We start from the raw sequence: 54,736 nt of genomic DNA, 5'->3' as shown, positions 1-54,736 counted from the left end.
AAACTGAGTAGTGAGAATCTGGGTCACCAGGCTCAGAAAGGAAGAGGTCACGTTCTTTGGTAACGGCTTCATCCGTTTTGATAAAGTTGTAATAGTTTTGAAGAAGCGGACGTTTAGAGTGGTGAATGATACTTGCACCGTAAACCAAAACCTCGGCTGGAATTTGAAGATTTTCAGCCATGACGAAAAGTTCCGCAGACGGAATTTCACGAGCCAAAACAGCTTCAGAAGCTCCAGCTTGTTTGCCCCAGAAATTAATCTGACGGCTAGAGGTTACCATGGTTGAAGCATCATAAATCATTTTGAAGGGACGTTTGTCACGGTTACAGATGTAGAAAACCCCTGCATCACCAACCGTGATGTAATCTGCCTTGATTTCTTCAAGAAAATCAAGGTAGTCTGGAAGAGCATCCATCATACCTTGGTGCATGAGGGCGTTAACGGCAACAGTCAATTCCTTGCCAGACTCATGTACCAGCTCTGCAATCTTTCGCATCTCTGCGAATGAAAAAGGCTTAGGCAAACGAAGGCCAAAAGCTTTTTCGCCGATGTAAATACGATCTACGCCAAGTTCTAGGAGCTCACGTGCCTGCTCGTAGCTCTCAGCAGTCGCTGTAATCACTATTTTTTCCATAACTCACATTATAGCACAAATGATTTGATTTTTTTAGAATTTTTAGGTTCAAATACCAGTATCTAAATATTTTAAAATAGTTTTTAAATACTATAATTTTCACAAAAATCAAAAAAAACTTTGCAATATAAAATTTTTATGGTATTATTAATGAGATTCTAAATAGTGAAATACTGACTAAGTATTTTAATCTACACGAAAAAGTGATTTAGATATTTTATATAGAAAGGAGGCAGACATGGCTGACAACTTACACCGTCAATTTGATCACATTGAAGATTTCGAGACTGAGCATCCTCAAACGACGAATTATCAAGATTATCAAGGTCTAAATAGTAATAGTATTAAGCTACAAGATATGATTTTCTTTGGACGTATCTCAAGCTTCTGTGTTTCAACAGTCCTAGTTGCCTTCCTTTTCTTAGTAGCACAGGTGGCTACCTTCTGGGCCTTCTTCTGGGCAATTACCATTAGCGTCATTGGTCAGATAGGTATTTATGTCCTAATCGAATATTATAAAGCACAAAAACGTTGACTGCTGGTCAACGTTTTTTTCGTACTAAAAAAAGAAAGCCTCATGGGCTTTCTTTATTATTTTGCTTCTGCTGCTTCTTCAGAGATATCTTTAATATCAATGACGATATCATCAACGATAGCTTTTGTTTCTGCTTCAACATCCGCTTGTTCAGGAGTTACTTGAGCTGTTTTCTCCTTGATAAGTTCAAAGCTTTCTTTTGCAAAGTCAGCAACTTGAGCTGTTTTTTCTTGAACGGTTTTTGTCAAATCATCTGCAGTGATTTCACCATTTTCAAATTTTGTTTTGTAGTCTTGGAAAGTATCGACTGCCAAATCTTTGTAGTCGCTAGCTTTTTCCACTACTTGATTTTGATAAGCTTTAGGATCTTCTTTGAATGAAGCGATTTCTTCATCGATACGTGATTTAACAGCTTTACCTTTTTCAGTTGTAAAGAAGTAAGCTGCTGCAGCTCCAGAAGCTGCACCAATGATTAGGGTGTTTAAAAATTTACTCATGAAAAGACCTCCTTATTTTTTCTTGTCTTTTTTACCAAATAGTTTTGAAGCAACTTTACCGATAGCAAAGGCTGAACCCGCCTTACCGACACTTGCTCCTGCTGCACTTGCTTTAGCACCGAGGTAACGAGCTTCAGTATTCAAGTCAGAAACACTTTCTGAAAGCTCAGCTACTGCTACAAAGAGAGGATCGATTGTTTGAACTTTTTCATTAACATCTTCAACCAAGACGTTTGCCTTAGCCAAGATTTCATTTGTTTGATGAAGGGTTACATTAATGTCTGTACGAAGCACAGCAACTGTTTCTTCAACTTCTTTGACCACATGACGTGTACGAAGTAGGGTAGGGATCAATGCAATGAGGAACGCAGCAAGTGCGATTGCGATAATAAGAAATGCAATTTCTGCCATAGTTTAAGACTCCTTTGACCTTTTTAAAAGGTCGCTACAAGAAAACTGAAGTAAACTCTCCAGTTTCCAGTGACCTTTGTTATGATAATTTTCATTATATTATAACAAAGTCTGAGCTATATGACTAGTTTTTCATTTTATAATCTGCCTCTGGACGTTGCTTTCGCAAATATAGTAAGATAACACCCAAGATGATAATGGCGATGCTGACCCATTGAGAAACACGCAAGCCAGCAAACATGAGGCTATCGGTACGCATGCCTTCAATGACAAAACGTCCAAGACCATACCAGATAAGGTAAAATGAGGTCACATCTCCTTGACGTAGTTTCTTATTAAAGCGTCTTAGTCCTAGGATAGTGATAAATCCGACTAAGTTCCAGAGACTTTCATAAAGAAAAGTCGGTACACGATAACTCCCATCAATGAACATCTGCTGGCGAATAAATTCTGGGACATAATTCAGATGACTAACTGCTCTTCCGTAAGCCTCTTGGTTAACAAAGTTTCCCCAGCGACCGATACTCTGTGCAATCATAACGCCAGGTGCTGCAATATCAAGAAAATCCAAGACAGCAATGGCATGACGTTTCGAAAACCAATAGAGGACAGCTGCACCAGCAATCAAGCCACCATAAATGGCAATTCCGCCATTCCAAATCGCAACAATTTCTGAAGGATTCTGACTGTAGTAAGACCACTGGAAGATCACATAGTAGAGCCTTGCACCAACAATGGCTATAGGAAAGGCAAGAAGAATAAAATCTAGGATGTTTTCAGGGTCAATTCCCTTTTCGGGAGCCCAACGCTGAGCCAGATAAACGGCTAGTAAAAGACCAGATACGATACAGATGGCATACCAATGAATACTAATGGGGCCAAGCCTTAGAGCAATAGGATCAATAGTAGCTAACATTAGTTTTCACCATTCTTACTAATGAGGTTGGTCAAACGTTCCTCAAAGGTTTTGGTTGCATCAAATCCCATTTGCTTAGCACGGTAGTTCATAGCTGCAGCCTCGATAACAACTGATACGTTACGTCCTGTCTTAACAGGAATACGGACACGTGGAATCTTAACGCCTTGCAATTCGATTTCTTCGTTTCCGTTTCCAAGACGATCAAAGATCTTGCCATTTTCAAAATTCTCAAGATAAATGGCCAACTGAACTTGAGAGGAATTACGGACAGCACTAGCTCCGTAGAGACTCATGACATCAATGATACCAACCCCACGAATTTCAAGAAGATGGCGGAGGATTTCCGCGGGCTCACCCCAGAGAGTCTCCTCATCCTTAGCATAAACATCCACACGGTCGTCAGCGACAAGACGGTGACCACGTTTCACCAACTCAAGCCCTGTCTCACTCTTACCGATGCCAGAGTCTCCTTGAATAAGAACTCCCATCCCGTAGATATCTACCAAAACACCATGGACACTAGTTCGTTCAGCTAATTGCGAGTTAAGATACCAAGACATGTCACCTGAAAGCGACGATGTGCCGTTTCGTCCTTGAAGAACTGCTACACCATTTTCCTTAGCAGCTCGAAGCATCTCTTCCGGAATCTCAAGACCACGCGCCACGATAACAGCTGGAGTTTCCGCTTTAAACATATTCGCAAAAACAGAATAACGGTTGTAATCAGTCATGGTTTTAAGGTAGGACCACTCCTTCATCCCAACCAACTGAAGTCGTTCAGGTGAATAATAGTCAAAATACCCCGTCATTTCTAAACCAGGACGAGAGATATCAGCTGTTGTTATCGCTTTTGCCAAAAGCTCCTTATTTCCATAGACAACCTTGAGTTTAAGCCTATCAACCAGCATTTTAACAGTTACTGTCATGTTATTTCCTCCGATTATTTACTAGTTTCATTGTATCATAAAAAGGTTTTCAATGCGGTTCTCAAAGCAAAAAAGACCTATGACTAGCACTAAGGCCAATCATAGATCTTTTCTATTATAATTTACTCACCAATTCCACTCGTCTTCTACAGGTTCAGCGTTTTTACGTTTACGTCCATCCTTGAGTTTGATTTCGGGATAAATATCTTCTTTGTAAGGAAGGAGAAAGGCTAAAACCAAGTATAGAAAGATTCCAAACTGTGTTGAAACCATGAGAATGATAGCCAAGATACGAGCCAAAGCTAGGTCCCAACCAAACTTATCTGCCAAACCTGCAACAACACCGGCGACGAGTCTATTTTTTCGTGTTTTATAAAAACGATTTGACATGGTCTTCTTCTCCCATCATTTCTTTGATTTAATTATATGATTTTTTTAAATTAAAAAAATCAGCCCTAGGACTGATTTAGAAAAATGAGCTTACCTCGACACAGACCGCATCCAAACTTCTGTGTATTGACACGGCGTTTGCGACGGTAGATATGACCACAAGATTGGCACTGATAGAGGTAGTACTTCTCCTTTTGACCTTGCATCTTTGGAGCGTATCTAAGGCCTTCAACCTTGGCTAGTAAGTCCTTAAAATCTCTATCAACATGCTTGTAGCCCTTACCTTGAAAATAAAGGTGATAATGACAGAGCTCGTGGCGGACGATTTTTCGAAAGGTCTCAAGACCATGTTCCTCATAGAGTTTTGGGTTGAAATCTAAGTGTCCATCCTTGGGAAAGAACCGCCCTCCAGTGGTCCGGAGACGCTTGTTCCACAAGGCTTGATGCTTAAATTCCCAGCCAAAATCTTCTATAGAAACAGTCTTAACATAATCAGTTAGATTCACGTGGATTCACCAAGGAGAGGTTGAGTTTTTCATGCTCCAAATCAACTTTTGATACCCACACGGTAACTAAATCCCCAACAGAAACGACCTGACTTGGGTGGTTAACGAAGCTCTTGCTCATCTCAGAGATATGGATAAGGCCATCCTCATGGACACCGATATCCACAAAGGCACCAAAGTCCACAACATTTCGGACTGTCCCTTCAAGTTTTTGTCCGACTGACAAGTCTTTGAGTTCAAGAACATCCTGACGAAGCACTGGTGCTTCAAAATCATCACGGAGGTCACGACCTGGTTTCAAAAGGTCAGCGATGATATCTTTAAGGGTTTCCTGTCCAAGCCCTAGCTCTTCTGCTGTTTCTTTAAGATTAAGAGCCTTCAATTTCTCTTTGGCAGAGTCGTCCAAATCTGTGATATCCAACTGCTTGAAGAGGTCTTTTACCGCTGGGTAAGACTCTGGGTGGACCCCTGTATTATCCAAGATATTCTTGGCATTTGGGATACGGAGGAAACCAGCTGCTTGTTCGAAGGCTTTGGCACCGAGACGTGGGACCTTTTTGATTTCAGCACGTGATGCAATCTCACCATTTTCCTCACGGTAGGCGACGATATTTTCAGAGATGGTCTTATTGAGTCCTGACACGTGTGACAAGAGGGTACTACTTGCCGTATTGACATTGACACCGACTTGGTTAACCACGGTATCAACGACGAAATCAAGATTTTCAGACAGTTTCTTCTGGCTAACATCGTGCTGGTATTGGCCTACTCCGATTGATTTAGGGTCAATCTTAACCAACTCGGCCAATGGGTCTTGGAGACGACGGGCAATGGAAATGGCAGAGCGTTTTTCAACCGTCAAATCTGGAAACTCATGGCGAGCCAACTCTGATGCAGAGTAGACAGAGGCACCACTTTCATTGACAATGACATAAGAAGTTTCTGGGAAATCCTTGAGGACTTCTGCCACAAAAGCTTCACTTTCACGGCTTGCTGTTCCATTACCGATCGCAATAATCTCAATGGCATACTTTTTGATGAGGTCAGCCAAGTCTTTTTTAGCCTGTGCGATTTTAGCCTGACTTGCTGGAGCTACTGGATAGATAACTTGCGTTGTAATGAGCTTACCAGTTTGGTCAACCACGGCCAACTTAGCCCCTGTACGAAAGGCTGGGTCAAAACCAAGTACCATCTTGCCTTTAAGTGGCGATACTAGAAGGAGGCTTCGAAGATTTTGAGAGAACAGTTGAATAGCACCATCTTCTGCTGCTTCAGTCAATTCACTTCGGATACGACGCTCCATAGCTGGAATGATTTTCTTCTTGAGAGATTGATTGATAACTTCCTCGATATAGTCATTTTTTTGTTTGAAACGAGCACTGTAGAAACGGTGCATTTTCTCAAGATTGTGCTTAAAGCTTACCTTGATAACGCCTAGTTTCTCACCACGGTTAAGGGCTAACGTACGGTAACCTTGAAGTTTAGACACCTTGTCCTCAAAATCATAGTAAATCTTGAAAATTTCTTTTTCATCCAGCGATTGATCCTTGAGGGTTGAAGTGATGTCACTGTTGTTCCAGATTTCGTTGTAAGTCCAAGAGCGCAAGCTATTGTCCTCAGAAAAGGCCTCAACCAAAATGTCCACAGCACCTGCAAGAGCCTTGTCAGCTGTTGGAAAGGCTTCAGATGTCAGCTTTTCAGCTTCAGCCTTGAGGTTGGGACTATTTTGCAAGATAAGACGAGCCAATGGGAAAAGACCTGCTTCACGAGCAATGGTCGCCTTGGTGCGGCGTTTTTCCTTATAGGGGAGGTAGAGTTCTTCCACATCTGCCAACTTTTCAGCCGATTCAATGGCTGCCTTGAGTTGGTCAGTCAATTTGCCCTGTGCCTCAATCTTGGCCAGAACTGTTTCCTTACGGTCTTGAAGAGTAGTCAAGGACTTGTCCATATCAATGATAGCCTTGATTTGCGTTTCATCCAGATTGCCGGTTTTTTCCTTACGGTAACGGGCAATGAAAGGAATGGTATTGCCTTCTGCGGTCAATTCCAAAACTGTTTCAACTTGTTGTTTTTTTAGGCCCAATTCCTGAGCCAATGTCTCTAAATTACGATTTTCCATAAACTCTATTATACCACGAGAGGAGATTTGCTTGGGCAGAAAACCTTGTAGCTGAAGCGAGAATTTTTAAGCAAGAGGTAGTATAATAGAAAGGTAGACCTATTGTTAGGGGCTATTTCTAACAGAAATGATGCCCTTAGTATCTTTTTGCAACTGAACTCGGGCTATTTCTTTCGGAAAATAGATGCATCTTCCTAGAAGCAGAGCTTCTTCGTCTGATGCCCTAATTTTCTCTTAGAAATGACGCCCTTAGTATCTTATTTTAACTCGGAGGCTTTTTATGGCGGTTATTCAGAAAAAAACAAATGAACTTGAAAGCATGATGGCATCTTTTGCGGCTATCCCTGATTTTGAGAAGGCGGGAACTGATCCTAAGAAGGACAAACGTCTTCAAGAAGATAAGAAGAAATAATAGTTATGGCTATTTTTCATCAACTACCAGATAGCGTTTTGCAGCTTCTGGCAGTTTTTCTATCTATTATTATCGAAGCCCTGCCCTTCGTTTTACTGGGAAGCATCTTGTCTGGCTTTATCGAAGTCTTCGTGACCCCTGAAAAGGTCCGAAACTTCCTGCCGAAAAACAAGGTCCTAGCTATTCTCTTTGGAACTCTAATTGGTTTTATTTTCCCTTCTTGTGAGTGTGGGATTGTTCCCATTATCACGCACTTTTTAGAGAAAAAAGTGCCTAGCTACACGGCTATTCCTTTCATGGCAACAGCTCCTATCATTAATCCAGTCGTTCTTTTTGCGACCTATACGGCCTTTGGGAACTCTTGGTACTACGTAATTTTACGTTTTCTCGGAGCTTTCTTGATTGCCATGATTTTGGGAATTTTGCTCGGCTTTGTGGTGGATGACCAGATTCTTAAGGATAATCGTAAGGTCAGTCATGTGCACGACTATAGTGGTTTGTCAGCTGGTAAGAAAGTTTTTCAAGCCTTGATTCATGCTGTCGACGAGTTCTTTGACACTGGGCGTTACCTGATTTTCGGGAGCCTGGTGGCTGCAGGGATGCAGACCTACCTACCTACCCGTATTCTTACGACAATCGGGCACAATTCGGTGACAGCCATCCTCATCATGATGCTTTTGGCCTTTATCCTCTCGCTTTGTTCAGAGGCGGATGCCTTTATCGGGGCTTCCTTGCTCTCTAGTTTTGGAGTGGCACCAACGGTGGCCTTTCTCATCATCGGTCCTATGGTTGATATCAAGAACCTAATCATGATGAAACACCAGTTTAAGACACGCTTTGTTGGTCTCTTCGTAGGAACCGCAAGTCTGGTGACAATCATTTACTGTCTGGTATTGGGGGTGATTTAATGTTACGTTTTCTTATCTTATCTGGGTATTTTGAGCTGGTCATGTACTTGCAAGTTTCTGGCAAGCTCAACCAGTACATTAATATCCACTACTCCTACCTGGCTTACATTTCCATGGTGCTTTCCTTTATCCTTGCTGTGGTTCAACTCATTGTTTGGATGAAGCAGATGAAGGTTCACTCGCATTTGTCAGGTCGAGTAGCCAAGGTAGCCAGCATCGTTCTCTTGGCCTTTCCAGTCCTTACGGGGCTCTTGGTGCCAACAGTAACCTTGGATGCCAATACCGTATCAGCTAAGGGCTATCATTTTCCACTGGCGGCAGGGAGCGATCCTAACCAGGCCGACCAAGAGGGAACGACTATCCAGTATTTGAAGCCAGACACCAGCTCCTACTTCACCTCCTCTGCTTATGAGAAGGAGATGACCAAGGAGCTAGCCAAGTACAAGGGACGTGAGACCATCCAGATTACCACGGAAAATTACATGGAAGTTATGGAGCTCATCTACCTCTATCCTAACGATTTCGTGGGCAAGAAGGTCACCTATACCGGCTTTGTTTACAATGACCCACAGACCAAGGGTTATCAGTTCATCTTCCGTTTCGGTATTATCCACTGTATCGCCGATTCAGGTGTTTACGGACTGGCGACGAGAGGAAGTGACCAAACCTTCAAGGATAATACCTGGGTAAAAGTCACTGGTACCATCACTGTGGATTACTATCAAAATCTCAAACAGAGCCTCCCTATCCTCAATTTGACTGAGGTTAAAGAGGTCGGTCAACCTGACAATCCCTATGTTTATCGCGTATTTTAAAAAGCCAAGTTCAGTTGAACTGGCTTTTTCTTCTTGTGCAAAATGGATTTGTCTAGGCTTCTTTTGCTAGGGCTAGTGCTTTTTCAAGGGCTTGGTCCGTCGACTCGCAGATATTATCTGGACCGATAGTCTGGATGAAGCCTGATTTTTCGAGAACTCGGTAGGGTTGGGCGTTAACGTGAGAAAGAAGCAAGGTCATTCCACGTTTTTGGCAGATAGCAAGCGTTTCCTCAAGGGCATCCAGACCAGAGATATCCATGGCTGGAACGTTGCGCATGCGTAGGATAAGGACATTCTTACTGTCGTCATTGATAACATTCAAGAAATTATTGGCTGCACCAAAGAAGAGGGCACCGAAGATTTCATATACGACTGTATTTTTAGGGACTTGTTTCAAGTCGCTGTCCTCGGACAAAACTGGATCGTCCAGATTTTCCTTGTCCACCCACTGACGAATTTGAGCCACGTCTGACATGCGTTTGAGGAAGAGGAAGGCTGCTAGGACCATACCAAATTCGATGGCAACCACTAGGTCAAAGAAAACGGTTAAGATAAAGGTTACGATAAGGACTGCTACGTCACTCTTAGGAGCACGTTGAATCATACGAACGACAGTACGCCAACCGCTCATGTTATAACCGACAATCATTAGGATTGAGGCCAAACAGGTCATAGGAATCAATGAAGCATAAGGCATGAGAAAGAGTAAAATCAGAAGCAAGGTAAGGGCATGAACCATCCCCGCTACTGGTGTCCGTCCTCCATTTTTGACATTGGCTGCGGTACGGGCGATGGCACCCGTTGCAGGAATCCCGCCAAAGAGGGCTGACATGATATTCCCAACACCTTGGCCAATCAATTCAGCATTAGAGCGATGATTACCACCAATCATCCCGTCTGAAACAACGCAAGAAAGTAGAGATTCGATGGCTGCTAGTATGGCAATGGTGAAGGCTGGCGACATCATTTGACGAATCAAAGAAAATGATAGGTCAGGAACTGTGAAACTTGGAAGTCCTGCTTTGATGGTGTAAAGATCACCAATGGTTTTGACTGGGAGATGACCAAAAGCTACGATGGCTGTGGTCACAATAATTGCAACCAAAGACCCCGGAATTTTCTGAGAAAGGCGTGGCCAAAAGATTTGAATGACTAGGGCCAAGATACCAATTGCAAGTGTCGGCCAGCTAATACTTGAAAGATGCTTCCCATAAGCTAGAAGTTTTTCTAAGAACTCAGCTGGCACGGACTTCATCTCAAGGCCCAGGAAATCTTTAATCTGTCCAGCCACAATCCCAACAGCTATCCCCAAGGTAAAACCAAGTGTGATGGTTTTGGGAATGAACTTGATCAGGTCACCAAAACGCAGGAGCCCCATGATAATAAGCATGAGTCCCGCCATGAGCGTGGCAAGGGTCAAACCAGCCATACCATACTGGGCGATGATGCCATAGATGATGACAACGAAGGCTGCGGTAGGTCCACCAATCTGAACCCGACTACCTCCTAAAAAGGAAATAAAAAAGCCTGCAACGACTGCTGTGTAAAGACCTTGTTCGGGATTGACACCAGAGGCAATGGCAAGGGCAATCGACAAGGGGAGAGCAATGATAGCCACGATGACTCCTGCAATTAAGTCCTTGATGAACTGGCCCTTAGAATAATTCCTGATGGTAGTGAAAAATTTGGGTGTGATATATTTTAAAGCGTCCATTTTTTCCTCCTAACTACTATCCTAAAACTCTTTAACTCAGTGAAATAACTCTTTTTCAATGAGTGTCAGACGCTTATCAATTTTACAATCTTATGATAGCATAGGAAAAGCTCATTTTCTAGGGGATTGAGGGATTTAAAGCTATTATTTCAAGAATTTTCTAACTTTCTTTGTTTAGAAGTGAAGGTATCAAAAAACAAGTCCAGACTATGGACTTGTTTTGAAAGATTCATTATGGATTACCAACTTGTTGGCAAGGAAATCGGAATGTTAAGTTTAACCTTCATCTTGCTATTGGTTACAGAGGCTTGCTCAATCTCATAGCCGATTTCTGGAAGCTTGAGCTGAATTTGGTCATTAACCATGCGAACACCACTGCTGGACTGGGCAATGCTCTTCTTGAGGTAAGGCAGAACCAGTGATTTTGGAACTGGAAGGCGACCCAGGTGGGCACCTGCCAAATCTAGTAGGATGACTTCCTTGTTAGTGCTGACAGTGAAATCAAGGCTGAATGTTGATTCGATAGGTCCAAGAGATACGGGAACCTTAGCTGTTAGATAGGAATCATTCAACTCTACACTACTGTTTTGCAAGGTCTCGTCATTAGAATCAGCCATGCTTGCTTTTAGGATTTGACGAAACTGATTACTGTCAAGATTAATCTCAGTTGAAACCCCGCCTGATGAAAGGGACGCCCCACCAATACCAGCCTGGGCTAAATCAGCAAGGGATGTTTGTGTTGATACATTTTTTAATTGGTCCTGACTGTCGATCTTGTCCGGAATAAGTAGAGCCGCCACTGCAAAAAAGAGCACAATGACGAGGACAATGAGTCGTTTAAACCATTTCCACATAGGGATACCTCATTTCAATTTTTCACTTTTGACGTCTATTGTACTGTAATCAAGGGAAAAAAGCGAGTAAGAACTGGAAATTCTCTCATATTTTCTTAATGCAGGAGATATGATTCCAGAACTTCAAAGACTTTTAAGTAAGCATTGGCATAAAGGTGGACGCCGTCATAGGTGTGCTCAGCCTTCTGCTCTTTTCTATCATCAACCAAATCAGCATTACAATTAATGAAGTGGCAGCCATAGGTTTTGGCAATTTCCTCAAGAGCCTGGTTACAGCGGTCAAGATTTTCAGGAGTCCGCAGTTTCATCCACTGAATTGAAGCCTTGGTCTGCCAAGGCAGATGAAGATTGGCTGGGTAAAAAGCCATCAGGTAAATCTTGGTATGGGGCAATATAGCTAGTGTTTGCTCCAGAATTTGGCTGATATTTGCCGTCATATGTTGGAACCACTGATCTCCATAAGGCTCCTCGGTCATGTCATTGGTACCGATATTGATGAAAACCTTACTCGGTTGCAGATCCAAAAGTAGAGGATGGATATGCTGGAGAAATTCATCCGTATTCAAACCACTGATGCCCCGATTGTAGATGATATCGTCGATACCTCTACTCCTAGCGATTTCACAAATGGGAAAAAGCTCCATGAGAGAGGAGCCCGTGAAAAGCGTTTCCCCCTTGATAGCAACCTCATTTAGGTACTGATAATTTTTAAGTTTGATATCTTTTAATTCATCCATGATAACTTTCTTCTATATTTATCTAAATAAGGGAAAAGGCAAAGAGAAGGCCTACAATCGTATTGGCCAAGGCGTGGATAAAGACACTTGGAAGAATGGAGCCGTTTGCTTTCTTCTCATTGATAGCACCCAAAACGTAAGCTATGAGACTGATAAAGACCAAAATGGCAAAAGCCTTAAGGTAACCAGTTAGTTGAATAAACATGAGTGCATGAAGGAGACCAAAGACTAGAGACTGAACCAGATTAGCCCCTAGAAATCCTAGTTTTCCTTGCATCCTTTTTAATAGAAAACCTCTAAAGAAGATTTCTTCAGGCAAGGCAGTCCCTAAGATAGCGTATGCCAAGATGGCAGGAAGGGCTCCAATTCCATTTCCAGAAAAATCTGCTGTGGCCGTTTGGCTAGAGTCAAACCAACTAAAGACCGCAATCGAAAAAAGAAGAAAAACTAGACTAATACCCAAAATGGTCAGTAGTAATTGCCTCTTCTTCTGACTCTCAACTTTCTTCAACCCAATCCAGTCAAAGAAACCAACCTTTTTCCTGCTCCAAATTAACCAAGTGATAAAAGGAATGACAGAGACTATGAGCAGTTCCATAATACCACTCATCAGTTTAGACATAAATAGGGTCATGAGTTTGTCCTCCATTTCTAATCAAAAGACAGCTTCGTTCTTTTGAAAACGATTACCTTTACACCATGATTATACTACTTTTAGGGGAAGAAAAAGCCCATTTTCACCAGTCTTGCCAGGTTTCTTTGGCACGAATCACACGGTCTTGCTTATAGTCAATATGGTAAACACGCCAACCACCAATCCAATCGTCCTTCAGCTTGTACTCAACACTTCCTTGAAGATTACTCCCCTTGCCCAAGAGTTTCTCAACTTCTTTTCTCGTCATGCCCTCAAGCTGATACTGACGGTGAAAGCTCCACATGAGTTTGTGTCGCATAGGAGCTGGTGTTTGAGCCCATTTTTCAGGAGTAAAAATCCGGTCTCGCGGGACAATGATTGCAAAATGAACCTGACAAATGATTTCAATGATTAAGCAAAAGGCTTTTCGTCGTTTTCGTCTGGTTTCTGGGGTGAGGTAGGCCATAGGATTACCTTACTTTCTCTTGTTTCCAATGGTCATCCAAAATCACTGTGTGCTCTTTAGAAAAGCGAATAAGGATGTCTCTGGCAACTTGTTGGGATACACGTGCTACATTTGTCAATTCTAATCCTAGCTCAGGTGTGTCGTGTTCCAAGCGATACTTGTCATCCTCGGATTCAACAAAGATAAAACTCATTGACCCTTTTTCGCTATAAGTGAGATAGAGACTATCGTAGGATACTGGAAGTTGCACCAAGGCATCCCAGATATCACTGTCACTTGGGTTTGTAATCGTCGCATAGTCTACCTGATCAGCTGTCGAAATACGCATGACAAGGCCTTCTGCTGCTTTCTTTTTAGGTGCAAGCCACTTAAACAAATGCATCGTTTTCCTCCTTTAGATGATGATTCCTTTTTGCTTGAGATTGTCCAGACATTCCTGTAAATAGGCAGTATCATGCTCTGGGTAAATGATGACTGGTAGCTTCTCCACTTCAAGCTTATCGTAGGCTGGCATCTGCTTGCCTCGATACTCCTTGTCCAACCACTCTGGGCTAACACGATAGCCACGTTCCGTCATTTCTTGCATGATGAGCTCATGGTACTTAAACAAGCGGTACGGTGAATAATCAAAAACATAGTTAACCGTCGCATGTTTGCGTTGCCATCCCTTACCACGGAGGGCACAACATTCTCGGTGCTGCCCTAATAATTGCTGACGGGGTAGTTTTGAAATCAAGGCTTGATGCCATAGTCTCATTTGCTACCTCCATTAATCAGAGTTGACTCCTCCAGATAGCGATTTGGGTACTTGATGAGGAGCTCTTTGACGGATGCCACTAAACACATCTGAGGAATTCGACCTGTCGCATAGCTTTCCAGTTGGGCCATAAACATTTCCTTCTCGCTGGCAGTCGCCTTTTTCTTAAAATACCCCCAGATATGTTGAAAGGCATTGACGACCTGACCAGGATTTTCAGGAAGGTCAAGTGCTTGATCAATATAGGCTTGAACCTGATCCAAACTAACCTCATCATTCTTGAGATAGTTACGGATTTCTAAGTAAATCTTGTTTGAATGGCTGAGCACCAGATACTTATTGGCTGCCCAAAGTCGCTCGCACTGGCGACGTGGATTGGTAGTTGTCATTAGGAACCTTCCTTGATTGCTTTTTATCAGTATAGCATAGTTTAAATGGGGATAATAGATTATGACTTTGAGAATTTGAAGAGTGATTTTCAACTATTTTCAGAAAAGGGCTTTTGCTTGGTTTGCTTGTAAGCGTTTGCTATACTTAAGGTATCAAAGAAAGGAGACAAAGCCTATGACATTGTCCAAAAAACTCACACTTTCTCTTGCCTCTATGGCAGTTCTTGGTCTTTTAGCAGCCTGCTCAAACCAGAAAGCTCAAACACCTGAAAGCTCTGCTAGCACCCAACAAAGTTCAAGTAAGGTTTCATCTTCACAAAGTTCTGAAGTTTCTAAACAGACTGAGGGGCTAGATGGCACCTATAAGGGAACTGATGAAAATGATCGTATTACTCTTACCATCTCTGGAAATACTGGAACTTGGGAAGAGGACGAAGCAGATGGCGAGAAGGAAAGCAAGTCTGTAACAGTTAACCCTGACAATCAAAGTCTAACGATTGGTGATGATACCAAATTCTACAAACTCGACGGTAATCAGCTGACTATTGAAGATGATGACCGTGATCCAAACGATACGGTTGTCTTGACGAAATAATATGAAAAACCTTAGCCAATCCACTCTCTGGAATTTAGCTAAGGTTTTTTATGTTATACTATAGACAGAAAGAAAACGAATACAAACAGGAGGTTGACGATGACTCAAAGAAGATTATGGGTGACGCTATTTGTTGTGTCGATTATTGTAACTCTTATTGGACTGGGATTTTCTGTCTATAACTATTATGTCTTTGATAAACCCTTTATGACCACGACTACAAAAGGTTTACTAGCAGCCTTTTTCCTGTGTGTGACTATGGTTGCCATTAGTCTATCCAAATCAAATAGGAAGTAAAGATAAGAAAGAGGTATAAGTTTGTAGACTTATACCTCTTTTGATACAACATTACTTAATCTTGTGTTTATTCATTTTTTCTTCAAAGATGCCTGTCATAATCTTACGTAACTCTTGGCATTCTTTTTCAGCCTTTTGATGATGAAATGTATCCTTGGCCAAACGAGTCACCTCCTAAAAATGAAACTGTGTCATTATATCAACAGATAGGAAAGAAAAGCTCCCACCGAAATTCAGTGGGAGGTTCAACTCTATTTCTATGATTTTCGTACCACCACCAGCCAAGAGGCTAGTAGGATTTCGCAAATAACCAGAAGGATAATCTGAGTAATAGAACTCTGAACTAGCAAAAGGACAGCCAGACTATCGATCAGCATATGGGCAAGGATACAAGGAGCAGCTCCTTTCGAATACTCTTTGAGAGCTCCAAATAGAAAAGTATTTCCTAAAATCATCAGGTAAAAAATGAGATAGTTGGAGGAACCTGCTGTAATCCAAGGGAGTTGATAGATAGGGATATGCCAGAGGAACCAGACAATGGAAAGAACCATCATTTTAGTTATAAAGTGCTTACTAAAGTAAAGATGTTCTTGTAAAAACCAACGCCAACCTACTTCTTCCAGCCCCCCATATAAAAAGGTCCAGGGAAAATATAGTAAGAAGGCCAAGAGGGTGTTCCCAGTAAAGCTAACATTCCTGAGAAAGAATGAGGTTCCATAGTAGATGACTGGAATGAAGAGAGCTAGAATCCAGGACAGGGGACTTTCTTTTTGAAGAAAGACCTTTTTGAAAAATTCACCCAAGGATTTGACTTCACTCAACACAAGAGAAAAGACAGCCGCCATAATCAGGGGAACACAGTTCATTAGGATAAACAGTAGTGAGGCACCCAGACTACTCCTGTCTGGGAAACACCATAGGATAACTTGCCCTACTATATATGTAGCAAAGAGGGCAGACAGTACATACCAGATAGCAACTGATTGTTTTGAAATAAATTTGCTCATTTTTTCTCCGTAACGGGATGGTAAAATTGACAATATCTCTTTTTTATGGAAGGTTGATTCGTAATTGTAGAAATAAACACATTGTCTTTAAAAATCTTATTTAATCTTGTGTTTGTTCATCTTTTCTTCAAAGATGTCTGTCATAATCTTACGTAACTCTTCTCTCTCTTTTTCAGGAAGGTCCCCTTGGCGCTTAGCCACTGCATAAAGTTCAGGATATTGCTTGGCTACACGCTCGACTGTCTTAGTCGTCGCATGCCCTCTGACAAAGAAAGGAATGCGTTTAATCCATTCTTGTGGTACGAGAGCGAGTAACTTCTTAGCCGCTTCCTTATCAGAAATCTCAGCTGTGCTCAAACCTTTTTCGATTTGCTTTTGTTCTTGTTCTGTAAAATCTTTTAATTCCATAACTTGCTCCTCTTTATCTTTATATAGTAAATTTTACACCCATGCATGAGAATATACAACTGATTGGGATGGGATGTTGCTAGCTGTGAACAATAATAGAATTAGGAAAATCATGATTTCTTTTTTCCTAAAATACCGTACAAAAAGATCTGATGAATTTGCTCAACCTCTGTCTCTAAATTGTCACTATGGGCTAATTGATTTCCCATACCATTAAGAGCATCCATGACATTTAAGATAAGCTCTGTCGATAGGTCTTCAGCAATAAGGCCCTCTGCTTTTCCGAGATGAATATAAGCACGATAGATGTCACGTTTTTTTGCAGTGATTGCTTTCGTTAGGAGAGTTGAGAAAACAGAATCTTCCACCATTTTATCTTGAAAATAGTCCGAGATTTGCTGACTCATTTTCTCCTGACATAGGGCTAAAGCATGGTCTAATTTTGTTTTAAAATCTAGATTGCTATTTAAAATGTCCTCAGCTTGTTGGGTTATTTCTTCAAACAAGTCATTAACACAGAGAGTTACCAAGTTATCTTTGCTCCCGAAATAATTGTAGATAGAAACAGGAGATACTTCTGCTACCTCTGCAATAGATTTTATACTCGTTTGTTTAAAACCTTTGTTTTTAAACAAACGCAAAGCTGCTTGAATAATCGCTTGCTTCTTTTTCTCAGTCGTCTTTTGATATTGATTCATGTGAATACCTCTGTTATTACCAATTGTAGCATAAGTTTGAAATATATGAGTATATATTTCATTTTTCCTTGCTATTCTTACTAGCTTTTTCTATAATAAAGTTTGAATTTAGACTATCTATATTTCAAACTTTATTTGCAAAAATGGGAGGGAACATGCTCATTCAATATCTTATAAAGCAATCTATAAATCCGAGTGGTCTTGTTGGCCGAGTGATTACCAACATCTGGTCGTCCTATTTTAAGGAACTCAGCCTTTGGGTAATAAAACAAACCACTATCCCTAACAATAGTCGTATTTTAGAAGTCGGTTATGGCGGTGGTAGCACTATCAAAAACCTACTTGCTTTAGATAAAAATCTTGACATTCATGGCATTGATATTTCCAAGGAGTCTTATCAAACTGCTAAACGGATGCTTTTAAAGTCAATAGAAAACGATAGTGTCCAGCTGATGTTTGGAAATGTCGAAAACCTTCCCTACCAAAATCATTATTTTGATTTTGTCTTTGCCATTCAGACCCATATTTTCTGGAAAGATTTAAAACAAAGCTTTCAGGAAATCTATCGAGTCATGTCCAATCATTCTACTCTGATTATTGCTTCCGAAAAAGAAAAAATACAGTATCATATGACAGATTATGGAACAAGTTCTGAATTGAGTCAGTTATTAACAAGTATTGGCTTTTCAAAGATTGAAGAAAGGCAAAATCACAAATGGGTTTTGTACATTGTTATTAAAAGACATTAGGAAATTGATAGACAAATTCCCACTTGACTTAAGAAAAGCTCTCCCCCTTAGCAACACGAAAAGAGAAGACTAAGTTAGTCTTCTCTTTGTGTAAGCTTTACGCTAGCTACTAAGCTAGACAAGGTGGGCAAAAACTTTATATTTTAACTTATAGTATGTCTATTAGTTGATAATCTTAACCTTTCAAAATTTAAATCCACTAGAAAATAAGGAGATAAGGGTCTTCCAGATAAGAGATAACTTGTGCTAAAAATTCAGCTGCTGGAAGGCCATCGATGATTTGATGGTCGAAGCTCAGACTCAATGGAAGATAGTCTTTTTGAACAACCTCTCCCTCCTCATTAAATGCCAAAGCTTGTTGAGTTGCTCCTACTCCAAGAATTGCCACCTCTGGGGAGTTAAGGATTGGTGTGAAGTATTCTACACCTGGCCCCCCTAGGTTCGTAATTGAGAAAGTAGAACCACTATATAGGTCAGATGGAAGTGCACCTTTTCGAGCTTGATTAGCCAGAGTCTTAATGCTTTGACCAAGATCTGCTAAAGTCATACGGTCTGCGTCTCGAATCACAGGGACAACCAAACCATCATCCAAAGCTGTTGCCATACCAATATGAATGCTTTCTTGAATCTGATGAATTCCGCCGCCATACCAAGCATTCAAAGCTGGAAAATCTCTCAAAGCTTTGGTTACTGCTTTAGTTAATAGAGTTGTGATACCTAGTTCACCATTTTCAAGTGGAGTATGGACCTTGGCCTTAAGTTCTTTACGGAATTTCAAAAGCTCAGTTAAATCAGCCTTACGATGAAGTGTCACTTGAGCAGAAGAATGAAGACTGTTCATCATACGTTCGGCAATAATCTTACGCATGCCTTGGAGTCCCTCACCGTATTGACCTGAGGTCATATCTTGTGGTAGAGGTTCAACGACCTTATCAACAACAAGACTTGGTTGGTAAGCTTCTACATCACGTCTTGTAATACGACCATTTCCACCTGTCCCTTTAATAAGGGAGATATCATAGCCTTTCTCAGTAGCCATCTTACGAGCCACCGGTGTAATAAAAATTCGTTCCCCACCAGTACGAGCTATAGGTGCTGTAGTAGATTTAGGACTAGACGGTGTTGAATCTTTAGCGACTTCAGTTGGAGCTTCCTCTTGTGCAGGAGCTTCTTGGGTTCCTACATTTTCTCCTTCCTGACCAACCCATCCAACGACTTCCTTACATTTAACTGTAACACCTTCACCATGCACAATGTCTAGAACAACCCCAGAAGCAGGGGATTCAACTTCACTAGTCAATTTTTCAGAACTAATTTCCAATAAAGGCTGACCACTTGTTACTGTATCACCAACTTTGACCAACCACTTTTGAATGAGTCCTTCAGTCATGGTTAGGCCGAGCTTGGGCATTAAAATTTCTGTTGCCATAAGCGCCCTCCTATCCTTTCAAGTCCTGAATCAATTCATCAGCTACTTTCAAAACCTTATCCGCATCCGGGATATAGGCTTGTTCTAAGTTTGTCGCAAATGGAACAGGAGTATTTGGTGCACAAACACATTTCACTGGTCCATCAAGATAATCAAAAGCTTTATCTGAAACTACAGATGCAATATCAGTTGCAGTATTGTTATGTGGATTGGCCTCATCCACAATAATTAAACGACCAGTTTTCTTCACGGAATTTAACACTGTTTCTTCATCCCATGGAGCAACTGTACGAAGATCAATCACTTCTACAGAAATGTTGTCTTTTGCCAAGCGGTCGGCGACCTCATAGGCTACATACAACATTTTACCAATTGTCACAATTGTTAAATCCTTACCTTCTCTACGAACGGCAGCCTTACCAATTGGTACAGTATAGTATTCTTCTGGCACTTCCCCTTTTAATCCATATAAAGTCTTGTCTTCAGAAAAGATAACTACATTATCATCCTCTATTGATGCTAGGAGTAATCCTTTAGCATCATAAGGAGTAGCAGGAACGACCACCTTAATACCAGGAATCGATCCAAATAAACCGTAATAGGATCCAGAGTGTTGCGCAGCAGCTGAAGCTCCTGCCCCGTGCATAGTACGAACAACCATGGGAACTTTAGCTTTACCGCCAAACATGTAACGCATCTTAGAAGCCTGTCCTAATAGGGCATCAAAACAGAATCCAATAAAATCATTAAACATCAACTCTGGTACAGGCCTTAGTCCCGTAAGCGCCATCCCAACCGAAGCTGATAAATAGCCGTGCTCAGAAATCGGAGTATCAATAACTCGTTCCCTGCCATATTTTGGCATCAGTCCTCGTGTAATCCCCATGACACCGCCCCAGGCATCCTCGTTATTATTTTCTAAGTGTTCAACATTAACACCACCTGAGATATCCTCTCCTAGGAGAACAACTCGCTCGTCTCTTTCCATGGCTTGATCGAGCCCTTCATTGATGGCTTTCATAAATAATGTTTCTCTAGTCATTATGAATCCTCCTCAATCAGTCTGCAAATACGTCTTCGTAGAGAGCTTCTTCTTTTGGAATTGGGCTCTCTTGAGCAAAGTGGATTGCATCTTCAACATCTTTTTGTGATTGGGCAACAATCTCATCCAATTCATCTTGGCTAAGGATACCCTTTTCAGTTACCAGATCACGAAATACTTCCAAGGCATCCACATCTGCCCATTCTTTTTCGATTCCATCTGGTGCTTTGTATTTTTGCTCATCTCCTTCGAAATGGCCATGGTTACGATAAGTAATAGCTTCAATTAACGTTGGACCATCTCCACGACGCGCACGTTCAATGGCCTCCTTAGCCACTTGATAAACAGCAAATAAGTCCTTACCATTAACGCGAACTCCAGGCATATTGTAAGCTTGTGCACGTTCAGCAATTGTTGGAGAACCTGATGAATACCATTGTGGTGTTGATTCTGCAAAAAGGTTGTTTTCATTTACAAATACCACAGGTAGATTCCAAATAGAGGCCATGTTTAAGCACTCATGAAAATTACCTTCATTGGCAGCACCATCACCAAAGAAACATACAGCAACATCATCAGTCTTTAGATATTTGTTGCGCATAGCAGCACCCGTCGCAAGACCAAAGCCTCCGCCTACCATACCATTAGCACCAAGGATTCCTTTATCCAAGTCAGCGATATGCATAGAGCCACCCTTACCTTTACCAAGCCCAGTAGACTTACCAAAGATTTCAGCCATCATTTTTTTAAGGTCTCCACCTTTAGCCACACAGTGTCCATGTCCTCGATGTGTGCTAGTAATGTAGTCTTTATCAGTCAGGTTAGCACATACCCCAGTCGCAATAGCTTCCTCACCTGAGTAAAGGTGAACAAATCCTGGAATTTGACCGATTGAAAAGAAATGTCGTGCATTTTCTTCAAAATTTCGAATATCCCACATAGTCTTATACATGGATTTAGCCTCTTCTTTTGAAACATTTTCCACACCAAGATCATGGGCAGTCTGAACCTTAACTTCTTCCTTGGTTAAGGTTTGTCCCTGATGTTTTTCTTTCATTAGGGCTTGTGGCAATTCTTGATAATGTGTCATATTGTTTCCTCCTTCTATAGAGAGCTTTATAAAAAACAAATATTATTGACAGATATATAGATTTGAAAAAATGAGAATGGCTGTGCTAAACCTATCCATCGACCTTAGGACCTTAAAATCAGTCTTGCAACTTCCTGAACCAACTCAGAAATTGTTGGATGTGCAAAAATTGTCTTATCAAGCTGATCAAGTGTTCCTTCAGCATCTTTCAAGACAATCAAGGATTGTAGAATATCAGTTGCATGTGGACCAATGATAACGGCACCTAATAGTAGGTGATAGCGTTTTTCGGAGATAATTTTAACAAAACCTTTTGCTGAATTAGACGCAATGGCTCGACCATTATAAACATAAGGAAGTTGACCAACTAATATATCATATCCTTGTTGTACCGCCTCCTCTTCTGACAAGCCAAAGGAAGCAATCTCTGGCGTTGTAAAGAGCGACCGTGGAACACTTGAATTATCAACTGGTTCCTCAGCCTGACGACAAATGGCTCGAACAGCTTTGATTCCCTCGCTACTAGCAACATGAGCCAACATATATCCAGGAATCAAATCCCCAATCGCATAAACACCTGTTTGAGATGACTCGTAATAACTATCTACCTTAATAAAGCCTTTTTCGGTCAGCTCCAAGCCCATCATTTGGGCTAACTCAATATTTGGCTTACGCCCTGTTGCTACAAGTAAGTTATCATAAGAGTAGGACTTCCCATCTGCTAAAATTACAGCATTTTCTTTAACCCTATCTATGCTAACTCCCTCCAGAATGGTAATTCCAAGTTGTTCCATCTTTTCTCTAATAATGGAACGTGCTTCGTCATCTTCAGTTGCTAAAATTGTTGGTGCAACCTCTATCACTGTCACATCCACACCAAGTGGAGCCATGGCAAAAGCTAACTCAACGGAAATAATACCTCCACCAATGATAACCAAACGTTGAGGAAGTTCCTTTAAGTTGAAAAAGCTATCTGTTGTCAAATAGTTAACATCGTTAATACCAGGAATAGGAGGAATAAATGGATGACTCCCCGTCGCCAAAATAACAGACTTACCTGAGACTCTTTCACCATTAACTTGGAAGGTTTTATCAGAAATATAAGCTGCCTCACCTTCAATATAGGTGATACCTAATTGTTTAAAACTTGATTGAATACCAGACTGTAGTGTTGCTACGACTTGATCTTTGCGAGCAACAAGTTTTTGAAAATCAAGATTATCATTTAAAATTGTTACTCCATACTGAGAGGCTTCTTTAGCAGCTAATAGCCAATGGGCATGTTCAAGATAGGCTTTGGATGGGATACAGCCAACGTTCAAACAAGTGCCACCTATGGAGTTTTTCTCAATGACAGTTACCTTTTTACCTAAACGGGCAGCTTCTTCAGCAGCAACATAACCACCAGGACCTGCCCCTATAATGAGAATATCACATTGACTCAAAACAATACTCCTTTCTAGAATGGAAGTCGGCTGTTAGCCGAACCACTTCATGTAGGACAAAAACTCGGAGATATTTTTGAAAGCGTTTTCTATATTTTGATTATAAAACTAATACTTATGAAAATCAAGTAATTCACTGAAAATGTGATGTTTTGGTGGTGAAAACATTCACAAGCAATGCAAACGTATGCCATTCTCTAATCGGGATGATGTTAGTACTTATATTTTGCTGATTTGTATAAGAACTAGAAAAATACAAATCTCCCCTAATCATTAAATAATTCTTCAAAATGTTATAAAAAACACTCTAGCGTCTATAGCTTGGATAAAACTATAGAAATTAGAGTGCTTTTACTATTAGAAAGAATATGTATATGGAGTTAAAAAGGAATTTGAATTAATCTAAAGAAAGTTAATTTTTCAACTGAATAATATTATAAGAATATCGATTTGTAGTTATTTGAAAGTAATCTTATAAGTGAGTAATTAGGAGTAGAATATGACAACTCTATTTTTTGTAGAGTAGCTTTTGTAGCTTTTATGTGAAAAATCAATTGACTATTTAATTATTTATCGTCCTTTTTAATCATATTTTTCACACCTTCGATAGCTCCTTCAACAGCATCTTTGGCATCTTCGGCAACTTCTTTCACTTTTGAGACTGCTTTTTCCGCAGCACCTTCTTTTTCTGTTTTTTTATCACCAGTTAATTTTCCGACACCTTCTTTAAATGCGCCTTTAGCTTGGTTGAGTTTTTCTTCTACTGACATAATATTATCCTCCTTTGGACATAAAGATTTTTAAATATGAACGCTCTTAAACAATACATTCAAATTTTTGAGTATAAAAAGATAAGTTAAATTATAGCTTTTGTGTTGAAGTCGAGTCATAAACAGCTTGAACACCCTCACTAACGTTATCTTTATTTGCTGATAAACCATTAGCTAGTCCATGTTTACCACTTTTTTAATTTATCGGCACTAAGTTTGCTAGTTGATTGGAGTCTTCCTGTCGAAATATTGAAAATTATTCTTTTTTCCCTAAGAAAAATGATACTACTGCAACAACAATAACTGCCCCTAAAATTGACGGAACTAAGGCCATTCCAGCTAGTCTAGGTCCCCAAGAACCGAAGAGTGACTGTCCAACAGATGAACCAATTAAACCTGCAAAGATATTGGCAATTATTCCCATGGAACCTCCCTTTTTAGTGATTCCACCAGCAATAAAACCTATAAAGCCTCCGACAATAATAGCCCAAAGCATAATGTCTCCCCCTTTCTAAATTGAGGAAAGTTAGATTGTTTGGAAAATCAAACCATCTAAAGAGTTACATTTTAGCTAAAACATTTTTTATATTAATCTTAACAATCATAAGATTAATGTTAGTATATACCTGTTAATAACAGTATAAGTTAATCAAATTGATAAGTCAATGAAAATGTTTGCGCTTACACAAAAATAGACATGAAAACCATCATTGGCCTTTGCAATCGGTTGCATAGTTTTACAATTTCGCTTATCTCATTTTTTTATTAAAAATCTATACATACTTCTACTGTTATTAGGACTTCCTCTAAATGGATTGATTTATGAATAAAAAGTTTGATTAAACTGCTACATTCATATGATTGATTAGCATTTTAGCCACAAAAGAAAATAGCCCTAAGACGTTCGAGTGACGAAAGTAAAAATAAAATGTATAATTGAGACATGTAAACCCTTACACGTTTTTCTTTAAATAGTAAGTATCTAACAAAATAGTATAAATAATACACCAAACACTGCATCACTTTCAGTAGGAATTTAAAATTAATATGGAGTAGTGAATTGATTACAAATTGAAAGTAGAATATAAAACACGCCCACGTAAAGAAGTTACAATAATAATGGCCAATGATTTAGATACGTCGTCAAAGAGTGAGCTTAAAAAGTTGACTATACTAACAAAGAGGGAGTACTGTTATGGAAAAAGTTTTGAAGGATGGTAAACTTTATTCTCTAATAGAATTTAGGGACAAAATCTATGAGGATTTAGATTTATCAAAAAGTGACTTAACCACTTTATTGTGTGCGATATTGATTGCATCTATTGGTTTGAATATGAATTCTATTCCAACAATCATAGGGGCAATGTTGATTTCTCCATTGATGACACCTATCCTTGGAGTAGGTTTTGCGTTAGCAATATTAGATACAAAACTTCTCAAAAAGTCGTTTAAAATTCTTTTTATTCAAGTTGCAGTAAGCCTTTTAGCCTCTACACTTTATTTTTTACTTTCGCCCATTTCTTACGCAAGTACTGAAATTATTGCTAGAACTTCGCCCACAATTTGGGACGTTGTAATAGCATTCGTCGGTGGATTAGCCGGCATTATTGGAGCACGAAAGAAAGAAGCTAATAACATTGTTCCTGGTGTCGCCATTGCAACTGCTCTTATGCCACCCGTTTGTACCGTGGGGTATTCTATTGCCACAGGAAATCTTGAGTATATGATAGGGGCGTCATATTTGTTCTCCATTAACTGCAGTTTTATTATGATTGCTACATATATTGGCACTAATGTGATGATGGTTAATAATCCTTATGTTAAACATAATCGTAAAGCCTCTAAAATGCGAAAAATATTAATTCTAGTCTCGCTTGTTCTTATTATTCCAAGTTTAGCTTCTGCAACTGCCTTAGTTAGAGATACGCTAATCAATGAGTCTATCAATAATTATCTATCTGATCAATTTGAAAACCATACTATTTTGAAAAAGAAATATAGTAAAGAAAATAATACACTAAAGCTAACCATTTCAGGTAAATACCTTTCAGAAGCTGAGTTACAAGGTATCATTAACAAACAAAATGAATATGGTTTGAAAAATATCTCGATTCAGGTTTCACAATTAACAAATGATAGATTAACTGAAAAAGAATTAGTAGACTACATCATTCAATATAAAAACGATGATGATCTTCAACAAATAGAAAAGGATAAGTAAAAAGAATCCCCAAATAACAACAAGTAATGTGAGATATTAATTTGATAAGCATAAGAAACCGTTGAAAAGTATTGTCACTAGTAGTCCATAGGAGAAAATAGCAATGAAAAAAGTAATGATAATTATTAATCCAACTTCTGGAGGAGAAACAGCATTAGATTATAAAGAGAGCTTGGAGAATAAGGCTAAAAAGTATTTTGATTATGTTGAAACTAAGATTACGCAAAAAGCCAAAGATGCAACTCAATTTGCTGAAAAAGCCTCTAAAGAAAAATATGATGCAGTAATTGTTTTTGGTGGAGACGGTACTGTAAATGAGGTTATTTCAGGGATTGCTGAAAAAAATCACATCCCAAAACTTGGGATTATTCCTGGTGGAACTGGTAATTTAATCACTAAGCTATTAGAAATCAACCAAAATATTGATCAAGCGATTGAAGAACTTGATTTCAATTTTACTAAAACCATTGATGTTGGAAAAGCTAATCAACATTATTTTGGCTATATTTTTAGTGTTGGATCTTTACCAGAAGCTATTCATAACGTTGATATTGAAGATAAAACAAAGTACGGTATCTTTGCATATGCAATCAATACGATGAAGTCCGTTGTGGAAGACGATGTATTTAATGTTCGTATTGAAAGCGAAAATGGCAATTATGAAGGTGAAGCTAGTCAGGTCTTAGTTCTTCTATCTAATTACTATGCAGACAAAAAACTATTTGATGAAAATACAGATGGATATGGAAATATCTTGATTTTAAAAGATGCATCCATCATTTCTAAATTATCGACTATCCCAGATTTGTTAAAAGGGGATCTAGTAGGTAACGATAATATCGAATATATCAAAGCGCGTAATATTAGGATTTCTTCAGAGGTTGAGTTAGAGTCAGATGTTGATGGAGACAAATCGGATAATCTTCCAGTAGATATAAAAATACTAGGGAACCATATCGAAGTGTTCTCAGGCACCAAAGTATAGTTTTTTCTCTTCTACTTCTCCAACAAAAAAGTTTTAAATGATATAAGTTACTGCATCAGCAACAATAATAGTCCTGTCCTTTTTGAAGTTAGGATATAAGTCAAAGGTAACTAAATTACTTTTAATATACGGAGTTAAGGCGTTTTTTGATTCATGTCTAAAACCTTTTCGGAAACATCAACTGTGATGGTAGTTTTCGAGCATAACAAAAAGTAGTGAAGAGATTCCATCGTCGGAATCTTCTTCACTACTTTTCTTCTCTCTTTCCTACTCAATCACCAATAGCAGCATTTCAGAGTTTCCACTCTTCAATCAACCAGTCCGAAAAAGCATCATATCTTTCTTGGAGATGGTCATGATGACCGTAAGGGTCAAGTGCTGAATAAGTGGACAAGCACTGTTTTTTGATGCATTCATGTACTTCTTTGGCAAAGCTAGGAGCCTTGGCCAGTCTATTCTTATGATTAGCCCCTTCGGTCAAACCGTTACATAAATAGACCGAGCAAGACTTATTGAGAAGCTGGTGGGATTGGCAGTAGGCTACAAAATCTGGATACCAGAAGGATCCACAAATGGAAAAGATAAAAGGCATCTTATCACTGCTATAAAGACTGTGGATAGCAGCCAAACCACCCAGCGAGTAGCCTCCATAAGCCATACGACTGTCATCCAATCGAAACTCCTCTTGGATGCTATTTAAAATATGGCCAAATAGATGGTCATGATAGCTAGCTTGCTTGCCACCAAAATCAGGGCTTCCAGGTCTCAAAGCCTGAGCATACCAAGGTGTAAAATCATCCAAGCGATTCTTAGGCTCAAGGCCTACCAGGATAACAGAATCCGCTAGTTTTCCCAGATAATCCAGTTGTCCATCATTCAGAAAAACAGCTGGATAAGTCTTAGTAGCATCATAAGACTCAGGAAGGGCAATCGTCACTCGAATGCCATGGCAGACAAAGTCTTTATTTATTAACAAAGTCATTAACCTTCTCAAGAGAATCAATCACAGATGGACCGTAATCCATAAGCTCATCATAAGAAATAGTCATGATTTTCTTGTTTTTAACGGCTGGTACATTTTCAAGAACAGCGTTCTTTTCCATCTTGTCTGTAGCATCCTTGTCCATGGCCTTATTACGGTCACTAGTTACATAGATAATCAATTCTGGTTCCATAGACACGAGATTTTCCAGAGTCAAATCTGATGTTCCTGTCGCAACATTGGTATAGCCAAGCTGATTAAGCATACTTTCTTGAAGGGCAGATTTGTAAGTTCCAAAGGTCTCATCGTTGTAGGCACACATGATCAGAGCCTTCTTCAAGTCTTTGTCAGAAGACTTGTTTTTCTTTTTAACGGCGTCAATACGCTTTTGGAGTTGTCCTGCATACTTGTCTGCCTTGTCTTGAACGTTGAAAATGTCACCAATATTTTTAACATCTTCGATGATATTATTCAAATCTTGTTTGGTTGTTGAAACAGAAGCTTTTTGCGTATAGACGGGAATGTCGTTGCTGTTCCACGTGCTGATGGTTCCCATTGATTTGTCTGAGAACATCATGTTACGACCAATAAGGGCATCAGGTCCGTAAGCCAAGATGGCTTCTTGAGAGATAGTCTTCTTATCACCGATATGTGGGATTGAGGCAATGTCTTCCTTATATTTATCGGTTACTTCATTGTCAGGGTTAAGCATACCGACAATCTTGTCTTTTAAACCAAGCTCAATCAAAATTTCCGTTGATGAAAGGTTGTTTGTGATAACCTTTTCTGGTGCCTTTTTGAAGACTTGATCTAGCTCAGTTCCTTGATCGTCATAAGTTTTGACGGTCAAAGGATACTGGGTTTCTGAGTTAGTCTTTTTCACCGTTTCTTTTGCTGCTGATGACGATGATGTGCTGTTTTTATATGTAGAACTGCATGCTGTCAATGTGAGGACTGCTGCAGCGATTAATGCGATACCAAAAGTTTTCTTGTTCATAAGGCCTTCCTTTCCTAGGCTTATAAATACTGAATCATTGCCTGCTGGTCATCCGTCCAGGTAATACGACTCTGAACATCATAAACTGCCTGCAAGGATTGTGGGGTTACGGCATCCCTTGGGACACCTTGGGCAACAATCTCACCCCCTTTCATTAAGTAAATATAATCTGAAAAACGACAGGCCAATTGAATATCGTGGAGAACTGCGAGAACATTAATGCCGAGTTCCTTGACCAAGGCCAACATCTCCAACTGATACTTAATATCCAAATGGTTGGTAGGCTCATCCAATAAAAGGAGTTTGGGTTCCTGAGCCAAAGCACGCGCTAGGATAACTCTTTGTTTTTCGCCACCTGATAAGGACGAATAATAGCGTGTCTTCTTTTCAGACATGCCAACCTTGTCTAGGGCATCCTGGACGAGCAAGTGGTCCCGCTCCGATTCTTTTTGCAGAAAGGAAAGATGGGGTGTTCGGCCAAGCATGACAATTTCTTCCACCGTGCAATCAAATTGAAGGGTGTTAAACTGTGTCACAACAGCCATTTCTTTTGCAGTTTCCTTTAGGCTTACCTGATCTAGGCTTTTACCATCAAGTAAAATCTGACCGCTATCTGGTTTCAACTGGCGATAAATGGTTTTTAGCAAGGTTGATTTCCCACTCCCATTTGGTCCTAGTATGGTCTGGAATTGTCCACCTTCGACCTTTAGGGAGACTCTATTTAGGATTTTTTTCTCTCCAATCGAATAATGAATATCCTTACACTTTACATCCATAAGTCTAAACCACCTTCCTACGATTTTTAGTCACAATATAAATAAAGAAAGGTGCGCCAACCAAGGCTGTAAAGATACCGATAGGTAACTCCGCATTTTTAACGAGGATTCTAGCCAAGACATCTGCCCAAACCACAAACAAGGAACCTAGGAGAGTTGCTACTGGAAAAAGCTTACGATAATTAGTCCCGACTAAACTTCTGGCAATATGAGGGGTAATCAAGCCCACAAAGCCAATAATACCACAACTAGCAACCAAGACTGCCGTTATGATCGCAACGATGGCGATATAAAGATACCAATAGAGTTTAAGTGGAATCCCTAAAGTCAAAGCTGCCTCATCTCCCATCATCATGGCATTGAAGACACGATACTGAGTTGAGAAAAAGATAAAGGCTAAACCAACCACTACTGCTGGAAGCATCAAATCTGACCAAGATGTTCCTGTCAATGAACCCATAGTCCAAAACTTAATGGTCATAACACTATCTGCTGTCGCTCCAATAGAGATTATAAAATTGGCAAAGGCAATAAAGAGGGCATTAACAACCGTTCCAGATAAAATCAAGCCAGATGTGGTCACTCTCCCCTGCATAGAGGCAATAATTAGGACAAGAACCGTCGCTAGGATAGCTCCCACAAAGGCACCCAAGCCTACCACAGCTTTAAGCCCTAAAATGATGGCCAAGGTTGCTCCAAAAGTTGCACCCGCCGAGATTCCTAATATATAGGGCTCAGCAATAGGATTATTAACGGTTGACTGCATGACACTCCCAGACATGGAAAGACCTGCACCAACTATTAACCCTAGGATAACCCTAGGAACTCGCATATTCCAGATAATAGCTTCAAGTGGTTTGGCTATGCGTTGACTGGCAATCGGAAACCCCAATTTTCTGAGGATGACACCATAGGTATCACCTATATCTATAGTGACCGCTCCTAAGGATACTGCAACAAAAACTGACGCTACTACTAAAAATAGAAGCAAACAGAGCAGGCTTAGGTAGCGGGAAAAAACAAGATGTTTTGTTTTTTTAAAAGGCATTAGCACCTCCTTTCCACCTGTAATGTCAGAAAATTTTGACAATACCTTTTTAGTATAACATGCCTCAAAAAGATGGGCAAGGTCATCTGAGTATTACATAGAAAAAAGAGTAGTCTTGAACTACTCTTAAGATTTATAAATAATTGAAGCAAAGTGATAAAAAAGTCGGTTTATCATTTAACTTTCTCCACACTGCTACTAGCAATTCTCATGGCAAGAAGGATTATCAGCACCTTAATTACAAGGGATAATCCAAGGTTCTCCTCAGTTGATGACAGTTGCGATAAAGCATTGATCAACGCATGTGTCATCACACAAAGCCAAAGGCTTCTGGTCTTTGTATAAATAGCGGATAAGATGAAACAATTGCTTAATAAGCCTAGCAAAAATGGTAGCAAATGAACCGTGGCCATAGACCCATCAATATAAAAATAGAGTAAATGCCATAGTGACCAGGCTACAAAGGTACACAGCGTAGACACTAGATAGGTCAACTTTTCTTGCAAAGTAGGCTGGAAAAAATGGCGCCAACCAATTTCTTCGATTCCACCAAAGACGAGGGCTTTTACAAATAAAATTATGGGGAAATACCAAGTTGGAATAATCATTTCCCCACTAAAGACCTGTGGTAAAAAATCCAAACCTATAAAAATGAGGACTAAGAGATAGTTAAGAGGAGCTTGTTTGACTTGGAAAAAATCTCTGACAAGCTGTTTAAAACTGGAGTGATAATAGCGGATACTAATAATTGCTCCCCAAATGGCTGATGACAAGCCACCTAACATAAGGGTAAAGAGGCCAATTGGAGTCCCATAATCAACCCTAACTTCTCCTGCTCTTAGCAGCCAAACAAGGAGACTGACCAGTAAGATTTGTCCAAGGGTCCCTGCTAGATAAAGCAACAAGGCTTGTTTTCTTTTCATATCTTGCTTCCTTTTTCTTCCCTATTCAAACTTTCGTCTCACGATAACCTAGTCCATATCCACCCATTTGCCATTGTCCATGATAAAGGGTTTGGCTAGACCTGGTCCGGTATAGTCCTTGTACTTGGTTGTGAGATACTTGTAGCAATCTTTTTTGCTGGCAAATTTAATGGCTTGGTAGGGCTCTTCAAAGGTTAACTTTTCAACAAATAAGTAGCCATCCGTCGTAGGCACCAAGACTCCGACGTGACCGACAAAAAGGGAATCACCATCCAAATTATCGTGGACAACAACCGACAGCATGCGTGCCTTGTCGTCAAAGGTGAACTGTTTGTAGTAATCCTCCATATGCTTGGCGTGAACCTTGACATCTTGGGTAGCTTCGGTCTTGACCCTTGAAAAAAGAATGTCAAAGTTTGCCTGGTCCTTGGCATTAAAGAGCTTACCCTTGTCAATGGCGTCCTTGTCTTGGAAAAGGAGCTCAGTATCACTTTTGACTTGAGGAATCTTGATTTTGCCTTTCAGTAGCGTGTAGGTGTTGATACGGCAGTTGGTACCAATAAAGTCACCATGCTTGGCTGTCCACAGGCTACTGATTTTTTCCACATCATAGTCTGTTTTGGTAAATGGCGCAAAATCCCCAGAAAGACCAACAGTACCCATGGTATCATTGTAATCCCTAACCAGATTGATAAAGTTATCCACACTCTCCTCGTCCAAATGTTTCGAGAGAATGGAACGCACCTCATTAAGACTGGCCTTGCTATTAAGGTTGGAGTAGCTTGGTTTTTCCTCCTTTTTGTGGATATGTGCAAAAACTGCTAAACCGACAAGTAGCAGGCTAGAGATAGATAAAAGAATTAGCGTCTGTTTTTTCAAAGTTTTCATAGGCGCCTCCTTGGATTCATTATACCAGATTTTGACAGCTACTTAATCTCAGGATACTTTTCCACAAGAAAAAGCCTTGGCAACAAGGCTTTAGATTGAGGACAAAAGCTTTTACTTGAGACTTTACTTAGGTGATAGCGGACGCCAGCGAACTTCTTCGAAGTTCCATGGCTAATTTTTGAGCCTAGAGTCTCAAAAATTCCGAACGCCTGAAATACCAATTCTTCAGGCGTTTTTATCACAGCGTAAAGTCTCAGTATAGGCTCACACCGTTTGAAGACTATGGATTTTTATCATTTTTTCTATATTTTTTATTATTTCCAAAATAGCTGTTCAATTTTAATGATATTATCTACAACTTTTTCGGGACTTTCCGATAAATCATTATCAATCCAGGATGAGATAATGGTTTCAAAAGATGTAGAGAAGGCTTTTATCACAATTTCATCTGAAATCTTCGTCTTTTTCTTGATCTTTTCTCTAATAGCTGAGTTGTTATTTATAAGATCACAAATAAGTTGTTGAACCTTATCTTTAAATTGAACGTGAGGTGCTTTTGAAATTGCTTTAAAATGTTTATAGTCATTTTTTATTAATAGTAGAGCCTTTAAAAGCATGTCCTCTTTATCTAAATTTCCTTGAGCTAAAATCTCCCAAAATCTTTGCATCGTCTCTGTTCCGATAGAGTATGCTAAATCATCCTTATCAAGAAAATGTTGATAAAATGTTCCCCTACTAACATTTGCTCTCTGAGTTATATTTCCAATGGTTATTTTTGAGTACTCCATTTCAAGTAGGAGGTCTATCAAAGCAGACTTGAGGTTAGTAACGCTATTAGTCTTTCTTTTCTTTGTCATTTTTTCCTTAATTAAACATATTGTTTGATGTTGTCATGGTCAATATATGGGTATTATTATATTCTTTTTATGTGAATTATAAAAGTTAAAAAAGACTGTTTTATGTTCACTAAGATAATTGATGCATCATTAATCATTTAACAAAATAATTAATGAAGGGAATAGAATTTAATGATAAAATCAAGAAAAATTCTAGGATTTATAGGTCTAGTTTTAGCACTCTTTATGGGAGCTTTAGATGCCACGATTGTTAATATCGCCCTACCAAATATTATGGAAGACTTACATACAGGATTGACTGATACAAGTTGGGTAGCAACAATCTATGTTTTAGCAATGTCTGTATTTATTATTACTGTTTCAAAACTCGCTGATATCTACGGTAGAAAATTGGTTATGCTAATTGGTGTAGTCATATTTGGCAACTTCTCATTCGCATGTATGGTGGCTGATTCTTTATTACTCTTAATTATTTTTCGGTTCTTCCAAGGAATTGGAGGTGCCATATTAACTCCAATTGTTCTCCCCATGGGAATTGAACTACTTGGGAAAGAGAATACCAGCCGTATTACTGCTATTATGGGTACCTTCAGTGCCTTAGCTGCAGCGGGGGGACCAGTAATTGGTGGTTTAATTGTCCATTGGACAACATATCATTGGATTCTTGGTATTAATGTTCCAATCGCTATCTTTGCATTCTTGATGATCCTAGTAGGGACAAAAGAATCATATGATTTAAAAATTTCAAAGAATATTGACTGGCTAGGTATTATTTTTCTAACTTGTACTTTAGGTGGACTTATATTTGGTTTATTAGAAGGTCACGAGTATGGTTGGGCATCACAAACCATCATAGCTAGTTTTATTATTAGTGTTGTAGGCTTATTTTTCTTTTTTTTAACCGAAAGAAGAGTAAAATCACCTATCATTGACTTAAATTTATTCAAGGAAAGTACATTTACATCTTCAAGTCTTATTTATATGATTTTTGGATTTGCGATTATCGTACCTTCATTGATCTTAAACTATTTCTTGCAAAATGTTCGCAACTATTCTGCTTTGCATTCAGCATATCTTATTATTCCCACCTCTTTAGCTATCGTAGTAGGTATGCCGTTAGCAACTAAGATGTACCAAAAAATTAGTGCAAGATTGCTCATTAGTATCGGTTTGGTTATCACAGCAGGTGGATTATTTATGCTTAGTCTTATTCAGTATAATACCTCACAAAGCCTCATTGTTTGTTGTAATGTAATTATTGGTTTAGGACTAGGATTTATGGCAATGTCCTTAACATCATCAGTAAAATATTTACCAATTAATAAGGCTGGAATTGGGTCAGGTATCGTTAATGCTTCTAGATATATTGGGCAAGCCATTGGTGTGGCTCTCCTCGTTACCATTTTAAATAGTAATGTCAATATTGCTAAAACACAAATTAAGGAAACAGCGTATAACCAAATTGAAAAACGGGTTTTATCAACAGACGTAAAAAAAGTTGCTAAGAAGGAAATTTCAAAAACTTTCGATACGACTAAGAAAAATAATAGTATTTCAACCAAACAAAGTAATATGGTTGAGGCAATCAAAATAGCTGCTCAAAAAACAGATAATCTTCCAGAACCTAAAAAGGGGAGTAATTATAGAAAGATTTATGATGCAAATCAGTTATTAATCAATGGAGTTGAAACTGTTAGTTCAAGTGTCCCACAGTTATCAACTAGTTTAAAAACTATATCTGGAGACCAAGCTAAAGTTGGTACAGCGATTAAATTATTAGCTCAAAAGGATGAATTATCATCTGCTCTTAAAGTAATTGTCAAAGAAAAAAATGAGCAGTTAAGCAGGGCATTTGATAATGTATTTATTGTAGGAGCAATCATTGTATTGATATGTACTCCATTAGCTCTGATGACAGAAAAGCGAAAAGATGAATAACTAAGTTATTTTATAATAGGAAAAGCCAGTCTAAACTTTAGGCTGGCTCTTTTATATAATTTAAATAGTAAGTAAACAGATTTGGAACATAGAAAATCTTTTGTTCACTTATATTGTATTTTTAAGATGTAAAATTTTTCTTTCAAACCTCTCAAACCATCACTTGTCATTCACAATATTTGCAAAGGCTTCTTGGATGTCCTTATTATTGGTAGGGTACATATAATACATGTTTTCAGGATTCCCCTGATTTTGCATGGAAACTAGGACCACTGGTTGACCTTTATGGATGGTGAAATGGTAGAGAATCATGGCAGAACCTGAATACCCGTAGCTGTCTACAATGATATAGTCGGCTGTCCCTGTACCATCGTCAGAAAAGGCAACGTCTACCTTTTGTTGGTTGGTCATTGGGGCATTTTGTTCTGTCTTTTCACCTACAATAATGCGATTATTTTTAGCAAAAGACATGGCACCAAAGAAATCGTCACTTCCGTTAGGTGTTAGCCTTCTATAACTTTCTTGATTCATCTTGTGCCCAAACTCCACCATGTAACTTGCGAGCTTGGCAGCCTTGTCACTATTCCAAAGGGCTGTCGTATTGGTTGGGCTAGTCTGGCTGGACTGTCTCTTGCTTTTCACTCTGTAATAAGACGTGTAAACCACCCCTGGCCCAGCAGACTCTGGAATTTGAACCAAACGATCTGTGTCTTTGACAGAATTGTCCGGAGACGGTGCTGCTTGATTGGCTGGCACAGGCACAAAAGGATTGACCCCATGCCCTGGACCATTGTCCGCAAAATAAAACATAGGCTGACCATTGAAATCTTTAATGACAGTCTTGCCATCAGTACTTCCTGTCTCTTCAGACTTTGTGAGCCCTGACTTGGTAATGGTCACAACATGACCACCGTCAGAAACCCAGTCACCTTCGATGCTTGAAAAATCACCATTTCGAATAGCATCCACATCCATGGCAGGCGTTTTGACTTCTGATGAGGCATTCTGACTTTGAGAACTAGAGTTTGAAGACGACTCAGAAGCTCTGGAACTCGATTGTTTAGACTTGTCTGAGGAAGACGTTTGACCAGTCTGACTGCTTGACGAAGAGGCCGTAAGGGATGACGTTTGTTGAGCTTGTGAATGAAGGGAATGCCAAGCAAAAATGGCACCACCACCAAGAAGCGTCATACAAGAAACTGCAAGAACTGACGCTGCGACCTTATGAGTCACAACATACTGACTTAAGGTTTGCCAAAAGCTCTTCTTAGATGCTAACAATAAGCTCTCTACCTCTGCTCGATTGGCTAAGAGACTACCATTTTGTATCGCCTCATCGACCTCTGTCATCTTTGGGCGACGTCCATAAATCTTTATAAAATAGGTTAACCATTCTTCTGCTTTCATCTCATCTCCTTTTTGAAGCGTAATAATTTCATTTTAGCATAAATTAGGGATTCTGGTTGACTTGTAGAAAAGAAAAAACTGCAAGCAAGTAGCCGCAGTTAGTGTATAAACTTGATCATTATTTCTGACTATTTCCAAGTTTTTTAAGATAAGTATAGCCCAGATAGAAAAAGAAAAGCGCTAAAAGAATAAATAACCCCATGACGAGTTTGGTCCCACCTAATTGATAGGCAATGTAAACAAAAGTATTAACCTTAAGCTTACCACCCGTTTTTTCCAATAGCGAAAGGCTCTGTGAGTAATAGTGACCAAGCCAAATAGCTCCTAGCCCTAATAACGGATAAATAATGACACCCAAGATAGGGTTCTTTTTTAACAAATTATCTAACATACATCCCCCAATTTTTTTATGCTATAGTAATAGCTTACCAAAGAATGACTAGAAAAGCAAAGTGCCTCCCATTGCACAAAAATCGAAAGGAACCTAGCCAAGAAGCTGGTTCCATTGTAAATCTAAAAGACGACACGTGTTCCATGAACTTGCTCAAGACCAGCTATGGCAAGAAATTGGTCACGATTAGCCACAGAGATACCACCTCCTGCTAAAATATCCAACTGACCGTCTGCTAGCTGAACCAATTCTGCATAACGTTTCAAGCGTAAGTCTAGAGCAGTCTCAGGAGTTCCAGCACGGGTGAGCAGACGCGTCACTCCATTTTCCTTGAGCCACTGGATAGCACTAGGCTGAGCTGCTTTAGGGATTTGGTCAAAGGCCATATGCATGGTGACCTCTAGGCCTCGACCAGCATCTAGCAAGGTCTTTAGAGCTTTTGTATCGAGTTGGTTTTCTGAAGTCAAAGCACCTAGTGCAAAGCCGTCAACACCCAATTCACGCGCACACTTGATATCTTCTAGCATGATAGCTAATTCCTGCTGGCTATAGACAAAGTCGCCCCCTCGTGGACGAATCATCACAATCACCTTAGCCTGATAATCCTTGGCCAACTCAACAGCCGCCTTTATGACACCATAAGAAGGTGTCGTGCCTCCAACAGCCAGATTATCACACAACTCCACGCGTTGAGCACCGGCTTGAAAAGCTTTTTCTAAGTAAGTCACATTCTCTGCACAAAATTCATATATTGGCATACTGAACCTCCAATTAGTTGTAGTAGCAAGGTGGTTGGCTATCAGTTTCTCTTTTGATAACCCCATAACACTATAGCAAATGATAGCAATTGCCATAGAAGGATTCTCACAATCTGCAAACTATCTGCTTCAGAATTTGAAACCACATGAACTAGATTCGAAGCAAGATTGTTGAAAAAATGATCTCCTAACCCAAACCATAAGGAACCTGTCATTTTGTAGAGTAAGGACCATTTGATACTCATCATTCCTGCTAAGATAACATAGCCAATGCCCATGACGATGAGATTTACGAGTGACGACTCTCCTTGAAGATAATCTCTTAACGGCATTACCAAGTGCCATATTCCAAATAGGAAGGCTATAAAGAATAGACTCTTGCGGTACGAAATCCCTTCAAGAATTTTTGTGAAAAGGCCACGGAAAACTCCTTCTTCCATCCATACGTTTATCAGGTTAAACAACACACTTGAGAGAATAAGTGAGATTCCTGCTTGAGACACTTTTTCGTTTGTTAAGGAAAAACCACTGGCGTAAAACGATAAGTGAACATTGCCATGAAGAAACAAGAGAACAATGCACTCAATTGTATATGCAAAGACTGAACACACTAAACCAAAGAGTAGCCCCTTCCCTATACCACTCACTATTCCGTCAGGACTGAAACCAATATCTTTCCATCTTAAATTACAAATTGAAAGGACTCCCCACAGTAGAAGAATTCCAAAAAGTTTATGTAGAAAATTCTCAGATAAGAAGGTTTCATCCGTCCTAATATAGAAGTATTCAATTAGCCTTGCTACTGAGCAGATAACAAATATAATTGAACAACTTAAAATAGGTTTCTTTATTAGTTGATTTAGCATATCTTCCTTTCAAATAAGTCTTTTATAAAAGTTAATTTCAATATTTCACTCAGTCCAATTCCTTCTCTAGTTCTTTTAGAAAGGTGATTAAAAATTGATGGCGACTTTCTGCCATTTGTTTGGCAGTCTCCGTGTTCATTTCATCTTTTAAGAGGAGCAACTTGTCGTGGAAATGTTGGACGGTATCAGTAAGGGACCTCCCTTTGTGGCCACCATAGGAAAAAGTTCGCGCAATTCCTACAGCTCCTATCGCATCGAGGCGGTCTGCATCCTGGACAATCTTGCCTTCTAACGATTCTGGATGTTTACCGCGATTTTTGCTGAAAGAAACAGCATTGATTACCCGACAAATCTGGTCGATTTGGTTTTTAGGAGTAGCAATCTCTTCTAGAAACTTACGAGCATTCGCATTATTCTCTGTTTGAAATAATTTATCATCATCAGCATCGTGAAGAAGAGCCGACAAGCCCACTATCTCCAGATCACATGAACCTTCTGCTTGTGCGATTCTCATAGCATTGCTATAGACGCGGAGGGTATGCTCTACATCATGACCATCCGATCGATCAGCAAATAAGGTTTTCACATACTGCTTAGCAGCAAAAATTCGTTCTTCGATCATCGTTCTTGTCCTTTGTATAATCTGTGCACAGTTCTATCTATTCATTTGAACTAGTAATGGAGAGGTGCAGTTTACTTAAAAACCACCTCTCAGTGGTTACTACTTCTTCTTTTGTGGAAAAAGCGGGAGACCAAGTTTGGCAATCTTTTCCGCTGGGGTCTTCATGCCATCCTTGACCCATTTGGAAATCACTGAAACAATAGCCGAGCTCCAAAAGGAATTGAGGTAACTACCGGCACCATTTGATGAGCTACCATTTCGTTTTTCCAAAAAATCATAAACTGCCTTGGTCAATACCTGCTCAAAATTATAATCAATGGCAAGACTGATGATTTTGGCTTCTTTTTTGACTTCCTTAAGGAGATAAACCCAGACCTGATAGAGATCAGTCTTGAGATTATAGCCGTCCAAGGACTTAGTAATCTTTGCAATGCTAGACTCAAAAATAGATTTCAAAATTTCTTCCTTAGAACCATAATTGCGATAAAAGGCAGCACGAGATACACCCGCACGTTCAACAAGTTCCGATATGGTAATCTTTTTAAAGTCTTTTTTCTCCAACAATTGCAGGAGAGAAATTTCAATGGATTCTCGTGTAATTGCTTTATTTTCTTGGTTAAATCGTTTGAGATTTTCCAAGGATTTCTCTGAGATTTTTCTTTCTGCCATAACATTCACTTTCTATCTGTCACACCTGATGAGATCTGCTTTGATAGCAATGCACTTCATGATAAAATTGTAAAAGAAGACAAATAACTTGTCAATGTACATTATACAGATATGAGGTGTAACCTATGAAATGGAAAATTATTGCGGATTCAGGCTGTGACTACCGTTCTTTGGACAATCTGGCACCAGATACGGAGTTTGTCAGTGTTCCTTTGACTATCCAAGTGGGCGAAACCATTTACAGGGATGATGCCCAACTCAGTATTGATCAAATGATGGAGGAAATGTATGCGACTGTGACTGCTTCTAAGTCTGCCTGTCCGAGTCCTGATGATTATATGAAATCCTTTGAAGGAGCGAACAATATCGTCGTCGTGACGATTACTGGAACCCTTTCTGGTAGCTACAATAGTGCTGAAATCGCTAAGAAAATTTATCTGGAAGAGCATCCTGATACTAAGATTCACGTGATTGATAGCCTGTCAGCTGGTGGCGAGGTCGACCTTATCGTTCGTAAACTCAATCACTTAGTCGCTGAAGGCCTTGATTTTGACCAAGTCGTTGATGGCATCACAGCTTATCAAGCCAAGACTAAGTTGCTCTTTGTTTTAGCCAAAGTTGATAATTTGGTGAAGAATGGTCGTCTAAGTAAACTGGTTGGCACCGTTGTTGGACTCCTCAATATCCGTATGGTCGGTGAAGCTAGTAAGACAGGTACTCTTGAATTGCTTCAAAAAGCCAGAGGTCAAAAGAAAGCCATCAAAGCTGCCTTTGATGAACTCCTCAAGGCTGGTTATGCTGGAGGCCACATTACGATTGCCCACCGCAACAATGAAAAATTTATCGAGCAATTCTCTGAATTGGTTCGTGAAAAATTTGCCCAAGCAAGCATCGAAGTCCTTCCTACTTCTGGACTCTGTAGTTTTTATGCTGAAGAAGGCGGACTCCTTATGGGGTATGAAATTTAAGAAGACATTGAAAAGAGACTGGACTACATGTTCGGTCTTTTAAAAATCAGATTATGCTATTTGATAATCAGCAGAATAGGATTTTAAAACTAAAAATTCTTTCCTGACAATCCAACGTAACCGCTTTCATTATCCCCATCATTTATGGTAAGATGGAAGTGATGCATTAGTGTCATATGCCTATAAATTTAAATACCCTTATTAAACATGGAGATAGTTTATGAAACAGAAACATTCACATTTTCTAATCCCTGGAATCCTTCTTCTAGGGATCGTTTTGCGGGCCCCGTTCACAACCTTGTCTACGGTCTTATCAGACATTGCTTCTGGTCTAGGCGTTGAGGTCAGTTCTCTCGGTCTCTTGACAAGTCTCCCTCTCTTGACCTTTGCGATATTCTCACCTTTTGCGGCTAGCTGGGCCAAACGCTTTGGTATAGAAAGACTCTTCCTCGGTGTTTTAATTGTGATGACACTTGGTTCTGCTTTGCGTACCCTTAATCTCCCTCTTCTTTATGTGGGAACGCTGTTAGTCGGAGCTGGAATTGCCTTTATCAACGTCCTTCTCCCAAGCCTAATTCAGGCTAACGAGCCAAATCAGTTAGGATTCTTAACCACACTCTACATTACAGCCATGGGATTATCCACAGCCGTAGCTTCATCAGTTGCCGTTCCAATCACTAAGGCAACCTCATGGCAAGGTTTGGTCTGGGTATTGACCGCGGTCTGTGCCTTAGCTCTTGTAGTTTGGCTTCCTAATGTCCGTCACAATCATTACTTAGAACAAGAAACTTCTACCAGCGAAAATTCAGGCAGTTGGTATAAGAGTGGCAAGGTCTGGGCTATCATGATTTTCGGTGGATTACAATCACTCTTCTTCTATACCACTATCACTTGGCTCCCAACCATGGCTACACAAGCCGGTGTTGGTGATGCCAATGCCGGAATTCTAGCTTCCGTTTTCACACTGACGAGTATTCCATTCTCTATGATCGTTCCTAGCCTAATCACTAAACTTTCTGATCGTAACCGCCATTTGATGCTAGTGGCTACCGTCCTAGCAGGACTCATCGGAGTTTCCATGCTTCTAATCAATACAGACAGCTTTGTGTATTGGTTAGTCCTTAACCTCTTAATCGGAAGTTCTGCTAGTGTCCTATTCCCTTACATGATGGTTGCCTTTTCAATGAAGGCTAGCACGCCTGAAAAAACAGCCCAACTATCAGGTTTAGCCCAAACCGGAGGCTATATCTTTGCAGCCCTTGGTCCAGTCTTGTTCGGTTCAAGCAAACAACTCTTTAACTCTTGGACCCCTGCTGTTTTAATTCTTCTTGTCTTGACCATAATCATGGGAATTGCCCTTTACAAAGTTGAAAAAACAGACCTTATTTTGTAAGAGAAAAACTAATAAAAGAAAATGCCCCACAAGTTGTAGCTTGTGGGGTGTTATTTTGCGTGCGGCGAATGAATGCAACTTTTAAATACAAAGGTCGAAGTATTCGTATTTGTCTTTCGACAAGTTCCCTTAACCACAGAACCCTATTTCTCTAGCCAAAAGAACGCTTGGTTTAACATCTCTTTTGCTTGTCCAATCATACACGGTCCATGAGAAATAATAATATTCTTAGGTTCCCATTTCTTTATTTTGTGATAACTCCTCAAAGCTTGTTTTTTGCCAAATAAGAAACATATTCTTAAATCTCTTGGTGTTTTACCATTTGGATAGTGATTATCGCCTATTTTAAACAGTAGCTTTTCAAAAATCGATACATTCTCAGTTTCTATATTTTCAATAAGATCCGTTAAAATCAGAGTTGAACTTTCATTATGGAAAAAAACAACCTCTTTTACATAAAAACTTCCCTCAAATGTTGTAAAAAGAATTTCTTCGTTCCAATTGGCCTTGCTTAATTCCTGACCATAATCCAAACTCATTCCCGATTTTCTGGCACGCTTTTGAACACCACTAGCTAGCCAAACTTTTGCTTCAGGAAATAGTTGATGCCATTCATCTATATAACTATAATGTAAGACATTGGGGGCAATAAGGTGTTTTACCTCACCTAATTGCTTAATTTCAAAAAGCAAATTGTCACTAGGCTTAATCGGTGAATGCACCCAAATACCACCATTCTTCAAACGGATAACCGTCATTCTAGTTGAAAAAGGCACTTTGAAGAATTTGAAATCCATCAGTACTTCTTCCCCATCCACAATCCACAGGTTATCTGCTATCTTTTTTAAGGAATTGAGAGGACTATATTTTTTGACTTCCATGAAACTCTGCTTTCTAAATTAATAAAGTATAATCAATCGTTATTCTCCAAAAATGGAACAACCAACTTAATCCACTCTTGAGGTAGGTAGGCTGATAAATAGCCGTGGTTATAGCCCTTTGCTTCATACAAGATAGTATCGGGGTGCATCTGCTGAAATAATCTAGCTGATTCTTTAACACCGTTCAATTCTTTTTCGCCATAAATATAGAGAGCCTGTGCTTTACTTTTTGAAATCCTACTCTTCAACTTATAATGCCCCATATAAGTCTTATAGATAGTCACTAATGTTTTGTTAGGTGTCCTTGGCATATCCTCCATATAATAATCTTTTATCTCGTCTGGGTAAGCTAATTGGGGATAGAATTTATTCATTAAGCTTAACTGAAGTTTACAAGAGGATTTACTAATCATCAGTTTACCAAATAAAGATACCAACAAGATGCTAAATCTCGCCAACCTTGGTTGAGGAATACAGATACTTCCGTCTATGATGGCTTTCTCAGCTATATCGCTGTCTAAGGACAAAAGTTCCATAGCAATTTGACCTCCAAGTGAAACTCCACCTAAAGCAAACAGTTTTCCATCACAGTTTTGTCGAACATAATCTAGAATTTCCTGTGCCGAATCTTCCGTTGATATATAATCCTCTTGATACTCTTCTCCGTGTCCATTAAGTGTAGGTAAAATGACATGGTAATTATGAGACAGGAGACGAGCTTGTCTAAGATAATTCCACCAAGAGCTACCCCCACCATGTATCAATAAAATGGTAGGCAAATTTTTATCACCAAACTCATGAAATTTCATATTTGATACCCTCCAAAATGTCTCATATAGACAGTACTATATTTACTTGAAAGTCTATGTTCACCTTTATTATTCTACTATTTACTCTGCTTAGCTCTGTTACAAGTAAGAGAGACAATATCGCAACCTACCTAGTCAAGGCCAAATTCCTTTCTCGCATCAGCTAGAGAAGAGACTTTACCTTGAATAATTTCCTGATGCCCGACTAAAATTTTCTTTTTCAAATCCTCAAAAGCCACTTGATACGTTGCCTCTGGAAAATCACTAGACACATATTTGCTTTGGTTAACCATTATATTTTCCATTTTTCTAAGCGTTCTATTTTGTATATATTTATTGTAACATGAAGAAGAAATATGATTCAGATAAAAATATCAAATGACTTACCATAAAAAGCCCTGTCACCAAGGCTTTTCATTCTACACATTTTCTAGGCCTCACAAGCAGTGATACCGCTTCAACATGTCGTGCTAGTATACTCCTATACTATAAAACGAAAGAGAATTACACACTCAACTTAAACAACTTATAAAACTCACCTCTCCTATCCATCAAGTCGCCAAAAGAACCGTCTTCAACAATGACGCCAGCTTTCATAAAGAGAATTCTATCGTATCTTTTCAAAATGTTCTCATTCAACTTGTGGGTGACTACAAGTGCAGTTAAATCTTGAATATCCAAGATTGAATTTTCAATTTCAGTAGTTACTTGATTATCCAAAGATGAGGTTGCCTCGTCCAATAATAAGATTGGTGTTTTTCGAATCAAGGCACGCGCAATACTAAGTCTTTGTTTTTGTCCTCCAGATAGATTTGAACCATTCTCTCCACATAAAGTTTGTAGACCAGATTCATTTTCTAAAACATAACTTTCTAAACCTGACTGCTGTACAGCTTGATTTATTTCCTCATCAGTAAAGGATTGATTAAGAGTAATATTTGCTCTTAAAGTATCATCAAAGATATAAACGTCTTGTTGAACAATTGTCATTAAGTTATAAAGGCTCTCTGCTGAAATAGCTTGTATATCTTGATTATCAATTGAAATATGTCCACTTGTTACATCATAAAAACGCAGCAATAGATTGAGTAAAGTTGATTTTCCACTCCCTGACATTCCTACAATTGCAATTTTTTCCCCTTTTTGAATCTTCAAAGATAAATGATTAAAAATCTTTTCTTCAGTATTAGGATAAGAAAAATCTATATTTGAAAAAGAAATAACATCATCGAAATATTCTTTCGTTTTACCAGTTTGAAGTTCGATTACATCTTTTACCTCAAATGCATCTAGTGTTGCCTGACCTTCACGGAATTTACTCATTCCCATACCAACTTCATTTAGTGGCATTACTACAAAATTGACCAGTTGAACAATAGCTGTTACACTTCCAATTGTGGTATAGCCATTAAAAACAAGATACATTCCTCCACCAAAGGCTACTAAAAAAACAATCATCCCCGAAAGCTGCGAAATAACATTAGCTAAGACATCAAATTTTCCTTTCATAAAATATATCTCATCCAATTTTTCGCTTTCATTTCTGTAATCTTGACGGATAGCCTCTTTCACATTAAAACTTTTTATAACTAGAAACCCTGCTAAAATATCTTTAACCTTAGCTAAATACTTCTGATCGGCAATCATGGCACTCTTTTGAAGATAAGCTGATTTTTGTCCAATGAATCCAGAAATCATCATTGGAATAATGCTAGCAATGATAACCAATAAGGTCAAATACAAATTACCTATAAACATAGCTAGGAGCGAAAAAATCATTAAGGAAAGGTTTTTTGAAATATTAAAATACTGGTGTAGATAATCTTGCTCAATTTTCTTCATATTTTCGGTTAATACAGAAATAAATTTCCCTGATTTTTCTTTAGAAAAGTCTCTATAATCCCTATCTAAAATAGATTGGAACACCTTATTTTTGTATCTTGACATGATTTGCCTAACAAGTTTATTTTTCAATCGAAGAGATATAAAGTTGAGCCCTGCATATATGAAAATAACAATAGCTCCTACTAGTACCGCTTGAGTTAAGGCTTCTTTATTTTGAGACATGCCACTATCAATAATACCTTTAATAGCATAAGCAAAAGCAATATTAGTTAAAGGGACCAGTATATTAAATATCATGAAAGCATAAAAAGCCTTCTGATGGTTCTTTATCAATTGTTTCATCCTTAATCTACCTCATAATTCTTAATTTCATTTAGAAAATGTGACATAAAATATTCTTCTAAGTCAATATTCTCTCTCCTAATCTCTTTCATAGAGACCTGTTCTACAATTTTTCCATTTTTGATAAAACCAATTTTATCTGCTATCTGTGAAATTTCCGATAATATATGACTCGATATTAGTATTGTAATTCCATGCTCCTTAGAAAGCGACAACAAAAGATTTCGAATTTCTTGAATTCCTATTGGATCTAAACCATTGATTGGCTCATCTAAAATTAACAATTTAGGTTTTGTTAGAAAGGCACGAGCTAAACCAAGCCTTTGCCTCATTCCTAACGAAAAATCTTTTACTTTTTTAGTCGTATTTTTCAATCCGACCATTCTTAAAGATCTTATTATATCTGATTCAGTAATATTTTTCCCCATATACTGTGCGTGAATTTCCAGAATTTCTTTTGCAGTGCAATTATCATAAAAAATTGGTGATTCAATAATAGTTCCAATCTGACTTAGGATTTCTTCTCTGTGTTTTTGTAGATTTTTCCCAAAAATTTCAATACTACCTGATGTAATTGTTGATAAGGTTAACATGCATTTCATTAGCGTTGTTTTTCCAGCACCATTCGGTCCTAAAAAACCATAGATTTCTCCTTCAGCAATTTGAAGGTTGATACCACTCAAAATTTCTTCATTATCAATTGTTTTAAAAACTTCTTTTATTTCAACAATATTTCTCATTTCTATCTCTCTTTCTATATCTAGCTTTAAATGCAAGAATTTTTCTCCAGGAGCATAAATACTAACTTATACAGTCTCTTTTTTATAGAAATCATCAAGGAATTATAACTTCCTTCAATTAAACTCAGCTATACTACTTGATACTAATATCTTGTCTTGAAATATTATAAATTGAAAATGAAGTAATCATTAAACTTATGAAACTTACAAATATCAAAAAGAATAAGTTATCAGCAATATTATTAGATAAACTTCCTGGACTTACATTTGAAAGTAATGCTGCTAAACCAAGTCCTGTAAGCATTGTTATAGCTGTTGAATGCTTAATCATACCTAAAACAAATGGTAGTAATCCTATTAGTACTGTTCCAAATGTAACCCCAGCTAAGTTAATTAATTGATTAGCACCAGGGATATAACTAGATTCAGTGACAACAGCCATGAATCTAATGAATAATTGAATCACTAAATGTGCAGAAAAATGGGCAATAAATGATATCAGAATGACTGAAATAATTTTTCCCCATAGTAACTTTATTTTAGAAATAGGGTAAGAAAACAACTGAAAAATTGTTCTTCGTTTAAATTCATCAATAATAAACGTAGATAATAAATAAGATTCAAAAATCAAAAATGCTGCTTTTGTAAATAAAGATGAAAACAATGATGCTACAATTGCCCAACCTTCCCATTTACCAGTAATTCTAATAAGATTAGATTCCTGTCCAGTGAATTCTCCTAGTTTATTATCAGTACCTAACCCCATAATAATGATTGCTGTAATACCTAACACTATAAATAAGGTACATAACCAGGCTAAAAATAATTTAGATTTAGAAACTTTATTTAATTCAATTTTAATAAGCGACAACATAGATTCTTTCCTCCAAAATGTAAATAAAGAATAAACTATTCAGACTAATCTCAACAAATATTTAAAAATTAGCTTATTTTTCAGACAATGGCACTATACATACTATCGGTATGTATGTACTAAAAAAACAAACATACCTGCGGTATGTATAATAGATTTTTAATAACACACTTAAAGTATGTTATTTTTTAATTATCAAAATGTAAAATAGATTGTTCAATTGATAATACATAGATAGAAATTAGTATTAACAAGAATGTCATGGGACTACTTATTTACTATTTTTTTAAGTGATCAAATAAGTTGAAAATCACCTCCATCATTTCATCAGAAATTAACTGTACCCCTAGACCTTCAAAAGTAAGTTTAATGAAATTCATTTTGCTCTTTAATTCTACTAATGAAAAAACGGAAATTTGAAAACCAATCCAAATATTTAGAGTTAAAACAATTAAATCTGCTAGCTCTTCTGGATATTCTGTTTTAATAGACCCATCTTCAACTCCTTCGTAAACTTTTTCTCTAATTTCGGGTAAAAAATCAGAAAATAGACCTAGATACTGCTCCCCTAACAAACGTGGACTTCTTAGCATGATTGAGGCAGAGTATACGAGCCTTTGGTGTTCAAAATTAGAGAAAGAGTCCATCAAAGAATTTTGTATCTTTTCTAATCCAGTATTTCCTCTCCAATTATAATTTAAAATTTCTTGATTATTTTCGCTAATGATTGTTTGAAGTATATCATATTTAGACTCAAAATGATGATAGATAACACCTTTTGTTAATCCGCCTAAGCCATCTATGATATCTTGGATTGACGTATTATCAAATCCTTTTTCTAAAAATAAGTTTTTAGAGACCTCTAGTATTTTTTTTCTAGTTTCATGTGAGTTTCTATTCCTTGCCATTTTAGTCCCTTTCTATCATACCGATGGTATGTAATTCTATTGTAGTGGAAGCAACCAATAATGTCAAGTTCTTTATTGGAAAATGCAAAAAAAGCCTTAAAATCAAGGCTTTTGATTATCCCTTTTGTTACAAGGTTTCTAGGCTTTTACCAGCAAAGCTACACACTCGACGTGTGCTGAGAGCTTTCTTCTATACTAATAGACGAAAGGGTGTGAAAATGATTTTTAAATGATACTGTGGAACGGAACAGTAGCCCTAGTATTGACTACTGTCGTTTCTATTCATATTGGCTATTCTAGGACTGAGATGAAAAAATCTATAAATGCTCAGAATAAAATTGAACCCGCAAATCTCCCCAAAACAATGGTGAGTCATGTACTTGTATTATTCCGAAAAAATACACCTCTGGTGCAGTGAGACAAATTGGTGTATCTTATAGTGGCTTCGTAGATGAAAGCTATACTCTACTATCACTCTTTGATGATGTACTTCAGACAGCTATTGATGTTGTCAGAGAACAGTTTGGTTTTTTAGCCATACAAAAAGGAACCGTCCTAACTGAAGGTTCCAGAAATATTGAACGCAGTAAACTTATCGGTGGTCATTCCGCGGGTGGATTGGAGGGATTAAAATGAAACAAGAAAAAAATACAGTACAATTTTCAGAAATCCGTAGCAAAGGATGTAATGATATTGAAATGCTTGAAAGATTTTTACATGGAATCGTTGAAACAGCAACTTCAAAACTTCGTCAGAGAAAACTCAAAACAACTGAAATATCGATACGACTAGTACATGCTAAATCTGAAAACCGATTACCATTGGAATTTACATTTAGCATTAAGCCAACAAGCTCATCTGTGATAATCTATACTGAGGTAATCAATCGCTTTAAAGAATGTTACACAGGTGGGGGAATTCAAGGTTTTACGATTCAATTTGATAAAAATACCCTTGCCTCTGCATAGAAAGGATTTGATATGATTGACCGTTCATATTTACCATTTCAATCAGCAAGAGAGTACCAGGATACAAAGATGCAAAAATGGATGGGCTTTTTCCTATCTGAACATGCATCAGCACTCTCTGATGATACAAACAAAGTAACGTACATGTCTGACTTATCACTAGAGAAGAAATTATTACTCCTCAGTCAAGTATACGCCGGGCAGCTACGCACACGCATTCAAGTGATTGAAAAAAACAAGCGTGTTTCCTACACTGGAACAATACCAAGTCTGACCAAAGATTTCATTTTGATAAAAACTACAACAGGTCACATCAATTTGAAATTAAAAGACATTATTAGTATTGAACTTGTCGAGGAGGTGCTCTATGAATCAGCTTGAGTTTCAGCGTAATCACCTACAAATGGACTATTATAGCGAGAGCTACCAAGATTTTGAACGTGACTTCTACCGCTACTCTAACATGAATATTCCATTGACCTTCCTAACTGATGATATCCTAAAAACAATGGCGACTTCACGTAAGAATTACTTTGTCCTCAATAAGGAAAAGTCCAGAGATAACCGCGATCACTTCTTCATATTTGAAGTAAGTACCGTAGATGAGAATCCGCTAATCTATCATTATACATATAAGAAAACTACAATATATTTAGCAGAAAAATAGGAGCAGTTCAATTGACTGTTCCTATTTTTAATATTCATAAAATCTAAAGTCTTTATACTCTTTAACAATGGAGTCGCCAACCAGAACAGACTATACTGACCAGCGACTACCTTAAATTTAATGTTTCAGATTTATTTTCTTATCTCTAATTTCATAAACTACATCTGCTACATTTTCGAGTAATCGTTTATCGTGGGTGATAAACACGATAGTTCCGGTGTACTCCTTCATTAGTATTTCCAAAGCCTCTAAACTTGGTATGTCAAGGAAGTTACTGGGTTCATCCATTATTAGGATGTTATATCTACCCATGAGCATTTTAGCAAGCAACAATTTTATAATTTCTCCACCGCTTAAAACAGATAAACTTTTTCCAATATCGTTCTGTTTGAACCCCATAGATGCTAGCACTGAACGAATTTCTGATATATTGTAGTCACAATCCTTCTGCATAAACTCCATAACATTCTGATTACTGTTGTACTTGTAACCATTCTGTGCAAAGTAACCTATTTTTGCCTTAGGCGAAATAGAAATTCCTTCTTCATGGTTTAAGATCATTTGGATTAAAGTTGTTTTTCCGATTCCATTACCACCAGTTAACGCCACTTTTGCTCCTAACGGAATTTGAAAAGATGCATTTTCAAACAGAGCCTTATCCCCAAATACTTTATTAATTTCTGCACCGACTATAGGGTATGGATTATGGAGCTCCAATGCTTTACTTTGCCTGAAACGAATTCTGCGAATGCCTTCCGGAGCTTCTACTTTTCCTAAGGCCGCAATCCTGTGCTCTAGGGTTTTAGCAGCATTATACATCTTTTTTTCCTTACTTCCTATTGATTTTTGATGAGCTAAACGCCCTCCGTCTTCAGTACTTTTTTTCTTTGAAGAACCTTTTGCCTTCTGTTCTATTTTACGAGCCTGTTTTCGCTTTTCCTCCGCAGCCCTTTCCAATCGGGCACGTTCCGCAATAAATTGTTCGTATTCTGCAGCTTGGCTCTTACGTTCTTCCTCTTTCTGACGAAGATAATCAGAATAGTTTCCCCAATACTCAGTGATTTTGCCATCTTTCAGTTCCCATATTTTATCTACTATTTCATCAAGAAAATAGCGGTCATGGCTAATAACTAACAGTGCACCTGTAAAATATTTTAGCTGTCCTATTAGAAAATCAATTCCTTCACGGTCTAAATGGCTCGTAGGTTCATCCGCTAAAATACCATGAACCTGTGCCGATAAGGCCTGTGCTATTTTAAGCCTTGTTTCTTCACCACCGCTCATAGTCTGTATATTTAATTGCTCAACACCTAGCTTGCCTACAAGTGCAAAATCTTTTTCCTCCTGCAGAGTTACTTCGTCCAACTGGGGAATATAGGCAAGTTCACCCAGACGATTCATTTTACATCCTGGGGGAGTTAATTCTCCTAAAAGTACCCTGAGTAAAGTGCTTTTTCCAGCACCATTTGCTCCTACTAAACCAATACGGTCATAATCATATACTTCTAATTCATTTATATCTAAAACATCGCGTCCTTTGAATTCCACACGAATGTCTTTTGCTTTTAATATTAATTCCATAACATTTCCTCCTGTCTATAATCGCATGCTTTCATTTGCTTGTATGCAGGGAAAACCCTGCGATTTTAGCAGGAAGAGTTACATGAAAATAAGATACATAAATATTCCTCCAATATTGTTTATTTTAAATCTAATTTTCTAACCTCAGTTATCATTTGGCAAACTATAGCAATGCCAATAATTAAAATACCTGATAGTAAAAACCAATGATTTACACCGATTTTATCAGCAAAGAATCCAGAAAGAATTAACCCAATTGGCATAGCAAGTGACATGATACTTCCGATCAAAGAAAATACACGTCCTAAATATTCAGGCTTAATTTTCTCCTGAAAAAGAGCTGTTTGCACACCGCTATAAAATGGCACCGAAAGCCCCATTATTGCACAGCAAACTACGAATATTACAAATCCATTTGGAGGAAGTATTCCCGAAACGGCTAAACTGGTCCCCATTATAAAAAATGAACTTGTTATTAGTAATACATGCTTTTCGAAGCCCCCTAATCTTCCTAATAATAAGCCTCCTGCTAGCATCCCAAATGCAAAGGAAATTTCCGTAATAGAAATATGCACAGGCGTTCCATTAAAGTGTTCCATGCTTATTAAAGGAAATAGTGCATTGATTGGCATATAAACAAAAGTATATAGTGTTCCTAAGAGTAATAAGGCAAACAATCCTTTGTTTTGTCTCAGAACCACAACTCCTTCTTTCATCTCCCTTATGAAATTTGGTTCTAAACTTTGCACTTGATTACCCAGCTTAGGTATACGTACAATTGCTACCGTAATAGATGCAATCACAGCACCCAATACGTCGATGGCAATAATAGCATTTAAATCCCAAACGGAGTATAAGAGTGCTGCAACTGCCGGACTAACAATATAGCTTATAGACTGCAAAGACTGACTATAGCCTGCGCATTTCGTTAGCTGTTCTTCTGGTACTAAAAGTGGTGTAACCGCATTGAGTGCTGGGGTATGAAAAGCTGTTCCAATGCTACGGATAAACAATACTATCATAATCATCCAGACAGGTAGCTCCATACAGAATGCAACAATAGCAAGCACTGCACCAGCTGCTGCGATAATTAAATCGGCACCAATCATTATCTTCTTCCTATCATGACGATCCACTAGCACACCAATGGCAGGTCCCAAAATCGCATAGGGTAAAAAACCTACTAATGAAGCCATAGACAAGACCATCGCAGATCCTGTTTTTTCTGTAAGGTAAAAAATAATCGCCATTTGCAGGATGGCACTAGTGATTAATGATACTGCTTGCCCTGCCCATATTGCATAAAATTTTCGTTTCCAATTGTTGTATTTTTCCATTTATATTATCTCCTGCATATTATTTTGCTTGAATTTCTATTTTGAATAGCATTCTAGGCAATAAAAAATGCAGGCCAAACCCCACAATGTGGCTTTTGGTCTGCATACATACAATTTGGAAACATTCATATTAAAGACATAGTTAAATAAAGGTATAGTTAAATAACCAATATCCTCACCGTAACTAATGAATGCTCAATATCGTATAAATAAGCACAACAAAAAAGCCTATCATCGGGTATAGATTCTGCTTTTTTTATTGCCAGCTTATCTTAAACGCATTGAGGCTGTCATAGTTTCGGTTCCTCCTACATCTTTGTTTATATCAATTTATAGTATAACACAACAAGATGATATGTTCAATATAAAAGTTATGGAATGAGACTCATACTTCCAATTCGATGCCAGATTTAAAGGATATGACGAAGTTTTCTTCATAGACTGTAACGCTCTGGATTATCTTCCTTAGTAGCAAGCGATTAGCTTTCACAAAATCTTCTGTTTGTAGTTTTAAAAATTCATCAGGATTTTCTAACTCAACCTCAAAATATTTCATTTTACATTCCCTCATTTCATTTATTGATAAATTGAGTTTGCAAAAAAGAGTGGACAATTTTTGTCTACTCTTAACCTTTAAAATAGTTTTTTTTAATCGATTTGAAGTTGCCTAAATTATTACTTATTCGGTAAAATGAAGTATTGCTTTCAACAGATTTCCTTCAACTACACTTCACTTGATTCAAACAAGGTGGGTACATTTCTATTCCCACAAACTCCTTGTCAATGGAAACAAACACGTACCCACAGGGTAAATGGAAATAGAAACTGATAATTTCTAGCTATCACTTCTACTCATTCCAAAAATTTTCTCACTCTGATACTTACCCACCATAAAGCAAAAAGCCTTGCAATCAAGGCTTTTCATTATCCCTTTCGTTCAAA

General features: G+C 38.5%; 64 protein-coding genes (1 of these 64 cut by a window edge). 16 read left to right on the top strand and 48 right to left on the bottom strand.

The genetic code is table 11. From position 1 onward, the window contains the following. Positions 1 to 634: the 5' portion of a peptidase U32 family protein gene (locus HMPREF1517_RS06615; protein WP_002886038.1), read on the bottom strand. 296 nt of this gene lie to the left of the window's left edge; 634 of the gene's 930 nt are visible here — the first part of the coding sequence; its start codon is at positions 632 to 634; its stop codon lies off the left edge, out of view. A 238-nt stretch (positions 635 to 872) separates the two neighbouring features. Here HMPREF1517_RS06615 and HMPREF1517_RS06610 point away from each other — a divergent pair, with 238 nt between their 5' ends. After that, positions 873 to 1,169: a DUF3270 domain-containing protein gene (locus HMPREF1517_RS06610; RefSeq protein ID WP_002890571.1), complete on the top strand. Its 297-nt coding sequence runs from the start codon at positions 873 to 875 to the stop codon at positions 1,167 to 1,169. Positions 1,170 to 1,225: 56 nt separating this feature from the next. On the opposite strand, the gene HMPREF1517_RS06605 is transcribed toward HMPREF1517_RS06610, so the two are convergent. From HMPREF1517_RS06605 to HMPREF1517_RS06575, 7 genes are all read right to left on the bottom strand, one after another. Continuing rightward, a complete protein-coding gene (locus tag HMPREF1517_RS06605) occupies positions 1,226 to 1,666 on the bottom strand; it encodes a YtxH domain-containing protein (protein ID WP_002890570.1) in 441 nt (146 codons plus the stop codon). Between the two features lie 12 nt (positions 1,667 to 1,678). After that, positions 1,679 to 2,077: a DUF948 domain-containing protein gene (locus HMPREF1517_RS06600; protein ID WP_002885965.1), complete on the bottom strand. Its 399-nt coding sequence runs from the start codon at positions 2,075 to 2,077 to the stop codon at positions 1,679 to 1,681. Positions 2,078 to 2,201: 124 nt separating this feature from the next. Next, positions 2,202 to 2,993 (bottom strand): prolipoprotein diacylglyceryl transferase, encoded by a 792-nt coding sequence (gene lgt / locus HMPREF1517_RS06595; RefSeq protein ID WP_037600376.1) that lies wholly within the window; start codon positions 2,991 to 2,993, stop codon positions 2,202 to 2,204. Further along, complete coding sequence (gene hprK / locus HMPREF1517_RS06590; RefSeq protein WP_037600373.1) at positions 2,993 to 3,922, bottom strand: HPr(Ser) kinase/phosphatase; 930 nt, start codon at positions 3,920 to 3,922, stop codon at positions 2,993 to 2,995. The genes lgt and hprK overlap by 1 nt, the downstream gene beginning before the upstream one ends. Positions 3,923 to 4,048: 126 nt before the next feature. After that, entirely contained in the window at positions 4,049 to 4,312 is a 264-nt protein-coding gene (locus HMPREF1517_RS06585; RefSeq protein WP_002885986.1) for a PspC domain-containing protein, read from the bottom strand. A gap of 65 nt (positions 4,313 to 4,377) precedes the next feature. Beyond that, the gene (locus HMPREF1517_RS06580) at positions 4,378 to 4,818 is read right to left on the bottom strand and encodes a SprT family protein (RefSeq protein WP_002890560.1); all 441 of its coding nucleotides are present in this window, start codon (positions 4,816 to 4,818) and stop codon (positions 4,378 to 4,380) included. Then, on the bottom strand, positions 4,805 to 6,937 hold the full coding sequence (locus HMPREF1517_RS06575) for a Tex family protein (protein WP_037600366.1): 2,133 nt from the start codon (positions 6,935 to 6,937) through the stop codon (positions 4,805 to 4,807). Before HMPREF1517_RS06575 ends, HMPREF1517_RS06580 begins: the two co-directional genes overlap by 14 nt. 280 nt (positions 6,938 to 7,217) lie before the next feature. Here HMPREF1517_RS06575 and HMPREF1517_RS10715 point away from each other — a divergent pair, with 280 nt between their 5' ends. The 3 genes from HMPREF1517_RS10715 to HMPREF1517_RS06565 are packed head-to-tail and all read left to right on the top strand — an operon-like array spanning position 7,218 to position 9,072. Continuing rightward, entirely contained in the window at positions 7,218 to 7,349 is a 132-nt protein-coding gene (locus HMPREF1517_RS10715; protein ID WP_002885949.1) for an SPJ_0845 family protein, read from the top strand. 5 nt (positions 7,350 to 7,354) lie between these two features. Beyond that, positions 7,355 to 8,257 (top strand): permease, encoded by a 903-nt coding sequence (locus tag HMPREF1517_RS06570; protein WP_037600363.1) that lies wholly within the window; start codon positions 7,355 to 7,357, stop codon positions 8,255 to 8,257. Further along, on the top strand, positions 8,257 to 9,072 hold the full coding sequence (locus tag HMPREF1517_RS06565) for a TIGR03943 family putative permease subunit (protein ID WP_014634199.1): 816 nt from the start codon (positions 8,257 to 8,259) through the stop codon (positions 9,070 to 9,072). Before HMPREF1517_RS06570 ends, HMPREF1517_RS06565 begins: the two co-directional genes overlap by 1 nt. A gap of 52 nt (positions 9,073 to 9,124) precedes the next feature. Here the strand turns inward: HMPREF1517_RS06565 and HMPREF1517_RS06560 are convergent, their stop codons facing one another. From HMPREF1517_RS06560 to HMPREF1517_RS06525, 8 genes are all read right to left on the bottom strand, one after another. Next, complete coding sequence (locus tag HMPREF1517_RS06560; protein ID WP_037600355.1) at positions 9,125 to 10,786, bottom strand: SulP family inorganic anion transporter; 1,662 nt, start codon at positions 10,784 to 10,786, stop codon at positions 9,125 to 9,127. Positions 10,787 to 11,025: 239 nt separating this feature from the next. Beyond that, positions 11,026 to 11,640 (bottom strand): hypothetical protein, encoded by a 615-nt coding sequence (locus HMPREF1517_RS06555; RefSeq protein WP_037600352.1) that lies wholly within the window; start codon positions 11,638 to 11,640, stop codon positions 11,026 to 11,028. A 95-nt stretch (positions 11,641 to 11,735) separates the two neighbouring features. Then, entirely contained in the window at positions 11,736 to 12,377 is a 642-nt protein-coding gene (locus tag HMPREF1517_RS06550) for a GDSL-type esterase/lipase family protein (RefSeq protein WP_037600344.1), read from the bottom strand. A 22-nt stretch (positions 12,378 to 12,399) separates the two neighbouring features. Continuing rightward, complete coding sequence (locus HMPREF1517_RS06545; protein ID WP_232219565.1) at positions 12,400 to 12,999, bottom strand: CPBP family intramembrane glutamic endopeptidase; 600 nt, start codon at positions 12,997 to 12,999, stop codon at positions 12,400 to 12,402. Positions 13,000 to 13,114: 115 nt separating this feature from the next. Beyond that, entirely contained in the window at positions 13,115 to 13,477 is a 363-nt protein-coding gene (locus HMPREF1517_RS06540; RefSeq protein WP_037600341.1) for a hypothetical protein, read from the bottom strand. 4 nt (positions 13,478 to 13,481) lie between these two features. Then, positions 13,482 to 13,859 carry a hypothetical protein gene (locus HMPREF1517_RS06535; RefSeq protein WP_037600338.1) on the bottom strand — a complete coding sequence of 126 codons (378 nt, stop codon included), beginning with the start codon at positions 13,857 to 13,859 and terminating at the stop codon, positions 13,482 to 13,484. Positions 13,860 to 13,871: 12 nt separating this feature from the next. Beyond that, positions 13,872 to 14,234: a TIGR02328 family protein gene (locus tag HMPREF1517_RS06530; RefSeq protein WP_037600336.1), complete on the bottom strand. Its 363-nt coding sequence runs from the start codon at positions 14,232 to 14,234 to the stop codon at positions 13,872 to 13,874. Beyond that, complete coding sequence (locus HMPREF1517_RS06525) at positions 14,231 to 14,623, bottom strand: YbgA family protein (protein WP_014634187.1); 393 nt, start codon at positions 14,621 to 14,623, stop codon at positions 14,231 to 14,233. Before HMPREF1517_RS06525 ends, HMPREF1517_RS06530 begins: the two co-directional genes overlap by 4 nt. A gap of 175 nt (positions 14,624 to 14,798) precedes the next feature. Between HMPREF1517_RS06525 and HMPREF1517_RS06520 the strand changes: the two genes are divergently transcribed. Continuing rightward, a complete protein-coding gene (locus HMPREF1517_RS06520; RefSeq protein ID WP_002890547.1) occupies positions 14,799 to 15,218 on the top strand; it encodes an SP_0198 family lipoprotein in 420 nt (139 codons plus the stop codon). A gap of 99 nt (positions 15,219 to 15,317) precedes the next feature. Further along, the gene (locus HMPREF1517_RS06515) at positions 15,318 to 15,515 is read left to right on the top strand and encodes a hypothetical protein (RefSeq protein ID WP_037600333.1); all 198 of its coding nucleotides are present in this window, start codon (positions 15,318 to 15,320) and stop codon (positions 15,513 to 15,515) included. Between the two features lie 257 nt (positions 15,516 to 15,772). On the opposite strand, the gene HMPREF1517_RS06510 is transcribed toward HMPREF1517_RS06515, so the two are convergent. From HMPREF1517_RS06510 to HMPREF1517_RS06500, 3 genes are all read right to left on the bottom strand, one after another. Beyond that, the gene (locus HMPREF1517_RS06510; RefSeq protein ID WP_037600331.1) at positions 15,773 to 16,522 is read right to left on the bottom strand and encodes a CPBP family intramembrane glutamic endopeptidase; all 750 of its coding nucleotides are present in this window, start codon (positions 16,520 to 16,522) and stop codon (positions 15,773 to 15,775) included. Positions 16,523 to 16,618: 96 nt separating this feature from the next. Then, positions 16,619 to 16,930, bottom strand: coding sequence for a hypothetical protein (locus HMPREF1517_RS06505; protein WP_037600327.1), 312 nt, complete (start codon positions 16,928 to 16,930; stop codon positions 16,619 to 16,621). 110 nt (positions 16,931 to 17,040) lie between these two features. Continuing rightward, entirely contained in the window at positions 17,041 to 17,628 is a 588-nt protein-coding gene (locus HMPREF1517_RS06500) for a TetR/AcrR family transcriptional regulator (protein ID WP_037600326.1), read from the bottom strand. A 155-nt stretch (positions 17,629 to 17,783) separates the two neighbouring features. Between HMPREF1517_RS06500 and HMPREF1517_RS06495 the strand changes: the two genes are divergently transcribed. Beyond that, a complete protein-coding gene (locus HMPREF1517_RS06495; RefSeq protein ID WP_037600323.1) occupies positions 17,784 to 18,377 on the top strand; it encodes a class I SAM-dependent methyltransferase in 594 nt (197 codons plus the stop codon). Positions 18,378 to 18,576: 199 nt separating this feature from the next. On the opposite strand, the gene HMPREF1517_RS06490 is transcribed toward HMPREF1517_RS06495, so the two are convergent. From HMPREF1517_RS06490 to HMPREF1517_RS06465, 6 genes are all read right to left on the bottom strand, one after another. Then, complete coding sequence (locus HMPREF1517_RS06490; RefSeq protein WP_037600320.1) at positions 18,577 to 19,806, bottom strand: dihydrolipoamide acetyltransferase family protein; 1,230 nt, start codon at positions 19,804 to 19,806, stop codon at positions 18,577 to 18,579. Between the two features lie 10 nt (positions 19,807 to 19,816). Then, positions 19,817 to 20,848, bottom strand: coding sequence for an alpha-ketoacid dehydrogenase subunit beta (locus tag HMPREF1517_RS06485; protein WP_002890539.1), 1,032 nt, complete (start codon positions 20,846 to 20,848; stop codon positions 19,817 to 19,819). A 16-nt stretch (positions 20,849 to 20,864) separates the two neighbouring features. After that, complete coding sequence (locus HMPREF1517_RS06480) at positions 20,865 to 21,938, bottom strand: thiamine pyrophosphate-dependent dehydrogenase E1 component subunit alpha (protein ID WP_014634179.1); 1,074 nt, start codon at positions 21,936 to 21,938, stop codon at positions 20,865 to 20,867. 104 nt (positions 21,939 to 22,042) lie between these two features. Beyond that, positions 22,043 to 23,383: a dihydrolipoyl dehydrogenase gene (lpdA, locus tag HMPREF1517_RS06475; protein ID WP_037600317.1), complete on the bottom strand. Its 1,341-nt coding sequence runs from the start codon at positions 23,381 to 23,383 to the stop codon at positions 22,043 to 22,045. Between the two features lie 566 nt (positions 23,384 to 23,949). Next, complete coding sequence (locus tag HMPREF1517_RS06470) at positions 23,950 to 24,153, bottom strand: CsbD family protein (protein ID WP_002886207.1); 204 nt, start codon at positions 24,151 to 24,153, stop codon at positions 23,950 to 23,952. 256 nt (positions 24,154 to 24,409) lie between these two features. Further along, positions 24,410 to 24,649 carry a GlsB/YeaQ/YmgE family stress response membrane protein gene (locus tag HMPREF1517_RS06465; protein WP_002890536.1) on the bottom strand — a complete coding sequence of 80 codons (240 nt, stop codon included), beginning with the start codon at positions 24,647 to 24,649 and terminating at the stop codon, positions 24,410 to 24,412. A 699-nt stretch (positions 24,650 to 25,348) separates the two neighbouring features. Here HMPREF1517_RS06465 and HMPREF1517_RS06460 point away from each other — a divergent pair. Both HMPREF1517_RS06460 and HMPREF1517_RS06455 read left to right on the top strand, forming a co-directional pair. Beyond that, positions 25,349 to 26,374 (top strand): DUF389 domain-containing protein, encoded by a 1,026-nt coding sequence (locus tag HMPREF1517_RS06460; RefSeq protein WP_037600309.1) that lies wholly within the window; start codon positions 25,349 to 25,351, stop codon positions 26,372 to 26,374. Between the two features lie 103 nt (positions 26,375 to 26,477). Next, positions 26,478 to 27,359 (top strand): diacylglycerol/lipid kinase family protein, encoded by an 882-nt coding sequence (locus HMPREF1517_RS06455; RefSeq protein WP_037600307.1) that lies wholly within the window; start codon positions 26,478 to 26,480, stop codon positions 27,357 to 27,359. A 292-nt stretch (positions 27,360 to 27,651) separates the two neighbouring features. Here HMPREF1517_RS06455 and HMPREF1517_RS06450 read toward each other — a convergent pair whose 3' ends face one another. The 7 genes from HMPREF1517_RS06450 to HMPREF1517_RS06420 all read right to left on the bottom strand — a co-directional run bounded on the left by HMPREF1517_RS06450 (position 27,652) and on the right by HMPREF1517_RS06420 (position 33,830). Next, the gene (locus HMPREF1517_RS06450; RefSeq protein ID WP_037600305.1) at positions 27,652 to 28,341 is read right to left on the bottom strand and encodes an alpha/beta hydrolase-fold protein; all 690 of its coding nucleotides are present in this window, start codon (positions 28,339 to 28,341) and stop codon (positions 27,652 to 27,654) included. Next, on the bottom strand, positions 28,322 to 29,338 hold the full coding sequence (locus tag HMPREF1517_RS06445) for an ABC transporter substrate-binding protein (protein ID WP_021144450.1): 1,017 nt from the start codon (positions 29,336 to 29,338) through the stop codon (positions 28,322 to 28,324). The genes HMPREF1517_RS06450 and HMPREF1517_RS06445 overlap by 20 nt, the downstream gene beginning before the upstream one ends. Positions 29,339 to 29,358: 20 nt before the next feature. Then, the gene (locus HMPREF1517_RS06440) at positions 29,359 to 30,114 is read right to left on the bottom strand and encodes an ABC transporter ATP-binding protein (RefSeq protein ID WP_037600303.1); all 756 of its coding nucleotides are present in this window, start codon (positions 30,112 to 30,114) and stop codon (positions 29,359 to 29,361) included. A 4-nt stretch (positions 30,115 to 30,118) separates the two neighbouring features. After that, positions 30,119 to 31,162, bottom strand: a complete 1,044-nt coding sequence (locus tag HMPREF1517_RS06435) for a FecCD family ABC transporter permease (RefSeq protein ID WP_037600300.1) — start codon at positions 31,160 to 31,162, stop codon at positions 30,119 to 30,121. A gap of 173 nt (positions 31,163 to 31,335) precedes the next feature. After that, positions 31,336 to 32,085, bottom strand: coding sequence for a CPBP family intramembrane glutamic endopeptidase (locus tag HMPREF1517_RS06430; RefSeq protein WP_037600298.1), 750 nt, complete (start codon positions 32,083 to 32,085; stop codon positions 31,336 to 31,338). A gap of 48 nt (positions 32,086 to 32,133) precedes the next feature. After that, the gene (locus tag HMPREF1517_RS06425; protein WP_037600295.1) at positions 32,134 to 32,973 is read right to left on the bottom strand and encodes a DUF4300 family protein; all 840 of its coding nucleotides are present in this window, start codon (positions 32,971 to 32,973) and stop codon (positions 32,134 to 32,136) included. A gap of 314 nt (positions 32,974 to 33,287) precedes the next feature. Further along, on the bottom strand, positions 33,288 to 33,830 hold the full coding sequence (locus tag HMPREF1517_RS06420; protein WP_037600293.1) for a TetR/AcrR family transcriptional regulator: 543 nt from the start codon (positions 33,828 to 33,830) through the stop codon (positions 33,288 to 33,290). 171 nt (positions 33,831 to 34,001) lie between these two features. Here HMPREF1517_RS06420 and HMPREF1517_RS06415 point away from each other — a divergent pair, with 171 nt between their 5' ends. Beyond that, a complete protein-coding gene (locus HMPREF1517_RS06415) occupies positions 34,002 to 35,768 on the top strand; it encodes a DHA2 family efflux MFS transporter permease subunit (RefSeq protein ID WP_037600291.1) in 1,767 nt (588 codons plus the stop codon). Positions 35,769 to 35,927: 159 nt separating this feature from the next. On the opposite strand, the gene HMPREF1517_RS06410 is transcribed toward HMPREF1517_RS06415, so the two are convergent. The 6 genes from HMPREF1517_RS06410 to HMPREF1517_RS06385 form a co-directional block, all read right to left on the bottom strand. Beyond that, positions 35,928 to 37,175, bottom strand: coding sequence for a DUF4767 domain-containing protein (locus HMPREF1517_RS06410; protein WP_037600288.1), 1,248 nt, complete (start codon positions 37,173 to 37,175; stop codon positions 35,928 to 35,930). Positions 37,176 to 37,293: 118 nt separating this feature from the next. Beyond that, positions 37,294 to 37,566: a hypothetical protein gene (locus HMPREF1517_RS06405; protein ID WP_021144457.1), complete on the bottom strand. Its 273-nt coding sequence runs from the start codon at positions 37,564 to 37,566 to the stop codon at positions 37,294 to 37,296. Between the two features lie 122 nt (positions 37,567 to 37,688). Beyond that, the gene (locus tag HMPREF1517_RS06400) at positions 37,689 to 38,324 is read right to left on the bottom strand and encodes a copper homeostasis protein CutC (protein ID WP_021144458.1); all 636 of its coding nucleotides are present in this window, start codon (positions 38,322 to 38,324) and stop codon (positions 37,689 to 37,691) included. Positions 38,325 to 38,365: 41 nt separating this feature from the next. Then, a complete protein-coding gene (locus HMPREF1517_RS06395) occupies positions 38,366 to 39,190 on the bottom strand; it encodes a CPBP family intramembrane glutamic endopeptidase (protein ID WP_037600285.1) in 825 nt (274 codons plus the stop codon). 49 nt (positions 39,191 to 39,239) lie between these two features. Continuing rightward, positions 39,240 to 39,812: an HD domain-containing protein gene (locus HMPREF1517_RS06390; protein WP_037600282.1), complete on the bottom strand. Its 573-nt coding sequence runs from the start codon at positions 39,810 to 39,812 to the stop codon at positions 39,240 to 39,242. Positions 39,813 to 39,911: 99 nt separating this feature from the next. Continuing rightward, entirely contained in the window at positions 39,912 to 40,481 is a 570-nt protein-coding gene (locus HMPREF1517_RS06385) for a TetR/AcrR family transcriptional regulator (RefSeq protein WP_021144459.1), read from the bottom strand. Between the two features lie 125 nt (positions 40,482 to 40,606). Between HMPREF1517_RS06385 and HMPREF1517_RS06380 the strand changes: the two genes are divergently transcribed. Further along, positions 40,607 to 41,449: a DegV family protein gene (locus HMPREF1517_RS06380; protein ID WP_037600279.1), complete on the top strand. Its 843-nt coding sequence runs from the start codon at positions 40,607 to 40,609 to the stop codon at positions 41,447 to 41,449. Positions 41,450 to 41,669: 220 nt separating this feature from the next. After that, positions 41,670 to 42,842: a CynX/NimT family MFS transporter gene (locus HMPREF1517_RS06375; protein ID WP_037600276.1), complete on the top strand. Its 1,173-nt coding sequence runs from the start codon at positions 41,670 to 41,672 to the stop codon at positions 42,840 to 42,842. A 143-nt stretch (positions 42,843 to 42,985) separates the two neighbouring features. Here the strand turns inward: HMPREF1517_RS06375 and HMPREF1517_RS06370 are convergent, their stop codons facing one another. From HMPREF1517_RS06370 to HMPREF1517_RS06340, 7 genes are all read right to left on the bottom strand, one after another. Next, complete coding sequence (locus HMPREF1517_RS06370; RefSeq protein WP_037600273.1) at positions 42,986 to 43,723, bottom strand: DUF4336 domain-containing protein; 738 nt, start codon at positions 43,721 to 43,723, stop codon at positions 42,986 to 42,988. Between the two features lie 32 nt (positions 43,724 to 43,755). Next, a complete protein-coding gene (locus HMPREF1517_RS06365) occupies positions 43,756 to 44,532 on the bottom strand; it encodes an alpha/beta hydrolase (RefSeq protein WP_037600270.1) in 777 nt (258 codons plus the stop codon). A gap of 131 nt (positions 44,533 to 44,663) precedes the next feature. After that, on the bottom strand, positions 44,664 to 44,837 hold the full coding sequence (locus HMPREF1517_RS10790) for a hypothetical protein (protein WP_002890505.1): 174 nt from the start codon (positions 44,835 to 44,837) through the stop codon (positions 44,664 to 44,666). 199 nt (positions 44,838 to 45,036) lie between these two features. Further along, positions 45,037 to 46,719: an ABC transporter ATP-binding protein gene (locus tag HMPREF1517_RS06355; protein WP_037600267.1), complete on the bottom strand. Its 1,683-nt coding sequence runs from the start codon at positions 46,717 to 46,719 to the stop codon at positions 45,037 to 45,039. A gap of 2 nt (positions 46,720 to 46,721) precedes the next feature. Continuing rightward, positions 46,722 to 47,459: an ABC transporter ATP-binding protein gene (locus HMPREF1517_RS06350; RefSeq protein WP_037600265.1), complete on the bottom strand. Its 738-nt coding sequence runs from the start codon at positions 47,457 to 47,459 to the stop codon at positions 46,722 to 46,724. Between the two features lie 133 nt (positions 47,460 to 47,592). Beyond that, the gene (locus HMPREF1517_RS06345) at positions 47,593 to 48,333 is read right to left on the bottom strand and encodes an ABC transporter permease (protein ID WP_037600263.1); all 741 of its coding nucleotides are present in this window, start codon (positions 48,331 to 48,333) and stop codon (positions 47,593 to 47,595) included. Positions 48,334 to 48,611: 278 nt separating this feature from the next. Continuing rightward, positions 48,612 to 49,241 (bottom strand): TetR/AcrR family transcriptional regulator, encoded by a 630-nt coding sequence (locus tag HMPREF1517_RS06340; RefSeq protein WP_037600261.1) that lies wholly within the window; start codon positions 49,239 to 49,241, stop codon positions 48,612 to 48,614. Positions 49,242 to 49,655: 414 nt separating this feature from the next. Here HMPREF1517_RS06340 and HMPREF1517_RS06330 point away from each other — a divergent pair, with 414 nt between their 5' ends. From HMPREF1517_RS06330 to HMPREF1517_RS06315, 4 genes are read left to right on the top strand one after another with little or no spacing between them, the layout of a single operon-like run. Next, positions 49,656 to 49,877, top strand: a complete 222-nt coding sequence (locus HMPREF1517_RS06330; protein WP_037600259.1) for a hypothetical protein — start codon at positions 49,656 to 49,658, stop codon at positions 49,875 to 49,877. Then, positions 49,874 to 50,209 carry a DinB/UmuC family translesion DNA polymerase gene (locus HMPREF1517_RS06325; RefSeq protein ID WP_000806926.1) on the top strand — a complete coding sequence of 112 codons (336 nt, stop codon included), beginning with the start codon at positions 49,874 to 49,876 and terminating at the stop codon, positions 50,207 to 50,209. The genes HMPREF1517_RS06330 and HMPREF1517_RS06325 overlap by 4 nt, the downstream gene beginning before the upstream one ends. 12 nt (positions 50,210 to 50,221) lie before the next feature. Further along, positions 50,222 to 50,590, top strand: a complete 369-nt coding sequence (locus HMPREF1517_RS06320) for a hypothetical protein (protein WP_000567222.1) — start codon at positions 50,222 to 50,224, stop codon at positions 50,588 to 50,590. Then, positions 50,577 to 50,876, top strand: coding sequence for a DUF5960 family protein (locus HMPREF1517_RS06315; protein WP_001072467.1), 300 nt, complete (start codon positions 50,577 to 50,579; stop codon positions 50,874 to 50,876). The genes HMPREF1517_RS06320 and HMPREF1517_RS06315 overlap by 14 nt, the downstream gene beginning before the upstream one ends. A gap of 117 nt (positions 50,877 to 50,993) precedes the next feature. Here HMPREF1517_RS06315 and msr(D) read toward each other — a convergent pair whose 3' ends face one another. The 3 genes from msr(D) to HMPREF1517_RS06300 all read right to left on the bottom strand — a co-directional run bounded on the left by msr(D) (position 50,994) and on the right by HMPREF1517_RS06300 (position 54,350). Continuing rightward, a complete protein-coding gene (gene msr(D), locus HMPREF1517_RS06310; RefSeq protein ID WP_000420313.1) occupies positions 50,994 to 52,457 on the bottom strand; it encodes an ABC-F type ribosomal protection protein Msr(D) in 1,464 nt (487 codons plus the stop codon). Positions 52,458 to 52,576: 119 nt separating this feature from the next. After that, entirely contained in the window at positions 52,577 to 53,794 is a 1,218-nt protein-coding gene (gene mef(A) / locus HMPREF1517_RS06305) for a macrolide efflux MFS transporter Mef(A) (RefSeq protein WP_000417519.1), read from the bottom strand. Positions 53,795 to 54,179: 385 nt separating this feature from the next. After that, positions 54,180 to 54,350, bottom strand: a complete 171-nt coding sequence (locus HMPREF1517_RS06300; RefSeq protein WP_000873143.1) for a hypothetical protein — start codon at positions 54,348 to 54,350, stop codon at positions 54,180 to 54,182. Positions 54,351 to 54,736 lie beyond the last annotated feature (386 nt).

Origin of the sequence: Streptococcus sp. ACS2 (genome assembly GCF_000525585.1) — a bacterium.
Taxonomy (GTDB): Bacteria; Bacillota; Bacilli; order Lactobacillales; family Streptococcaceae; genus Streptococcus.
This window is presented reverse-complemented; position numbering and strand designations above follow the sequence as displayed.

What these genes read in the sequence shown, in the direction of transcription:
- HMPREF1517_RS06385 (WP_021144459.1), bottom strand. Translation starts at nt 40,481, where the DNA reads ATGGCAGAAAGAAAAATCTCAGAGAAATCCTTGGAAAATCTCAAACGA.
- HMPREF1517_RS06420 (WP_037600293.1), bottom strand. Translation starts at nt 33,830, where the DNA reads ATGACAAAGAAAAGAAAGACTAATAGCGTTACTAACCTCAAGTCTGCT.
- HMPREF1517_RS06555 (WP_037600352.1), bottom strand. Translation starts at nt 11,640, where the DNA reads ATGTGGAAATGGTTTAAACGACTCATTGTCCTCGTCATTGTGCTCTTT.
- HMPREF1517_RS06435 (WP_037600300.1), bottom strand. Translation starts at nt 31,162, where the DNA reads ATGCCTTTTAAAAAAACAAAACATCTTGTTTTTTCCCGCTACCTAAGC.
- HMPREF1517_RS06400 (WP_021144458.1), bottom strand. Translation starts at nt 38,324, where the DNA reads ATGCCAATATATGAATTTTGTGCAGAGAATGTGACTTACTTAGAAAAA.
- HMPREF1517_RS06320 (WP_000567222.1), top strand. Translation starts at nt 50,222, where the DNA reads ATGATTGACCGTTCATATTTACCATTTCAATCAGCAAGAGAGTACCAG.
- HMPREF1517_RS06575 (WP_037600366.1), bottom strand. Translation starts at nt 6,937, where the DNA reads ATGGAAAATCGTAATTTAGAGACATTGGCTCAGGAATTGGGCCTAAAA.
- HMPREF1517_RS06430 (WP_037600298.1), bottom strand. Translation starts at nt 32,085, where the DNA reads ATGAAAAGAAAACAAGCCTTGTTGCTTTATCTAGCAGGGACCCTTGGA.
- HMPREF1517_RS06450 (WP_037600305.1), bottom strand. Translation starts at nt 28,341, where the DNA reads ATGACTTTGTTAATAAATAAAGACTTTGTCTGCCATGGCATTCGAGTG.
- HMPREF1517_RS06395 (WP_037600285.1), bottom strand. Translation starts at nt 39,190, where the DNA reads ATGCTAAATCAACTAATAAAGAAACCTATTTTAAGTTGTTCAATTATA.
- HMPREF1517_RS06515 (WP_037600333.1), top strand. Translation starts at nt 15,318, where the DNA reads ATGACTCAAAGAAGATTATGGGTGACGCTATTTGTTGTGTCGATTATT.
- HMPREF1517_RS06340 (WP_037600261.1), bottom strand. Translation starts at nt 49,241, where the DNA reads ATGGCAAGGAATAGAAACTCACATGAAACTAGAAAAAAAATACTAGAG.
- HMPREF1517_RS06490 (WP_037600320.1), bottom strand. Translation starts at nt 19,806, where the DNA reads ATGGCAACAGAAATTTTAATGCCCAAGCTCGGCCTAACCATGACTGAA.
- HMPREF1517_RS06585 (WP_002885986.1), bottom strand. Translation starts at nt 4,312, where the DNA reads ATGTCAAATCGTTTTTATAAAACACGAAAAAATAGACTCGTCGCCGGT.
- HMPREF1517_RS06470 (WP_002886207.1), bottom strand. Translation starts at nt 24,153, where the DNA reads ATGTCAGTAGAAGAAAAACTCAACCAAGCTAAAGGCGCATTTAAAGAA.
- HMPREF1517_RS06315 (WP_001072467.1), top strand. Translation starts at nt 50,577, where the DNA reads ATGAATCAGCTTGAGTTTCAGCGTAATCACCTACAAATGGACTATTAT.
- HMPREF1517_RS06545 (WP_232219565.1), bottom strand. Translation starts at nt 12,999, where the DNA reads ATGTCTAAACTGATGAGTGGTATTATGGAACTGCTCATAGTCTCTGTC.
- HMPREF1517_RS06605 (WP_002890570.1), bottom strand. Translation starts at nt 1,666, where the DNA reads ATGAGTAAATTTTTAAACACCCTAATCATTGGTGCAGCTTCTGGAGCT.
- HMPREF1517_RS06355 (WP_037600267.1), bottom strand. Translation starts at nt 46,719, where the DNA reads ATGAAACAATTGATAAAGAACCATCAGAAGGCTTTTTATGCTTTCATG.
- HMPREF1517_RS06505 (WP_037600327.1), bottom strand. Translation starts at nt 16,930, where the DNA reads ATGGAATTAAAAGATTTTACAGAACAAGAACAAAAGCAAATCGAAAAA.
- HMPREF1517_RS06520 (WP_002890547.1), top strand. Translation starts at nt 14,799, where the DNA reads ATGACATTGTCCAAAAAACTCACACTTTCTCTTGCCTCTATGGCAGTT.
- HMPREF1517_RS06530 (WP_037600336.1), bottom strand. Translation starts at nt 14,234, where the DNA reads ATGAGACTATGGCATCAAGCCTTGATTTCAAAACTACCCCGTCAGCAA.
- HMPREF1517_RS06445 (WP_021144450.1), bottom strand. Translation starts at nt 29,338, where the DNA reads ATGAACAAGAAAACTTTTGGTATCGCATTAATCGCTGCAGCAGTCCTC.
- HMPREF1517_RS06405 (WP_021144457.1), bottom strand. Translation starts at nt 37,566, where the DNA reads ATGTTAGATAATTTGTTAAAAAAGAACCCTATCTTGGGTGTCATTATT.
- HMPREF1517_RS06495 (WP_037600323.1), top strand. Translation starts at nt 17,784, where the DNA reads ATGCTCATTCAATATCTTATAAAGCAATCTATAAATCCGAGTGGTCTT.
- HMPREF1517_RS06350 (WP_037600265.1), bottom strand. Translation starts at nt 47,459, where the DNA reads ATGAGAAATATTGTTGAAATAAAAGAAGTTTTTAAAACAATTGATAAT.
- HMPREF1517_RS10790 (WP_002890505.1), bottom strand. Translation starts at nt 44,837, where the DNA reads ATGGAAAATATAATGGTTAACCAAAGCAAATATGTGTCTAGTGATTTT.
- lgt (WP_037600376.1), bottom strand. Translation starts at nt 2,993, where the DNA reads ATGTTAGCTACTATTGATCCTATTGCTCTAAGGCTTGGCCCCATTAGT.
- HMPREF1517_RS06560 (WP_037600355.1), bottom strand. Translation starts at nt 10,786, where the DNA reads ATGGACGCTTTAAAATATATCACACCCAAATTTTTCACTACCATCAGG.
- HMPREF1517_RS06570 (WP_037600363.1), top strand. Translation starts at nt 7,355, where the DNA reads ATGGCTATTTTTCATCAACTACCAGATAGCGTTTTGCAGCTTCTGGCA.
- HMPREF1517_RS06375 (WP_037600276.1), top strand. Translation starts at nt 41,670, where the DNA reads ATGAAACAGAAACATTCACATTTTCTAATCCCTGGAATCCTTCTTCTA.
- HMPREF1517_RS06480 (WP_014634179.1), bottom strand. Translation starts at nt 21,938, where the DNA reads ATGACACATTATCAAGAATTGCCACAAGCCCTAATGAAAGAAAAACAT.
- hprK (WP_037600373.1), bottom strand. Translation starts at nt 3,922, where the DNA reads ATGACAGTAACTGTTAAAATGCTGGTTGATAGGCTTAAACTCAAGGTT.
- HMPREF1517_RS06300 (WP_000873143.1), bottom strand. Translation starts at nt 54,350, where the DNA reads ATGAAATATTTTGAGGTTGAGTTAGAAAATCCTGATGAATTTTTAAAA.
- HMPREF1517_RS06415 (WP_037600291.1), top strand. Translation starts at nt 34,002, where the DNA reads ATGATAAAATCAAGAAAAATTCTAGGATTTATAGGTCTAGTTTTAGCA.
- HMPREF1517_RS06565 (WP_014634199.1), top strand. Translation starts at nt 8,257, where the DNA reads ATGTTACGTTTTCTTATCTTATCTGGGTATTTTGAGCTGGTCATGTAC.
- HMPREF1517_RS06460 (WP_037600309.1), top strand. Translation starts at nt 25,349, where the DNA reads ATGGAAAAAGTTTTGAAGGATGGTAAACTTTATTCTCTAATAGAATTT.
- HMPREF1517_RS06550 (WP_037600344.1), bottom strand. Translation starts at nt 12,377, where the DNA reads ATGGATGAATTAAAAGATATCAAACTTAAAAATTATCAGTACCTAAAT.
- HMPREF1517_RS06510 (WP_037600331.1), bottom strand. Translation starts at nt 16,522, where the DNA reads ATGAGCAAATTTATTTCAAAACAATCAGTTGCTATCTGGTATGTACTG.
- HMPREF1517_RS06540 (WP_037600341.1), bottom strand. Translation starts at nt 13,477, where the DNA reads ATGGCCTACCTCACCCCAGAAACCAGACGAAAACGACGAAAAGCCTTT.
- HMPREF1517_RS06455 (WP_037600307.1), top strand. Translation starts at nt 26,478, where the DNA reads ATGAAAAAAGTAATGATAATTATTAATCCAACTTCTGGAGGAGAAACA.
- HMPREF1517_RS06380 (WP_037600279.1), top strand. Translation starts at nt 40,607, where the DNA reads ATGAAATGGAAAATTATTGCGGATTCAGGCTGTGACTACCGTTCTTTG.
- HMPREF1517_RS06600 (WP_002885965.1), bottom strand. Translation starts at nt 2,077, where the DNA reads ATGGCAGAAATTGCATTTCTTATTATCGCAATCGCACTTGCTGCGTTC.
- HMPREF1517_RS06345 (WP_037600263.1), bottom strand. Translation starts at nt 48,333, where the DNA reads ATGTTGTCGCTTATTAAAATTGAATTAAATAAAGTTTCTAAATCTAAA.
- HMPREF1517_RS06425 (WP_037600295.1), bottom strand. Translation starts at nt 32,973, where the DNA reads ATGAAAACTTTGAAAAAACAGACGCTAATTCTTTTATCTATCTCTAGC.
- HMPREF1517_RS06390 (WP_037600282.1), bottom strand. Translation starts at nt 39,812, where the DNA reads ATGATCGAAGAACGAATTTTTGCTGCTAAGCAGTATGTGAAAACCTTA.
- HMPREF1517_RS06325 (WP_000806926.1), top strand. Translation starts at nt 49,874, where the DNA reads ATGAAACAAGAAAAAAATACAGTACAATTTTCAGAAATCCGTAGCAAA.
- HMPREF1517_RS06535 (WP_037600338.1), bottom strand. Translation starts at nt 13,859, where the DNA reads ATGCATTTGTTTAAGTGGCTTGCACCTAAAAAGAAAGCAGCAGAAGGC.
- HMPREF1517_RS06465 (WP_002890536.1), bottom strand. Translation starts at nt 24,649, where the DNA reads ATGCTTTGGGCTATTATTGTCGGAGGCTTTATAGGTTTTATTGCTGGT.
- HMPREF1517_RS06500 (WP_037600326.1), bottom strand. Translation starts at nt 17,628, where the DNA reads ATGAATCAATATCAAAAGACGACTGAGAAAAAGAAGCAAGCGATTATT.
- HMPREF1517_RS10715 (WP_002885949.1), top strand. Translation starts at nt 7,218, where the DNA reads ATGGCGGTTATTCAGAAAAAAACAAATGAACTTGAAAGCATGATGGCA.
- HMPREF1517_RS06365 (WP_037600270.1), bottom strand. Translation starts at nt 44,532, where the DNA reads ATGAAATTTCATGAGTTTGGTGATAAAAATTTGCCTACCATTTTATTG.
- HMPREF1517_RS06525 (WP_014634187.1), bottom strand. Translation starts at nt 14,623, where the DNA reads ATGACAACTACCAATCCACGTCGCCAGTGCGAGCGACTTTGGGCAGCC.
- HMPREF1517_RS06610 (WP_002890571.1), top strand. Translation starts at nt 873, where the DNA reads ATGGCTGACAACTTACACCGTCAATTTGATCACATTGAAGATTTCGAG.
- HMPREF1517_RS06440 (WP_037600303.1), bottom strand. Translation starts at nt 30,114, where the DNA reads ATGGATGTAAAGTGTAAGGATATTCATTATTCGATTGGAGAGAAAAAA.
- HMPREF1517_RS06485 (WP_002890539.1), bottom strand. Translation starts at nt 20,848, where the DNA reads ATGACTAGAGAAACATTATTTATGAAAGCCATCAATGAAGGGCTCGAT.
- HMPREF1517_RS06370 (WP_037600273.1), bottom strand. Translation starts at nt 43,723, where the DNA reads ATGGAAGTCAAAAAATATAGTCCTCTCAATTCCTTAAAAAAGATAGCA.
- HMPREF1517_RS06410 (WP_037600288.1), bottom strand. Translation starts at nt 37,175, where the DNA reads ATGAAAGCAGAAGAATGGTTAACCTATTTTATAAAGATTTATGGACGT.